At 69.2% G+C, this 50,956-nt stretch carries 50 protein-coding genes and 1 rRNA gene (1 of these 51 running past the window's edge); 19 read left to right on the forward strand and 32 right to left on the reverse strand.

All coding sequences use genetic code 11. The annotated features are described in order from the left end of the window. Together G3I56_RS28920 and G3I56_RS28925 are read left to right on the forward strand one after the other, a co-directional pair. On the forward strand, window positions 1-409 hold the 3' portion of the coding sequence (locus G3I56_RS28920; protein ID WP_164413972.1) for a DUF6153 family protein. It extends 23 nt beyond the left edge of the window; 409 of the gene's 432 nt are visible here — the last part of the coding sequence; its start codon lies beyond the left edge, outside the window; it ends in the stop codon at window positions 407-409. A 66-nt stretch (window positions 410-475) separates the two neighbouring features. Then, a complete protein-coding gene (locus G3I56_RS28925; RefSeq protein ID WP_164413975.1) occupies window positions 476-1,069 on the forward strand; it encodes a DUF305 domain-containing protein in 594 nt (197 codons plus the stop codon). Window positions 1,070-1,125: 56 nt separating this feature from the next. On the opposite strand, the gene G3I56_RS28930 is transcribed toward G3I56_RS28925, so the two are convergent. The 5 genes from G3I56_RS28930 to G3I56_RS28950 form a co-directional block, all read right to left on the reverse strand. Continuing rightward, window positions 1,126-2,553, reverse strand: coding sequence for a HAMP domain-containing sensor histidine kinase (locus tag G3I56_RS28930; protein ID WP_164413977.1), 1,428 nt, complete (start codon window positions 2,551-2,553; stop codon window positions 1,126-1,128). Then, a complete protein-coding gene (locus tag G3I56_RS28935; protein WP_164414105.1) occupies window positions 2,554-3,291 on the reverse strand; it encodes a response regulator transcription factor in 738 nt (245 codons plus the stop codon). Window positions 3,292-3,357: 66 nt separating this feature from the next. Then, window positions 3,358-3,969, reverse strand: a complete 612-nt coding sequence (locus tag G3I56_RS28940) for an FMN reductase (protein WP_164413979.1) — start codon at window positions 3,967-3,969, stop codon at window positions 3,358-3,360. Next, a complete protein-coding gene (locus G3I56_RS28945) occupies window positions 3,966-5,084 on the reverse strand; it encodes an LLM class flavin-dependent oxidoreductase (protein ID WP_164413982.1) in 1,119 nt (372 codons plus the stop codon). Before G3I56_RS28945 ends, G3I56_RS28940 begins: the two co-directional genes overlap by 4 nt. 269 nt (window positions 5,085-5,353) lie before the next feature. Beyond that, window positions 5,354-5,833 (reverse strand): hypothetical protein, encoded by a 480-nt coding sequence (locus G3I56_RS28950; RefSeq protein WP_164414106.1) that lies wholly within the window; start codon window positions 5,831-5,833, stop codon window positions 5,354-5,356. Window positions 5,834-5,965: 132 nt separating this feature from the next. Between G3I56_RS28950 and G3I56_RS28955 the strand changes: the two genes are divergently transcribed. Next, window positions 5,966-6,301, forward strand: coding sequence for a YnfA family protein (locus tag G3I56_RS28955; RefSeq protein WP_164413985.1), 336 nt, complete (start codon window positions 5,966-5,968; stop codon window positions 6,299-6,301). A 159-nt stretch (window positions 6,302-6,460) separates the two neighbouring features. Further along, complete coding sequence (locus G3I56_RS28960) at window positions 6,461-7,237, forward strand: SDR family NAD(P)-dependent oxidoreductase (RefSeq protein ID WP_164413987.1); 777 nt, start codon at window positions 6,461-6,463, stop codon at window positions 7,235-7,237. Between the two features lie 68 nt (window positions 7,238-7,305). On the opposite strand, the gene G3I56_RS28965 is transcribed toward G3I56_RS28960, so the two are convergent. Beyond that, window positions 7,306-7,746: a MarR family transcriptional regulator gene (locus G3I56_RS28965; RefSeq protein WP_164413989.1), complete on the reverse strand. Its 441-nt coding sequence runs from the start codon at window positions 7,744-7,746 to the stop codon at window positions 7,306-7,308. Window positions 7,747-7,822: 76 nt separating this feature from the next. Here G3I56_RS28965 and G3I56_RS28970 point away from each other — a divergent pair, with 76 nt between their 5' ends. Continuing rightward, a complete protein-coding gene (locus G3I56_RS28970) occupies window positions 7,823-8,197 on the forward strand; it encodes a cupin domain-containing protein (protein WP_164413991.1) in 375 nt (124 codons plus the stop codon). Between the two features lie 81 nt (window positions 8,198-8,278). Here the strand turns inward: G3I56_RS28970 and G3I56_RS28975 are convergent, their stop codons facing one another. Continuing rightward, window positions 8,279-9,472, reverse strand: coding sequence for an RtcB family protein (locus tag G3I56_RS28975; protein ID WP_164413993.1), 1,194 nt, complete (start codon window positions 9,470-9,472; stop codon window positions 8,279-8,281). Window positions 9,473-9,704: 232 nt separating this feature from the next. Between G3I56_RS28975 and G3I56_RS28980 the strand changes: the two genes are divergently transcribed. From G3I56_RS28980 to G3I56_RS28990, 3 genes are all read left to right on the forward strand, one after another. After that, window positions 9,705-10,550: a DUF3558 domain-containing protein gene (locus G3I56_RS28980; RefSeq protein ID WP_164413996.1), complete on the forward strand. Its 846-nt coding sequence runs from the start codon at window positions 9,705-9,707 to the stop codon at window positions 10,548-10,550. Window positions 10,551-10,686: 136 nt separating this feature from the next. After that, window positions 10,687-11,658 (forward strand): DUF3558 domain-containing protein, encoded by a 972-nt coding sequence (locus G3I56_RS28985; RefSeq protein ID WP_164413998.1) that lies wholly within the window; start codon window positions 10,687-10,689, stop codon window positions 11,656-11,658. 106 nt (window positions 11,659-11,764) lie between these two features. Then, on the forward strand, window positions 11,765-13,192 hold the full coding sequence (locus G3I56_RS28990) for a DUF2637 domain-containing protein (protein ID WP_164414108.1): 1,428 nt from the start codon (window positions 11,765-11,767) through the stop codon (window positions 13,190-13,192). 112 nt (window positions 13,193-13,304) lie between these two features. Here G3I56_RS28990 and lysS read toward each other — a convergent pair whose 3' ends face one another. From lysS to G3I56_RS29015, 5 genes are all read right to left on the reverse strand, one after another. Further along, entirely contained in the window at window positions 13,305-15,083 is a 1,779-nt protein-coding gene (gene lysS / locus G3I56_RS28995; RefSeq protein WP_164414000.1) for a lysine--tRNA ligase, read from the reverse strand. 310 nt (window positions 15,084-15,393) lie between these two features. Beyond that, window positions 15,394-15,960: a GNAT family protein gene (locus G3I56_RS29000; protein WP_164414002.1), complete on the reverse strand. Its 567-nt coding sequence runs from the start codon at window positions 15,958-15,960 to the stop codon at window positions 15,394-15,396. Further along, entirely contained in the window at window positions 15,957-16,973 is a 1,017-nt protein-coding gene (locus G3I56_RS29005; RefSeq protein WP_164414004.1) for an aspartyl/asparaginyl beta-hydroxylase domain-containing protein, read from the reverse strand. Before G3I56_RS29005 ends, G3I56_RS29000 begins: the two co-directional genes overlap by 4 nt. Before the next feature lie 9 nt (window positions 16,974-16,982). Continuing rightward, entirely contained in the window at window positions 16,983-18,290 is a 1,308-nt protein-coding gene (locus tag G3I56_RS29010) for an MFS transporter (protein ID WP_164414006.1), read from the reverse strand. Next, window positions 18,263-19,645 carry a cytochrome P450 gene (locus G3I56_RS29015; protein WP_164414008.1) on the reverse strand — a complete coding sequence of 461 codons (1,383 nt, stop codon included), beginning with the start codon at window positions 19,643-19,645 and terminating at the stop codon, window positions 18,263-18,265. Before G3I56_RS29015 ends, G3I56_RS29010 begins: the two co-directional genes overlap by 28 nt. Window positions 19,646-19,993: 348 nt before the next feature. Here G3I56_RS29015 and G3I56_RS29020 point away from each other — a divergent pair, with 348 nt between their 5' ends. After that, on the forward strand, window positions 19,994-21,076 hold the full coding sequence (locus G3I56_RS29020) for a LuxR family transcriptional regulator (protein ID WP_164414010.1): 1,083 nt from the start codon (window positions 19,994-19,996) through the stop codon (window positions 21,074-21,076). A gap of 116 nt (window positions 21,077-21,192) precedes the next feature. Beyond that, a complete protein-coding gene (argS, locus tag G3I56_RS29025) occupies window positions 21,193-22,980 on the forward strand; it encodes an arginine--tRNA ligase (protein WP_164414013.1) in 1,788 nt (595 codons plus the stop codon). Window positions 22,981-23,056: 76 nt separating this feature from the next. On the opposite strand, the gene G3I56_RS29030 is transcribed toward argS, so the two are convergent. Beyond that, window positions 23,057-23,518 carry an ATP-binding protein gene (locus tag G3I56_RS29030; protein ID WP_164414015.1) on the reverse strand — a complete coding sequence of 154 codons (462 nt, stop codon included), beginning with the start codon at window positions 23,516-23,518 and terminating at the stop codon, window positions 23,057-23,059. Window positions 23,519-23,631: 113 nt separating this feature from the next. On the opposite strand from G3I56_RS29030, the gene G3I56_RS29035 reads away from it, so the two are divergent. The 3 genes from G3I56_RS29035 to G3I56_RS29045 are packed head-to-tail and all read left to right on the forward strand — an operon-like array spanning window position 23,632 to window position 26,523. Continuing rightward, the gene (locus G3I56_RS29035; RefSeq protein WP_343240081.1) at window positions 23,632-24,246 is read left to right on the forward strand and encodes a helix-turn-helix transcriptional regulator; all 615 of its coding nucleotides are present in this window, start codon (window positions 23,632-23,634) and stop codon (window positions 24,244-24,246) included. A 22-nt stretch (window positions 24,247-24,268) separates the two neighbouring features. After that, window positions 24,269-25,492 (forward strand): ThiF family adenylyltransferase, encoded by a 1,224-nt coding sequence (locus G3I56_RS29040; RefSeq protein WP_239135157.1) that lies wholly within the window; start codon window positions 24,269-24,271, stop codon window positions 25,490-25,492. Continuing rightward, a complete protein-coding gene (locus G3I56_RS29045) occupies window positions 25,489-26,523 on the forward strand; it encodes a ketoacyl-ACP synthase III (protein ID WP_164414017.1) in 1,035 nt (344 codons plus the stop codon). Before G3I56_RS29040 ends, G3I56_RS29045 begins: the two co-directional genes overlap by 4 nt. Before the next feature lie 129 nt (window positions 26,524-26,652). Here G3I56_RS29045 and G3I56_RS29050 read toward each other — a convergent pair whose 3' ends face one another. Next, window positions 26,653-27,009, reverse strand: coding sequence for a DUF805 domain-containing protein (locus G3I56_RS29050; protein ID WP_164414019.1), 357 nt, complete (start codon window positions 27,007-27,009; stop codon window positions 26,653-26,655). Between the two features lie 387 nt (window positions 27,010-27,396). On the opposite strand from G3I56_RS29050, the gene G3I56_RS29055 reads away from it, so the two are divergent. Beyond that, window positions 27,397-28,191, forward strand: a complete 795-nt coding sequence (locus G3I56_RS29055) for a DUF4253 domain-containing protein (protein ID WP_164414021.1) — start codon at window positions 27,397-27,399, stop codon at window positions 28,189-28,191. Between the two features lie 117 nt (window positions 28,192-28,308). On the opposite strand, the gene G3I56_RS29060 is transcribed toward G3I56_RS29055, so the two are convergent. Together G3I56_RS29060 and G3I56_RS29065 are read right to left on the reverse strand one after the other, a co-directional pair. Beyond that, window positions 28,309-29,568: a PLP-dependent aminotransferase family protein gene (locus G3I56_RS29060; RefSeq protein WP_164414023.1), complete on the reverse strand. Its 1,260-nt coding sequence runs from the start codon at window positions 29,566-29,568 to the stop codon at window positions 28,309-28,311. A gap of 164 nt (window positions 29,569-29,732) precedes the next feature. After that, on the reverse strand, window positions 29,733-30,635 hold the full coding sequence (locus G3I56_RS29065; protein WP_164414025.1) for an SAM-dependent methyltransferase: 903 nt from the start codon (window positions 30,633-30,635) through the stop codon (window positions 29,733-29,735). Window positions 30,636-30,928: 293 nt separating this feature from the next. Here G3I56_RS29065 and G3I56_RS29070 point away from each other — a divergent pair, with 293 nt between their 5' ends. Continuing rightward, window positions 30,929-31,147, forward strand: coding sequence for a hypothetical protein (locus G3I56_RS29070; protein WP_164413812.1), 219 nt, complete (start codon window positions 30,929-30,931; stop codon window positions 31,145-31,147). Here G3I56_RS29070 and hemB read toward each other — a convergent pair. The 6 genes from hemB to G3I56_RS29100 form a co-directional block, all read right to left on the reverse strand. Continuing rightward, window positions 31,114-32,103, reverse strand: coding sequence for a porphobilinogen synthase (gene hemB, locus G3I56_RS29075; RefSeq protein ID WP_164414027.1), 990 nt, complete (start codon window positions 32,101-32,103; stop codon window positions 31,114-31,116). The two genes, G3I56_RS29070 and hemB, sit on opposite strands and share 34 nt — an antisense overlap. Window positions 32,104-32,328: 225 nt before the next feature. Beyond that, window positions 32,329-34,035 (reverse strand): bifunctional uroporphyrinogen-III C-methyltransferase/uroporphyrinogen-III synthase, encoded by a 1,707-nt coding sequence (locus tag G3I56_RS29080; RefSeq protein ID WP_164414029.1) that lies wholly within the window; start codon window positions 34,033-34,035, stop codon window positions 32,329-32,331. Continuing rightward, complete coding sequence (hemC, locus tag G3I56_RS29085) at window positions 34,032-35,012, reverse strand: hydroxymethylbilane synthase (protein WP_164414031.1); 981 nt, start codon at window positions 35,010-35,012, stop codon at window positions 34,032-34,034. The genes G3I56_RS29080 and hemC overlap by 4 nt, the downstream gene beginning before the upstream one ends. Beyond that, window positions 35,009-36,832, reverse strand: a complete 1,824-nt coding sequence (locus tag G3I56_RS29090; protein ID WP_164414033.1) for a glutamyl-tRNA reductase — start codon at window positions 36,830-36,832, stop codon at window positions 35,009-35,011. Before G3I56_RS29090 ends, hemC begins: the two co-directional genes overlap by 4 nt. Next, window positions 36,829-37,629: a redox-sensing transcriptional repressor Rex gene (locus tag G3I56_RS29095; RefSeq protein WP_164414035.1), complete on the reverse strand. Its 801-nt coding sequence runs from the start codon at window positions 37,627-37,629 to the stop codon at window positions 36,829-36,831. Before G3I56_RS29095 ends, G3I56_RS29090 begins: the two co-directional genes overlap by 4 nt. A gap of 346 nt (window positions 37,630-37,975) precedes the next feature. Then, entirely contained in the window at window positions 37,976-38,251 is a 276-nt protein-coding gene (locus G3I56_RS29100; protein WP_164414037.1) for a glutaredoxin family protein, read from the reverse strand. 148 nt (window positions 38,252-38,399) lie between these two features. Here G3I56_RS29100 and G3I56_RS29105 point away from each other — a divergent pair, with 148 nt between their 5' ends. The 3 genes from G3I56_RS29105 (at window position 38,400) to G3I56_RS29115 (ending at window position 42,068) form a co-directional block, all read left to right on the forward strand. Further along, the gene (locus G3I56_RS29105) at window positions 38,400-39,344 is read left to right on the forward strand and encodes an HAD-IB family hydrolase (RefSeq protein WP_164414039.1); all 945 of its coding nucleotides are present in this window, start codon (window positions 38,400-38,402) and stop codon (window positions 39,342-39,344) included. Between the two features lie 331 nt (window positions 39,345-39,675). Then, entirely contained in the window at window positions 39,676-40,446 is a 771-nt protein-coding gene (locus G3I56_RS29110; RefSeq protein ID WP_164414041.1) for an ECF subfamily RNA polymerase sigma factor, BldN family, read from the forward strand. Window positions 40,447-40,760: 314 nt separating this feature from the next. After that, the gene (locus G3I56_RS29115) at window positions 40,761-42,068 is read left to right on the forward strand and encodes a DUF5667 domain-containing protein (protein WP_164414043.1); all 1,308 of its coding nucleotides are present in this window, start codon (window positions 40,761-40,763) and stop codon (window positions 42,066-42,068) included. A 97-nt stretch (window positions 42,069-42,165) separates the two neighbouring features. On the opposite strand, the gene G3I56_RS29120 is transcribed toward G3I56_RS29115, so the two are convergent. From G3I56_RS29120 to G3I56_RS29140, 5 genes are all read right to left on the reverse strand, one after another. Beyond that, window positions 42,166-43,257, reverse strand: a complete 1,092-nt coding sequence (locus G3I56_RS29120; RefSeq protein WP_164414045.1) for a lysophospholipid acyltransferase family protein — start codon at window positions 43,255-43,257, stop codon at window positions 42,166-42,168. Window positions 43,258-43,305: 48 nt separating this feature from the next. Next, the gene (locus G3I56_RS29125; protein ID WP_164414047.1) at window positions 43,306-44,397 is read right to left on the reverse strand and encodes an NAD-dependent epimerase/dehydratase family protein; all 1,092 of its coding nucleotides are present in this window, start codon (window positions 44,395-44,397) and stop codon (window positions 43,306-43,308) included. 224 nt (window positions 44,398-44,621) lie between these two features. Further along, window positions 44,622-44,720, reverse strand: coding sequence for an AURKAIP1/COX24 domain-containing protein (locus tag G3I56_RS29130; RefSeq protein ID WP_003948845.1), 99 nt, complete (start codon window positions 44,718-44,720; stop codon window positions 44,622-44,624). Window positions 44,721-44,903: 183 nt separating this feature from the next. Then, window positions 44,904-45,116, reverse strand: a complete 213-nt coding sequence (locus G3I56_RS29135) for a helix-turn-helix domain-containing protein (protein WP_004984898.1) — start codon at window positions 45,114-45,116, stop codon at window positions 44,904-44,906. 130 nt (window positions 45,117-45,246) lie between these two features. Beyond that, window positions 45,247-46,062 (reverse strand): phosphatase, encoded by an 816-nt coding sequence (locus tag G3I56_RS29140; protein WP_164414049.1) that lies wholly within the window; start codon window positions 46,060-46,062, stop codon window positions 45,247-45,249. 243 nt (window positions 46,063-46,305) lie between these two features. Between G3I56_RS29140 and G3I56_RS29145 the strand changes: the two genes are divergently transcribed. Further along, window positions 46,306-46,731, forward strand: a complete 426-nt coding sequence (locus tag G3I56_RS29145; RefSeq protein WP_164414051.1) for a spore-associated protein A — start codon at window positions 46,306-46,308, stop codon at window positions 46,729-46,731. Window positions 46,732-46,831: 100 nt separating this feature from the next. On the opposite strand, the gene G3I56_RS29150 is transcribed toward G3I56_RS29145, so the two are convergent. The 5 genes from G3I56_RS29150 to rrf all read right to left on the reverse strand — a co-directional run. Then, window positions 46,832-48,007, reverse strand: a complete 1,176-nt coding sequence (locus G3I56_RS29150) for an acetoin utilization protein AcuC (protein ID WP_164414053.1) — start codon at window positions 48,005-48,007, stop codon at window positions 46,832-46,834. Continuing rightward, window positions 47,958-49,208, reverse strand: a complete 1,251-nt coding sequence (locus G3I56_RS29155) for an MFS transporter (RefSeq protein ID WP_164414056.1) — start codon at window positions 49,206-49,208, stop codon at window positions 47,958-47,960. Before G3I56_RS29155 ends, G3I56_RS29150 begins: the two co-directional genes overlap by 50 nt. Before the next feature lie 93 nt (window positions 49,209-49,301). Beyond that, window positions 49,302-50,036 (reverse strand): VC0807 family protein, encoded by a 735-nt coding sequence (locus G3I56_RS29160; RefSeq protein WP_164414114.1) that lies wholly within the window; start codon window positions 50,034-50,036, stop codon window positions 49,302-49,304. 101 nt (window positions 50,037-50,137) lie between these two features. Continuing rightward, the gene (locus G3I56_RS29165; RefSeq protein WP_164414058.1) at window positions 50,138-50,782 is read right to left on the reverse strand and encodes an HAD family hydrolase; all 645 of its coding nucleotides are present in this window, start codon (window positions 50,780-50,782) and stop codon (window positions 50,138-50,140) included. 83 nt (window positions 50,783-50,865) lie between these two features. After that, a 5S ribosomal RNA gene (gene rrf / locus G3I56_RS29170) occupies window positions 50,866-50,956 on the reverse strand; the annotation flags it as partial.

Consider the following 50,956-nt stretch of genomic DNA (forward strand, 5'->3'; position numbering starts at 1 on the left):
GCAGCGCACGTACCCACCGTCCTGGTGGACGCGTGCGTTCGTCGTGCTCGGGCTGCTGGCAGGCGTCCTCGCGATGCACGGCCTCGGGCCGGGTGGCATGTCCGCCGGGATGGCGGACAGCGCCCATCACGGGCACCGGGCCCAGGCATCGCAGCCGATGAGCATGCGGGCGGGGCCTGCCGAGGAATCCGTCTGCCACGGCATGGGCTCGCACGGCGGCCACACCCAGCACGCCGACGCGACCTGCGCGTCCGGCGCCGTCCCGGCGGGGCACACCTTCGCCGCCCTCGCGCCCGACCCGGCCGGTGCCTCGGACCTGGCCGCCCGCGCCGACCGCTCGCTGCCCCGGTCCCCCGAGGGCGCCCGCGCGCCACCGTCCCTCGCCGAACTCCAGCTCCTGCGGATCTAGAGGTCACCGCACGTCCCAGGCGTGCCCGCGTACCTCAATTCCCTTTCGCACAGCAGGAGTTCCAGCATGCGCAAAACCCGTAGGACCCTCGTCGTCATGGCCGCCGCAGCCGCACTCGCCGTCACCCTCACCGCGTGCGGCAGCGACGACGGCAACAGCGACACCAGCACCAGCAACGCCGGCAGTGGCGCCAAGGCCGAGGACCACAACGCCCAGGACGTCACCTTCGCGCAGGGCATGATCCCTCACCACAAGGGCGCCCTGGCGATGGCGGAAGAGGCTGCCGACAAGGCCTCGTCGGCCGAGGTCAAGTCCCTCGCCGCCCGCATCGAAAAGGCTCAGACCCCGGAGATCGAGACCATGTCGGGGTGGCTGAAGACCTGGGGCAAGGACGTCCCGACGTCGACGGAGTCGATGCCAGGCATGGAGTCCATGGAAGGGATGGAATCGATGCCCGGCATGGACCACGCCGCCACCGGCAAGGAGTTCGACAAGAACTTCCTGACCATGATGATCGAGCACCACAAGGGCGCCGTGAAGATGGCCACCACCGAGAAGGCCAAGGGCGAGTACGGCCCCGCCACCTCCATGGCCGACGACGTCATCCGCACCCAGAACGCCGAGATCACCGAGATGAACAAGCTCCTCGGCAAGAGCTGACACCGGCACCGACACCACTGGAAAGCCGGCCGGCCGCCGCTACCGGGCCGGTCGGCTCACCCCTGCCCACCCACCGTGAACCCGATGACCGCCCCGCCCCCGTCCCGCCGGTTCGCGAAGGGTGCCCCGCCGTGGGCGATGGCCACCTCGCGGACGATCGACAGCCCGAGGCCCGAACCGGGGAGGCTACGGGCGTCGGCGGCGCGGTAGAACCGGTCGAACAGGCGCAGCAGATCGCCCTCGGCGACTCCGGGCCCCCGGTCGAGCACCTCGACCCGGATCGCGCCCTGCCGCCCGCCGCCCTGCCGGGCCCGGTCCGGACCGGTGACCGCGATCTCGATCGGCGTCGTACCGCCCCGGTCGAACTTCGAGGCGTTCTCGACGAGGTTGGAGATCGCGCGCTGGAGCGCGGCGGGGCGGGCGTCGGCGGCCGTCTCGCCGCTCACCCGGACGACGACTTCCCGCCCGGTACGCCGCCGGGCCACCACCGCGACCTCGTCCGCGATGTCGGCGACATCGAGCCGCTGCTTGGGCTCGGTGTCCGACTGCCCGGCCGCCAGGTCCACCAACTCGTTGACCAGATCGGTGAGTTCACGCGCCTCAATGGCCAGGTCGTCGACCAGGTCCTCCCGGGTCGCGGGCGGCAGTTCGTCGATCCGGCGCAGCAACGAGATGTTCGTACGGAGGGAGGTGAGCGGGGTACGCAGCTCATGCCCCGCGTCCTGGACCAGTCGGCGCTGGTCCTCCTCCGACTGGGCGAGCCGGCCGAGCATGCGGTCGAAGGACCGGCCCAGGCGTCCCACCTCGTCGGACCCGGTCACCGGCACCTGGATGCCGAGCCGGCGGGTGCGGGCGACGTCCTCGGCGGCCGAGGCGAGGATGCGCAGCCGGTGCGTGATCCGCCGGGCCAGCCACCACCCGAACAACCCGGCCGCGACGACGACCGCGGCCATCATCAGGATCGTCCGCTGCTGAAGCTCCCGGAGCAGGTCCTCCGTGTCGCTGAACTCCTGCGCGACCTGCACCGCGCCCCGGCCCTCGCTCCGCTCGCCGCCCAGCGAGACGGTCGCGATGCGGTAGACGTCCTGGCCGACGGCGACGTCCTTGTGCTGCACGGCCAGCCCGGCGACCGGGGAGCCGGCGATCCGGCGGTCGGCGGCGGTGACGGGCAGCGCCGGACTCCCGCTGTCGACCACCTCACCCGCCGGTCCGAGCACCTGCACATCGGTACGGCTGGGCCGGACGATGTCGTGCCCCGGCTCGGACGACGAGAAGTCCTGCGGCGTCATCTTGTTGTGCCGCACCTCGTCCTGGAGGTCCTGCACGACCTCGGCGAAGGCGGACTGCTGGTCCACCCGGACCAACCGCGCGGCGGCGTCGTACGACAGGAACCCGACCAGCACGGTCACCCCGGCGGCGACCGCGGCGAACGACACGGCGAAGGTGGTCCGCAGCGAGGCCAGTCCCGCCCTCCGCTGGGTCACTCAGTCCTCCCGGAGGACGTAACCCACGCCTCGCACCGTGTGGATCAGCTGCGAGGCGCCCGGCTCGTCGAGCTTGCGGCGCAGATAACCGACGTACACGGCAAGGTTCTTGGACCCCGGGCCGAAGTCGTAGCCCCAGATACGGTCGTAGATCGTGGAGTGGTCGAGGACGATCCCGGCGTTGCGCACGAGCAGTTCCAGCAGCTCGAACTCGGTCCGGGTCAGCTCCAGTTCGCGCGTCCCGCGCCACACGCGCCGCGCCTGGAGGTCCATCCGCAGCCCGGCGGCGGTGAGTTGCCGCTCGGGAACGGCGGGTTCCTTCAGTGCGGGGGACGCGGACAGGCCGACGGGGGCGACGCCCCTGACGGGACGCTGCTCGCCGGGGCCGGTGCGCCGCAGCAGCGCCCGGAGGCGGGCGAAGACCTCCTCGACGTCGAACGGCTTGACGACGTAGTCGTCGGCGCCCGCGTCCAGGCCGGCGATCCGGTCGGCGGTCTCCACCAGCGCGGTGAGCATCAGGATCGGCGTACGGTCCCCCTCGGCGCGCAGCACCCGGCACACCTGGAGCCCGTCGATGCCGGGCATCATCACGTCCAGCAGGAGTACGTCCGGCGGCGTGCGATGCGCCTGGGCGAGCGCCTCGACGCCGTCGGCGACCGCGGTGACCCGGTAGCCCTCCAGGGTCAGGGCCCGCTCCAGGGCATGGCGGATGGCACGGTCGTCCTCGGCGAGCAGCACGGTTTGGGGCACCCGCCCAGTGTGCCAAGGGGGGCTCTTACTCGCCTCTCACCGTCACTCCCGCGCTCACCCCCGCAGCGCGTCCAAGCGCTCGGCGAACGGGACCACCTCGAACCCGCCCGACGCGGGCTTCGGTACCGGCCGCCGCTGAGCCGACAGCCCCGACATCAGAGCCGTCAGCTCCCCCGCCGCCCGCTCCACCCGCTCGGCCAGCCCCTCCGCACCCCAGTCCTCCGAGGCCGCGTACACGGCCGTCGGAACGACCACGGCCCGCAGATACGCGAACAACGGCCGCATGGCGTGCTCCAGGACCAGCGAATGCCGGGCCGAGCCGCCGGTCGCGGCGACCAGCACCGGTTTCCCGGCCAGCGCGTCCTTCTCCAGCACGTCGAAGAACGACTTGAACAGACCGCTGTACGAGGCCGAGAACACGGGCGTGACGACGATCAGCCCGTCCGCCCGAGTCACCGCGTCCAGGGCGTCCGCCAGCTTCCGCCCCGGGAACCCGTTGGTGAAGTTGTGCGCGATCTCCACGGCCAGCTCGCGCAGTTCCACGACCTGGATGTCGACCTGAACGCCGGCGTCCGCCTTCCGGTCCACCGCGGCGGCCAGCCGGTCGGCCAGCAGCCGGGTGGACGACGGAACGCTCAGCCCTGCCGAGACAACGACGAGCTTCATACCGCGGCCTCTTCCTTCTGGTCCTTCTGGTCCATCTCCTGCTGCTGCGCGGCGGCCAGCAGTGAGGCGTGCGTGGGCGCGTTCGGCACATCGGCCGCCCGTCCCTTGGCGAACTCCGCCCGCAGTACCGGCACGACCTCCTCGCCGAGCATGTCGAGCTGCTCCAGCACCGTCTTCAGCGGCAGCCCCGCGTGGTCGACCAGGAACAGCTGACGCTGGTAGTCACCGGCGTACTCCCGGAAGGCCAGCGTCTTCTCGATGACCTCCTGCGGTGACCCGACGGTCAGCGGGGTCTGGTCGGTGAAGTCCTCCAGGGAGGGCCCGTGTCCGTACACCGGCGCCTCGTTGAAGTACGGCCGGAACTCCCGTACCGCGTCCTGCGAGTTCTTCCGCATGAACACATGGCCGCCCAGCCCCACGATGGCCTGCTCGGCGGTGCCGTGCCCGTAGTGGGCGTACCGGGACCGGTAGAGCTCGATCATCTTCTTCGTGTGCTCGGCGGGCCAGAAGATGTTGTTGTGGAAGAAGCCGTCGCCGTAGTAGGCCGCCTGTTCGGCGATCTCGGGCGAGCGGATGGAGCCGTGCCAGACGAACGGCGGTACGTCGTCCAGGGGCCGGGGTGTCGACGTGAACCCCTGCAACGGCGTCCGGAACTTCCCCTCCCAGTTGACGACGTCCTCGCGCCACAGCCGGCGCAGCAGGGCGTAGTTCTCGACGGCGAGGTTGATGCCCTCGCGGATGTCCTGCCCGAACCACGGGTACACCGGGCCGGTGTTCCCGCGCCCCATCATCAGGTCCACGCGCCCGTCGGCCAGGTGCTGGAGCATCGCGAAGTCCTCCGCGATCTTCACCGGGTCGTTGGTGGTGATGAGGGTGGTGGAGGTGGAGAGGATCAGCTTCTCGGTCCGCGCGGCGATGTAGCCGAGCATCGTGGTCGGCGACGACGGCACGAACGGCGGGTTGTGGTGCTCGCCGGTCGCGAAGACGTCAAGACCGACCTCCTCGGCCTTGAGCGCGATGGCGACCATGGCCTTGATGCGCTCGCGTTCGGTCGGCGTCCGTCCCGTGGTCGGATCCGGTGTGACGTCGCCGACGCTGAAGATCCCGAACTGCATGGTCGCTCACCCTCCAGGTTGTTTACTCTTCAACTATAGCGTCCGAGTGCGACAACCGCGCGCCTTCCAGAGGTATTCCGCAGACCTCCCCCTCCCCCTCTCCCACCCGCTCTCCCTCTCCCTCCGCTCCTCCCCTCGGACGCCGCCGTACAGCGCTACGGGGTCACCGTCCTGGAGGTGACGGTGACCCCGCGCGCGAGCCGGAAACAGGGGGCGCCGACAGGGCGCGCCAGAAGCAGTCAGAGGTAGTCAGAGATAGTCAGAGATAGTCAGAAGTAGTACGCGTCCCCGGTGTCGAGCACGAGCACGCGCTGCCGGTCGTTGTCACGGTTGCGGTCGACGACATCGCCGCTCCAGACCGTACCGATCTCCAGCGTCACCTCGGCGGGCCTGCCCTGCAGCCGCATCCGGAGCCCGATCTGCTCGCCCACACCATCGGCAGCCAGCGCCCCCGTACGGCACACGACCACCCGCGCCCCGAGCCGCGCGCACCCGTCCGGCAGCTTCTGCCGGGCGGCCAGCGGGGCCGACCAGGTCAGCCGCACGGTCGCGTCGGCGACAGCGGACGGCCCGTGGTTGCGCGGAGTCACCCGCAGGTCGATCCGCCCACGGTCCAGCGAGACGGCCCCGTGATACGCGAGATCTGCCTCGGGCCCCCCGCTGTCGGCACCGGCGACCCCTCCGACCCCGCTCCCGACCACACCGACAGCCACCGCACCCGCCACCAGCCCACGCACCCAGACCCGCATGCTCACGCCACCCACTCCTCGCCCGGAAGACCGTTGACGCCGTTGACGGCGTCGAAGCGATGTATCCCACCTGACGCGCCCCGCAGGCGCCCTCCAACAGGTGACGGTGAACCAACATGCAAAGCTGCCCGAATGTCGGTCCTGCGCTCCGTAGCCCTGTTCCTGGTCGCCGCCCTGTTCGAGATCGGCGGCGCCTGGCTGATCTGGCAGGGCGTACGGGAGCACCGCGGCTGGGTGTGGATCGGCACGGGCGTGCTGGCGCTGGGCGCGTACGGGTTCGTCGCCACCCTCCAGCCCGACGCGGAGTTCGGCCGCATCCTGGCCGCGTACGGCGGAGTCTTCGTCGCCGGTTCACTGGTCTGGGGCATGGCGGCGGACGGCTACCGCCCGGACCGCTGGGACGTGACGGGCGCGCTGATCTGCCTCGCCGGTATGGCCGTGATCATGTACGCCCCCCGAGGCAACTGACGAAGCCCGGCAAGGCACGGCCACACCCGGCGAAGCTCAGCGAAACCAGCTGGAGGCGACGGCACCGGCCCACCCTCCGGACACCCCGTCCCCGGCTCCCGCCGCCTGCCTATCCTGAGCAGCACAACCCGCACGCCCAGTACCCCGAGGAGCAGTCCCATGGCCAGCGCCGCCCCGTCCGCCGCCTCCCGCATCGCCGTGATCACCGGCGCGAGCAGCGGAATCGGCGCCGCGACGGCCCGCCGACTCGCCGCCGCCGGCTACCGCGTCGTGCTGACGGCCCGCCGCAAGGACCGTATCGAGGCGCTGGCCGAGGAGATCAACGCGACGGGCGGCCAGGCAACGGCGTACCCCCTGGACGTCACCGACCGCACGGCGGTCGACGAGTTCGCGACCGCCTTCAAGACGATCGGCGTCCTCGTGAACAACGCGGGCGGCGCACTCGGCGCCGACCCGGTGGCCACCGGCGACCCGGCCGACTGGCGCCAGATGTACGAGACGAACGTCATCGGCACCCTCAACCTCACCCAGGCCCTCCTCCCCGCCCTGACGGCGAGCCGCGACGGCACCATCGTGATCGTCTCCTCCACCGCCGGGCACGGCACGTACGAGGGCGGCGGAGGCTACGTCGCCGCCAAGCACGGCTCCCACGTCCTCGCCGAGACACTGCGCCTGGAGATCGTCGGCACCCCGGTCCGGGTGATCGAGATCGCGCCGGGCATGGTGAAGACGGACGAGTTCGCCCTGACCCGCTTCTCCGGCGACACGGAGAAGGCGGCCAAGGTCTACCAGGGCGTGGCCGAGCCCCTCACCGCGGACGACGTGGCCGAAACGATCACCTGGACGGTGACCCGCCCCAGCCACGTCAACGTCGACCTCCTGGTCCTGCGCCCCCGCGCCCAGGCATCGAACACGAAGGTGCACCGGGACGCGTGAGCGCCCCCGCCTCCGCAGGAAACGGTCCACAGGTCTCGTTGCACGTTGCCCAGCAGCGGCTTGCCGACTCACCAGGCGGGGCGGATCGGCCCCGTCGGCGTGAACCGGGCCAGATCGGCGACAAGTTCGCTGAAGCGTGCCTCGCCCAGCGCCTCTCGCCATGGCGCGACGGCATCCCGGGCCGCCTGATCGGCGGCGCGCGTGGCGGCCCAGCCGGCCTCGGTCAGCTCCAGGAGCCGGGCACGGGCATCGTGGGGGTGCGGACGCCGCTCCACGTACCCCTTGCCGACCAGCTCCTCGACCAGCTGGGCGGCGGCCTGCTTGGTCACGCCCAGGTGCTCGGCCAGCGCGGCCGTAGTGGCGCCTCCCCGGGAGATGCGGACAAAGACGAAGCCGTGCGCGGGCCGTAGATCCTCGAATCCCTGCTGGGACACGCGAGTGTGGATCTCCTGCACCAACTGTCCGGAGAGCGCCAGCACAAGCGCGGAGAAAGCCAGAGCGTCGTCCATGGCTTGACTATAACTCGACAAGCTGCTTGTCTTCATGGACAAGTAGCTTGTCTATTGGGAGGGGATTGGAGCTGACATGCCTTTCATCCGCAGCACCGAGGCCGTCGCGCACGAAATCCACGGTGGCCGCTTCGTTTCCTACATCCGTCCGGACACGGGCAGCCGGGACCTCGCCGCCTGGCGCACCGAGATCCCAGCCGGAACGGTCGGCCCGGCCCACACGATCAGTCACGAGGAAACGTTCTACGTCCTGTCCGGTCGCCTCCGGCTCACCATCGGCGGCGAGAGCGCCGAACTCGGCGCCGGTGACGCGGCGGTGGCTCCGGCGGGCTCCGAACTGGCGGTTGCCAACACCACCGACCGGCCCGCCCACATGTGGGTCACCACACGCGTCGGACTCAGCGCCGAACTGGCCGACGGCAGCACCATCACACCGCCTTGGGCTCATTAGTCCACGGAGGGATCGGCGCCGGCCTCCCTTCCGGGAGGACCGCGAACGAGGTCCCCGGACCGAAGCCGGGGACCTCATGGGTCAACCCTTCACACAGACGACCTGCTTCAGCTTCGCCACGACCTCCACCAGGTCCCGCTGCTGGTCGATGACCTGCTCGATCGGCTTGTACGCGGCAGGAATCTCGTCCACGACGCCGGAGTCCTTACGGCACTCCACGCCCCGCGTCTGCTCCTCCAGGTCCTTCGTCGAGAAGCGCCGCTTGGCCGCGTTGCGGCTCATGCGCCGACCGGCGCCGTGGGACGCCGAGTTGAAGGCCTTCTCGTTCCCCAGACCCTTCACGATGTACGAACCCGTGCCCATGGAACCCGGGATGATCCCGTACTCACCGGCCCGGGCGCTGATCGCACCCTTGCGGGTGACGAGCAGGTCCATGCCCTCGTAGCGCTCCTCGGATACATAGTTGTGGTGAGCACTGATCTCCGGCTCGAAGGCGGGCTTCGCCTTGCGGAACTCCTTGCGGATCACGTCCTTCAGGAGCGCCATCATGATCGAGCGGTTGTACTTCGCGTACTCCTGCGCCCAGAAGAGGTCGTTGCGGTAGGCCGCCATCTGCGGGGTGTCCGCGATGAAGACGGCGAGGTCGCGGTCGACCAGCCCCTGGTTGTGCGGCAGCTTCTGGGCCACGCCGATGTGGAACTCGGCCAGCTCCTTGCCAATGTTGCGGGAACCGGAGTGCAGCATCAGCCAGACAGACCCAGTCGTATCTGTGCATACTTCGACAAAATGATTGCCCCCGCCGAGCGTTCCGATCTGCTTCGTGGCCCGCTCCTCCCGGAACTTCACCGCCTCAGCAACCCCGTCGAACCGCCCCCAGAAGTCCTCCCACCCCCCGGTGGCAAACCCGTGCAGCCGCCCCGGATCGACGGGACTGTCATGCATCCCCCGCCCCACCGGAATCGCCTCCTCGACCTTCGACCGCAGCCGGGACAGGTCGCCCGGCAGGTCGTTCGCCGTGAGCGACGTCTTGACGGCGGACATCCCGCAGCCGATGTCGACCCCCACCGCCGCCGGGCACACCGCACCCTGCATCGCGATGACCGACCCGACCGTCGCACCCTTGCCGTAGTGCACATCCGGCATGACGGCGAGGCCCTTGATCCACGGCAGCGTCGAGACGTTCCGCAGCTGCTGCATCGCGACGTCCTCGACCGACGCCGGGTCGGCCCACATGCGGATGGGCACCTTCGCGCCCGGCACTTCCACGTACGACATATCGTCCTCATTCCCCCGAAAAACCAACAGAAGTCTTCAAACGCAAAACCGGCGCCAAGGTCAACGAAAGGGATGCCGGACCGGCGTTCACGGTGGTGCGTGCGATACACATTGTCTGCCGGTGACGCCCCCGTGCGGCAAGTGAATAACCAGCGGGGACACTGGAGCGAGCACCGTCCACAAAGATCATCCACAAAGATCGTCGAGTAAGACCGTCGAGAGGAACCTGACCGTGCAGCGGAAGGCCTACGTACCCGGCGTCGCCGCCCTCCTCGCGGCGCTGCTGGCCGGCTGCACAGGCGGCTCGGGCGGCGATGACACCGCCGAGGACGCCAAGCCCGGCGACAGCGGCACCACGACCGCCGCGGCGCAGCCCGGCCGGTACCTCACCCTCCCCGAGCCCTGCGGCGCGGTCGGTCACGGCACTCTCGACTCGCTGCTGCCCGGCATCAGGCAGATCACGGACGAGGACCAGCGCGAGGAGGCGTACGACGGCGAGTCGACCCTCACGTACAACACGGACCGCAAGGTCGGCTGCCGCTGGAAGGTGGAGTCCACGGACGCCACCGACCATCTCCTCGTCGACTTCGAACGGGTGGTGTCGTACGACAACTCCGTGAGCGACGACAGCCAGGCGACGGACCTCTTCGCGACCAAGGTGGTGGCCGCCGACCTCCCGGAGCCGGTCGTCTCGACCACAGCCTCCCCCACCCCCACCGCGTCCGCGTCCGCGTCGGCATCCGGCTCCCCCTCCCCCTCCTCGGGCACTCCCACCGACGCGGCCTCCGCCTCCGCCTCACCGGACACGGACAGCACCGCCGCCGCCGAGTCGGCCGCCGCCCTCCAGCCCCGCCTCCTCGACGGCCTCGGCGACGAGGCGTTCCTCGACGACGAGCTGACCCCCGCCGGTTCAACGGACCAGCGGCGCACGGTAACTGTGGCGTTCCGCACGTCCAACGTGATCGTGACCATCGAGTACGTCGAGCAGCCGACGGCACTCGGCACCGTGCCCGACAGCAAGGAAATGCAGGACAGGGTGCAGAAACTGGCCTCGCAGCTCGCCGGCGCGTTCGACTAGGACACGGCCGGTGTGCCCTCGTACCGGCCGTCCGCAAAGGGCGTGAAGCAGAACCCCATGCCCCCCTCACCGCGTACCGTGGCCCCTCGGACCCGATCCGACCGCAGGAACCGAGAGCCGCAGGAACCACCGCGCGATGAGTGAAGGAACCATGCACCGACCCGCACAGCGAGACCAGCGCAGCCGGAACAGCAGCCTGAACACCGGAGTGACGACGAGGCGGCTGCACCGCGCCCTCGCCACCCTGGCCGCCGTCCCCGTCATCCTCCTCGTGGCCGTCGGCTGCTCCTCCGACTCGGGATCCGACTCCGACTCGGGATCCGGTTCCACCGACAAGGCGGCGCAGGAGACGGGGGCCGGCGCGGGCGAGACGGTGAGCGCGTCGCCGACCGTGCAGGCGGCGGCGTACCAGAAACTTCCGGAGCCGTGCGCCGTGCTGTCGACGAAGACGCTGGAGGACCTGGTCCCCAAGGGCGTGAAGTCGGGCAAGGAGGGGTCGTCCAACGACACCTCGACGCGCGGCAGTTGCTCCTGGACGAGCCTCGCCAACAACGGCGTGAAGGGCTCCCAGTTCCGGTGGCTGAACGTGTCGCTGCTGCGCTTCGAGTCGACCGCGTCACGCGGCTCCGGCGACGAGCTGGCGCAGGCGTACTACAAGAGCCAGGTGCAGGACGCCGAGTCGACGGCGGGTGCGAAGAACACCAAGTCGGAGCCGGTGGCCGGGGCGGGCGACGCCGCGACGTCGGTGCACTACGACCTGAAGAAGAAGGAAGGGTCCTTCCGGCAGCAGACGGTGGTGGTCCAGGTCGAGAACGTCGTCGTGACCCTCGACTACAACGGTGCCGGGCTCGCGGGCGAGAAGACGCCGAGCGCGGAGAGTCTGACGAAGGCGGCGGTGAAGGCCGTCAAGGAAGCCGTCGCGAAGGTCTCGTCGGAGAACGGCGAGGGCGGTGCGGGCACTCCGGCCACCCCGGCCCCCACCAACTCCCCTACGGCGTCGGCGAGTTCGTCGGCGAAGCCGAGCGCGTCCCCGTCGAAGTCGGCAGCCAAGGCGGCGTCCAAGGCACCTGCCTCGTCCGCGTCCCCCTCAGCGTCGAAGAAGAGCTGACCTTGTTCCGGCAACACGTACGCCGCACACATGTGCCACCCTGTTGCGCGCAACAACACGCACTGGGAGGGGAGTACGGGTGGCCGCGCCACTGCAACTGACACGGATGCACCGGGTTCTCATCGGCGTGGTCGTCGCCGGTGCGGTGGTCATCGCCGGGATCGGCTTCGCGGGTTCGTACGCCGCCGTCCGTGAACTGGCCCTCAAGAAGGGCTTCGGGAACTTCAGCTACGTCTTCCCGATCGGCATCGACGCGGGTATCTGCGTCCTGCTCGCCCTGGACCTCCTCCTCACCTGGATCCGGATCCCGTTCCCGCTGCTGCGCCAGACGGCGTGGCTGCTGACCATGGCGACGATCGCGTTCAACGGCGCGGCTGCCTGGCCGGACCCGCTGGGCGTGGGCATGCACGCCGTCATCCCGATCCTGTTCGTGGTCTCGGTGGAGGCGGCCCGGCACGCGATCGGCCGGATGGCGGACATCACCGCCGACAAGCACATGGAAGGCGTCCGCCTCACCCGCTGGCTGCTGTCCCCCCTGCCGACGTTCCTTCTCTGGCGCCGGATGAAACTGTGGGAGCTGCGCTCCTACGAGCAGGTCATCAAGCTGGAGCAGGAACGTCTCGTCTACCAGGCCCGGCTGCACGCCCGCTTCGGCCGGGCGTGGCGGCGCAAGGCCCCGGTGGAGTCCCTGATGCCGCTGCGCCTGGCCCGCTACGGCGTCCCCCTCGCGGAGACGGCTCCCTCGGGCCTCGCGGCGGCGGGCATCGAACCGGCGCTGCTGCCGCCGGCCCCGCAGCCCGCCCTGGAGGCGGCCGACGCGGGCGCGATCAGCCGTACCTCGGGGCCCACGGCGACCCCTCAGCCCCAGTCCCAGCCCGTAGAGCAGCGCCCCGCTCCCGAGGGCGGCCGACCCGCCGGGCAGCCGGACAACGCCGAGCCCCAGAATCCATGGCTGCAGGCGCGTGACCCCCGGGCCATCGCGTACCAGGGCGGCTACGACCCGACCTACGACCCCGGACCCGCGGACGCCCAGTGGTACGAGGAGCAGCAGCAGGCCGAGCAGTACGACGCCCGGCAGCAGCTGGAGAACCGGCAGCAGTTCGAGAGCCGGCAGCGGTACGAGGCTGAGCAGCAGTTCGAGGAGCAACAGCGCTTCGAGCAGCAGCGGTTCGAGCAGCGGATGTTCCCGCAGCAGCAGTACGAGGAGTACGCGGAGCCGTCGGCCCCCGCCCCGGAGCTCTTGCCGGAGCCCTTGCCTGAGCCCTCTCCGGAGGACACCGGTACCTTCCCGATCCCGGCCGGCCCGGGCCGCACCCGTGAGATGGGTGCGGGCGGCGGTACGGAGCCGACGGAGGAGGACTACTACCTGGTCTTCAAGAAGTCGATAGACGGCAGCTACCCCACCTCGGGCCAGTTCCGAGGCGACGTGGAAGCGACGTACGGCACGAAGCTCCCGCAGCGCGAAGCCGACCGGATGGTCAACCGCTTCACCAACCGCCACACGGCGGAACTCCAGGACGACCACATCGCGTAGTCCGATATTTGATATTTCCTGGCTGTACGAAGGACGGGGCGCCCGGAGTTCACCGGGCGCCCCGTCCTTCGTCTCAGGGGATGTCAGGGAATGTCAGGGGAACGCGCCCCCCCTACTCCCCCAGCAGGGCCCGCACCCGTTCCTGCCCCACCGCGAGCAGCAGTGTGGGCAGACGCGGACCGGTGTCCCGCCCGACGAGCAGGTGGTAGAGCAGCGCGAAGAACGTGCGCTGGGCGACCTTGATCTCGGCCGGGAGTTCCTTCGGTGTGGCGTCGGCGGGGAAGCCGGCCTGGACCTTGGGGACGCCGTAGACGAGGTCGGAAAGCCCGTCCAGGGACCAGTTGTCGGCAAGCCCGTCCACGAGCAGCCGCAGCGACTGCCGTCCCTGCTCGTCGAGGGACTTGATCAGCTCGGTGTCGGGTTCCTGGCGCACGATGGTCCGCTGATCGGCAGGAACCTGCGTGTTGATCCAGGCCTCGGCCTTGTCGAGCCGGGGCCGCGCCTCGTCGAGGGAGAGCAGCGGGTCGGCGGGGTCCAGCTCACCCAGGATCCGCAGTGTCTGGTCCTCGGCACCGGCGGTGATGTCGGCGACGGAGGCCAGCGTCCGGTACGGCAACGCCCGCGCTGTACGCGGCAGTTCACCCCCGGCGGTACGCACGGCACGGGAGTGCGCGGCGACGTCCGCCGGCAGCGCGGAGCCGTCGGCGACCTTGGCGTCGAGCTTGTCCCACTCGTCGTAGAGCCGCTGGATCTCCTGGTCGAAGGCGATCTTGAAGGACTGGTTGGGCCGGCGGCGGGCGTACAGCCAGCGCAGGATCTGCGGCTCCATGATCTTCAGCGCGTCGCCGGGCGTGGGTACGCCGCCCTTGCTGCTGGACATCTTGGCCATGCCGCTGATGCCCACGAAGGCGTACATGGGCCCGATCGGCTGCTTGCCGCCGAAGATGCTGCCGACGATCTGCCCGCCGACCTGGAACGAGGACCCGGGAGACGAGTGATCGACACCGGAGGGTTCGAAGACGACCCCCTCATAGGCCCAGCGCATCGGCCAGTCGACCTTCCAGACCAGCTTGCCCCGGTTGAACTCGCTCAGCAGGACAGTCTCGGAGAACCCGCAGGCCGTGCAGGTGTAGGTCAGCTCGGTGGTGTCGTCGTCGTAGGCGGTGACGGTGGTGAGGTCCTTGCCGCACCCACCGCAGAAGGGCTTGTACGGGAAGTACCCGGCGGACCCGGAACTCCCGTCGTCCTCGGCGGCGGCCCCGGACCCCTCGGCGGCCTCGACCTCGGCCTCGTCGACAGGCTTCTGCGACTGCTGGGGCTTCTTGCCGGGGTTACCAGGGCTGCCGGGATTGCCGGGGGCCTTCTTGGTCCGGTACTGATCAAGAATCGCGTCAATCTCCCCCCGGTGCTTCATGGCGTGCAGGATCTGCTCGCGGTAGACACCCAAGGTGTACTGCTCGGTCTGGCTGATCCCGTCGAACTCGACACCGAGCTCGGCGAGCGCGTCGACCATCGCGGCCCTGAAGTGCTCGGCCCAGCTGGGGTGGGGTGACCCCTTGGGCGCCGGTACGGCGGTCAGTGGCCGTCCGATGTGCTCGGCCCAGGAGGCGTCCACACCCTCGACCCCGTTGGGGACCTTCCGGTACCGGTCGTAGTCGTCCCAGGAGATGAGATGCCGGACCTCGTATCCCCGCCGCCGGACCTCGTCGGCGACAAGGTGCGGAGTCATCACTTCCCGGAGATTCCCCAGGTGAATGGGCCCGGAGGGAGACAGCCCGGACGCGACGACGACAGGTTTCCCGGGGGCTCGGCGCTCCGACTCCTCGATGACCTCATCCGCGAAACGGGAGACCCAGTCGGTGGTCTCGGTGCTCTGAGCCACGATCGGCACGTCCTCTTTTTCTGAGAGTTCCTCAAGGCCAGCCGGTACGGTCGGACGGCTGACAGATCCATTCTCCCAGGTGCCCCCAGAACCACGAAACGACTATCCGGCGAGCCCCTCGATGACCCCGGACGGCACCAGCCAGCCCCGGCCCGCACGCCCAGCCCGTCCGGCGTTTGAGGACGAGGCCCGTCAGGGCCGTGGCGGGAGGTCTGGGGGCGCAGCCCCGGGGGCCTCTGTGTCGGCAGAGACCGTGTACCTCGCGCACGTCCTGGACGACGACCACGGTGCCGGTTCTCGGCAGTCCGGCCAGCGCCGGTCAGAGGGGAGGATCGGAGTGGAGGATCCGCTGGAAGAACCGGTGGTCTCGCCATGCACCGTTGATGTACAGGTACTTCGGCGCGGTTCCGTATCGGCGGAAGCCGGCCTTCTCCAGGACCCGCTGCGATGCCAGGTTGTGCAGCTGCGTGCCCGCCTCCAAGCGGTGCAGGGCGAAGTCCCTGCGAGCGCAAAGGCAGGCGGCTTCGACAGCCGCTGTAGCAAGACCGCGGCCGGCCCACTCGTTGTCGGTCCAGTAGCCGACGCCCGCACTGCACAGGGGCCCCAGAATGATCTTGGAGAGAGAGATCCCGCCGACGATCCTGCCGGTGCTCACCTCGACGAGCACCCAGTGCATGGAGGTGCCTGCCCGGCGCTGTGCCAGCTGCTTCTTGATGCAGGACCGCTGCCCGGCTTCGGTGTAGTACTCCTCCGGCCGCTCCGGCTCCCACGGCTGCAGGTAGCTGCGGTTTCGCAGTAGCGCCTGAGACAGGGAGCCGGCGTCTTCGAGAGTGGTCGGTCTCATTTCCACGCCGAGTTGCAGCAGCGTGGGAGCCGGTGCCGTCATGGGGTGGAGCTGGCATGTGCCACCGGCTTTGCCGGCCGCAGGTATTCGTCGAGGGACCGGCCGCAGCGCACGCGGAACCGTGCGACGGGCTTTGCGCGGTCGAGGTCGAGGACGATGGTCCGCTCCTCGGTCCAGCCCTGGAGCCGGAACTCGGCGTTCCCGATGTGCACGAGTCCGAAGCGAGGTTCACCCGCGATGCAGAGCGTGAGCCGTCCGTCCCGTACCTCGACGGAGCCCGGCAGGCTGTCGTCGGGGTCGGCTCCGGAGTCGTCCGACCAGTCGGGGAAGTTCGCGGGGATGTCGACATGACAGCGCAGGGCCAGTTGTTCGAAGGGCTGCAGGGGAAGGGGCTCCCTGGCCATGAGGACATCGCTCCAGGGCAGCTCATCGAGGAAGCCGGCCGGGAAGAGCGCCATGAGCTCCGGAGTCGGGACGGTGTCCACCACGAGGTGGATCCGTCGTTCTGCGCCTCGGTTCCTGGCTATGTGGAGCCGGTCGAAGTCCGCATACCAGAGGCGGCCCGCTTCCCAGTGGTACGTCTGGCCGTCCACGGTGAGCTCGGCCCCGGGCTGCGTCACGATGGGGATGTGAAGGCGCAGGAACCCCCAGGGGAAGTTGGTGTGCCCGTCGCTGTGCTCGTGGGTCTCCGCGCCGGGCCCGAGCGCCATGAGACGCGCGCTGTGCAGCGGGGCTGGAATACCGGCCAGAACCTCGGCGTGGTACGGGCACCGGCCGAGCACAGGGGTGTCGAGGTGGTCCTCGAGTCCGGCGCCGCCGGGGTCGGTGCGCTGGACGTTTCCTGTGGGGCCTCGAAGAGGAATGATCTTCCAGTCGAAGGTGTCCTCCTCGCCCAGGCCGTTCTGGTGGACCGGGCGGTTCGGGCGCCACTTGAGGTCGGCGAGGCCCTTCACCTCGGCGGCGAGCCGTGCGGCGTCAAAACTGAGGCCGAGGGGGGCGGCGGCGGGGAGGTGGTGCCATGTGGCGCCGGACGGACGTTCCAACGGAGAGGACATGGGGGAGCCCTACCCTTCGGTAGATCGAGCTGACTGGTGGCAGGCCGAAGTGTCGGCGGCTTCAGCTGCGTCTGGGCCTGCCTTGGACGGGGTGACGCGCCAGGGGCGGTGCCGGCCGATGAGGGCGGCCGTCGCCAACGCGGCGATTCCGGCGCTCGTGAACACCCAGGGCATGGGCATCCAGTCGGCCATGAGCCCTCCGACTGCCAGACCGACTCCCTGGGTGGCGATCGAGCCGGCTCCCGTGAGCGTCATCGCACGGCCTCTCAGCTCTGCGGGCACGCGTTGCACGTACAGCTGGTCGAGGGGAAGCGCGAAGGCTGTTCCGGCGCCGCTGACGAGCAGCAGGGCCAGTGCCAGGGGCAGCGAGGGGGAGGAGACGAAGAGGAGCAGGGGGGCACCTGCGAGGAGGAGAAGCGCGGGTACCCACCGGCTTCGCTCCTGGGGTCCCAGGAATCGGGCGACGGCCGCTTCGCCGATGACGGTGCCGACCGCGGGGAAGGCCAGGAGGAACCCGATGCTCTCGGGTCCGCCGCCGAGCTCGGCGGCATACGGCGCTGCGAGCCCCTCCGGCAGGACGATGAGGGCGGTCGGTATCCACTGGAGAAGCAGGAGCCGTCGCAGGACCGGATCGTTGAGGATGGACCGGTTGCCGCGGAATGTCTCGCGGATGATGCCCGCTTCACGGTTGGTGCTGCTGGCGGTTGCCGGCCTCGGCCGGACGAACACCAGCACCATCGTGAGGGAGAAGGCAAACGTCGCCGCGTCGACGAACAGTGTCGCCCTGGGCGTCAGGACGACGAGTAGGGCTCCGCCCAGACCGAAGCCGATTATCTGCCCGACTTGGATGGTTCCCGAGAACATGGACCTGGCGAGCGGATACCCGTTCATGCCGATGATGTCGGGGAGCATCACCTGCCTGGCAGCCCGGAACAGGGGGGACAGCGCCCCCGAGGCCGTCACCAGGACAAGAAGAACAGTGATGGGTATTCCGGGTACGGTCATGGCCAGAACACAGGCCATTCGGCTCGCGTCGCCGATCAGCATGAGCCGCCGGCCTGGAACCAGATCCACCACCGCAGAAGCCAGAGCCGCCGTGAGGATCTGGGGCATGAAACCCAGCGCGAACGTAATGGCGGCCATCAAAGCGGAATTGGTGCGGTCGAAAACAAGGACGGACAGGGCTACCTTCGTCAGCACGTCGCCGAGAATCGACACGGCATGCGCTGAGAAAAGGCCACCGAATTCGCGATTGCGCAGAAGCTGGCCGTACGTGACGGTTCCGTCCATCATTCCACCCTGCTGGTCATGGGACATCCCGCCACGGTTCGGCCGATCATGGGGAGATCAGCCGCGATACCACTGTCCGACCTGTTTTCGAGCCACACCCGCAATCCGCCGGGTGAAAGACCACGGGAGGGGTCGGGGACAACCTTGGTGGCCGAGGAAGGCGAGATATGGAAAGCGCGCGCGAGGAGAGCGGTCGCGAGCGTCATCTCGATCAGGCTCCACGCCATTCCCATACAGATCAGAGGGCCCGCACCGAACGGCATGTATGCGAACTGGGGGGCGGCGCTGCCGGAGCCGTCAGGCAACCAGCGGTCCGGGTCGAATGCCAGCGGGTCAGGGAACCAACGCGCGTCCCGCTGTATCACGTACGCGGGAACCATCACCTTGGTACCGGGCTCCAACGTGTATCCGCCCAGCACCGTCTCGTGCATGGCATGGCGGGCGAACATCCAATTGGGCGGCCAGAGGCGGAGCGCTTCTCGAACCACCCTGGCGGTAAGGCCCAGTTGCTCGTAGTGAGCATGCGTGATGGGCCCGGAGGTGGGAAGTACCGCTGCCGCCTCGGCCGCGACCATTGCCTGGATCTCCGGATGCCGTGTCAGCTCGTGGACGATCCATCCGAACCCGGCTGCCGAGGTGTTCTCCGACGCGAGCAGGGTGGCCGCCAGAGTCTCGCGGATGACCGCATCGGGCAGTACGCCGTGCCGGGCAGTGGGCTGCATCAGCACATCCACGAGGTCACCGGTCGCGCGCCGGCCCACGGCCCGGCGAAGGCCCATCGCCTCGCTGATGGCCTGCTCAAGCGCGCGGTTGGCTCTTACGACCCGGCGATGACGCGGGAGCGGGAACCCGAGCGGCAGGGAAACGGAACTGCTGACGACCGGGGTCAGCGCATCGAAGAGGTCTCGCCCCAGTTCGGCCACCAGATGCGCGTTCTCCCCGAGGCAGAGCACGGCTCCGACCCTGGCCGTGAGCGCGCGCATACGATCGACCACATCGATTTCGCCGCTTCCCCAAGAGGAAATCGCGCCGTCCAGCTCTGCGGCGATCCCGGGGACCTTTGCCTGCATGGAGGAAGGGCGCATGTGCCGCATGCGGGCAGCTCGCGACGAGGCCCACTGCTGCCTGGTCTCCGCGTCGTCCTTCTGTTTGCGGTGGAGGAAGTCGACCTCGGCACCGAAATCGGTGTTCGTGCGTGTGAGTACCTCCCCGGCCAGTGCCGGGTCGGCCACGACGACTATGTGGCGGTCAAACGACCAGATCGCGCCAAACTTCTCTGACATCTGCACCATGAAGCCGAGGCGGTCCTGGTCGTAAACGGGACCGTTGCCGGCAAGACGCCCGCCAAGCGGACCTGGCGGTCGGTTCATCGACTCCTCCATGATTGTGCGTTGTAAGGCCCTCGGGCTGGGACGAGATAGCGCCTCGTCCCAGCCCGAGGTATTACACGGATCGACCTCGGTGAGATCAGTACTTGTAGAAGCCGGCCACGGCCGTCATCTTCGTGCGGCGGGCGATCGCATACGAGACGGTCTTGAGCAGGGCCATCGTCAGTACCTCTTTCATGAAGGTGGGTTACGCATGGTGGACTTGTCGGCATTTGCCGCGCCCCGGAGAGAATTCCTCCGCTAACTCCTTGCGTGCCCTCAGACTGCCCCGGCGAGTTCTCCACCGTCCAGAGCGATCACGCTGCACTAAGCTGCGTGCAGGATCTTCCCGGGGGGTAAACAGTGGAAAATCGTGCACTTGAGGACTTTGCCCGGTTGGGTAAAACGGAAATCGAAGTCTTTCGCTGGGCGGCACAAAATGGACATCTCGATGCCGAGGAAGCTGCCCAGGACCTCGCCCTGAACGTCGAGGAAGTGCAGCAGGCCGCGGCCTCACTCGGGGCCCGGCACCTGCTCCGGCCCCTGCCCGGAGACGCAGCGCACGAGCGGCTGGTGCCTGTCGCACCGGAGAGTGCGGCAGCGATCATGTTCACCACCCCCGAGGCCGAGCTGCGCGGACGGCTGGCCCGCATCGACGAACTGAAGGGGGACTTCGACCTCCTGGGTTCGCTCTACGCCGAGACCCAGCGCAGTCGGCGCAGGCATTCGCCGATCCAAGAGGTGCACGGACTCGAATCCGCCACCGAGCTGCTCGAAAACGCGATTTCAGCCTGCCAGGTGGAAGTGTTGACCTGTGAATCCGGCAGGGACCTGCCGCCAGGGCGCGTGGAGCAGGCCAACGAGCGCGATCTGGCCCTCGCCCGGCGTGGCATTCAGGTGCGCTCCCTCTACCCGCACTCCGCGCGCCATGAGACAGCGACCCAGGACTACATCAGCCATCTCGCCTCGTCGGGTGGCGAGGTCCGCACCTTGCCCGAGCTGTTCGGCAGACTGATCGTTGTCGACCGGAAGGTCGCGTTCATCCCCCGCGCCGACGAGCACGAGGGCGTGGTCGTCGTCCAGGACCCCTCCACCGTCAGCTACCTGTGCGCGGTCTTCGACCACTCGTGGGGGCAGGCCACCCCCGTCAACCCCGGCCACTTCGGAACGCCCGTCATCAAGACGGAGGCCGCGCAGGCGATCGTGCGACTGCTCACGGAGGGCATGAAGGACGAGATGATCGCCAGGCGACTCGGCATGTCCCTGCGAACCTGCCGCAAGTACATCGCGGACGTCATGGAGAGCTTCCGGGCTGAGAGCCGATTCCAGCTCGGGTACCTGATCCGGGCACGGCTGGGCGACCCAAGACGCGCCAAGACCGGAACGATCGACGTCGTTGTTGCTGCGGCTCTGTCCTCGGACAACCCAGAACACCCAGAACAGTGAGTCCGCGTCGCACTGACATCCACTTCTGCTTGCAGAAGCCCAGGAAAACCCCTTTACCCCCCATGGGATACTGAGGGCATCCACACGTACCCCCCAGGAGAACGGCACCCACTCCAATGGCCTCGGTCAAGTCCCTCACCGCCACCGTCCACCAGCGCCTCGCGGACGCCCTCTCGGCAACCCTGCCGGAGGCACCCCCCGCGGACCCGCTGCTGCGACGCAGCGACCGTGCGGACTACCAGGCGAACGGCATCCTCGCCCTCGCCAAGAAGGCCAAGGCCAACCCCCGCGACCTGGCGACCCAGGTCGTGGGGAACGTCGTGTCCGGCGACCTGATCAAGGACATCGAGGTCTCCGGCCCCGGCTTCCTGAACATCACGCTCACCGACAAGGCGATCGTCGAGAACCTCGCGGCCAGGGCCGCCGACCCGGACGCCCGTCTCGGCGTACCGCTCTCCGCGCACCCCGGGACGACGGTCATCGACTACGCCCAGCCGAACGTGGCGAAGGAGATGCACGTAGGCCACCTCCGCTCCGCGGTGATCGGCGACGCGGTGGTCCAACTCCTGGAGTTCACGGGCGAGAACGTGGTCCGCAGGCACCACATCGGCGACTGGGGAACCCAGTTCGGCATGCTCATCCAGTACCTGGACGAGCACCCGCACGAGCTGGACCACAAGGCGAGCCCGGCGGACACCGAAGCCAGCGGCGAGGAGGCGATGTCGAACCTCGACCGCCTCTACAAGACGGCGCGCAAACTCTTCGACTCCGACGAGGAGTTCAAGACGCGGGCGCGTCTGAGGGTGGTCGACCTCCAGGCCGGCGACCCCGCCACGCTCGCCGCATGGCAGAAGTTCGTGGACGAGTCGAAGATCTACTTCTTCTCGGTCTTCGAGAAGCTGGACATGGAGATCCGGGACGCGGACATCGTCGGCGAGTCTGGCTACAACGACATGCTGGACGAGACGTGCCGCATCCTGGAGGAGAAAGGGGTCGCGGTCCGTTCGGAAGGCGCCCTGTGCGTCTTCTTCGACGACATCAAGGGCCCGGAGGGCAACCCGGTCCCGCTGATCGTCCGCAAGTCCGACGGGGGCTACGGCTACGCGGCCACCGACCTCTCGGCGATCCGCGACCGCGTCTTCAGCCTCAAGGCGAACAACCTGGTCTACGTGGTCGACGCCCGCCAGTCCCTGCACTTCAAGATGGTCTTCGAGACGGCGCGCAGGGCGGGCTGGCTCAACGACGAGGACGTCAAGGCGTACCAGCTGGCGTTCGGCACGGTCCTCGGCAAGGACGGCAAGCCGTTCAAGACGCGTGAGGGCGAGACCGTACGGCTGGTGGACCTGCTGGACGAGGCGGTCGACCGCGCGACGACCGTCGTGCGGGAGAAGGACACCCTGGGCCAGCTCTCCGACGCCGAAGTCGCCGAGCGGGGCGCCCAGGTGGGCATCGGCGCGGTGAAGTACGCGGACCTGTCGACTTCGGCGAACCGGGACTACAAGTTCGACCTGGACCAGATGGTGTCGCTGAACGGCGACACGAGCGTGTACCTCCAGTACGCGTACGCCCGTATCCAGTCGATCCTCCGCAAGGCCGGCGAGGTACGCCCGTCAGCGCATCCGGAGCTCGAACTGCACGAGGCGGAGCGGGCGTTGGCCCTGCACGTGGACGCGTTCGCGGAGACGGTGGCGGACGCGGCGACGGAGTACGCCCCGCACAAGATGACGGCGTATCTCTACCAACTGGCGTCCCTGTTCACGACGTTCTACGACAAGTGCCCGGTGATCAAGCCGGCCCCGCCGAAGGACATCGCGGAGAACCGCCTGTTCCTGTCCGACGTGACGGCGAAGACCCTGCACCAGGGCATGGCGCTGCTGGGCATCAGGACGCCCGAGCGCCTCTGACAGAACGGCGGCAACAGCCGTACGACCACACGGAAGCCGGGTACCCGAAGTCGAACGGGTACCCGGCTTCCGCCGTTCACCGCGACCGCGACAGTGACGGCGACGACGACCGTGTCTCATCGATCGGCAGCTCCCACTCGCACCACACCACCTTGCCGAGGTCCCGCTCCCCGACCCCCCACTTGTCACTGAGCGCGGCAACGAGCAGCAGCCCACGCCCGCCCTCGCCCTCGTGGGACTCGTCGGCCCGCTCGGCGATGAACGGCTCCCCCGGCCCACTGTCGTGCACGGCGACCCGCAACATCCGCCCGTCGTACCGCAGGAACAACAGGAACTGCCGTCCGGGCGGTACGCCGTGCAGCAGCGCGTTGGTCGCCAGCTCACTCACGCACAGCAACACGTCATCGCCACGCTCGGTGTCCGCGAGCCCCCAGTCGGCGAGGAAGTCGTACGCCAACTTCCTGGCGGCGGGCACGGAACGACGCTCACGCCGGAAGAACCTCTCGCGCAGCGGGCAGGGCTGGATCGTCTCATTCACGGGACGAGAGTCGCGGAGAGTGACTAGCGTGGATCACCCCGTGAACCCGTACAGATTTTTTGTACGGGTTCCTCCAGGGTCGGGGCCGGGCAGAGGTGGGGAGTTGGAGGGGCATGAGTCACGGAAATCGCTCGCGGAAGAAGAACTACTCGGCGATGAGGATGCTGGGCAAGCAGTTGCAGGCGGCCCGCAAAGCGGCGGGCTACACGCAGCGTTCGCTGGCCGAGGAGCTCCTTATCGACGAGGAGACGATCGCCTCGATCGAACAGGGCCGCCGCGCCCTGATGTACGACCTGGCGGAGCAGATCGACCAACTCCTCGGCCTGAAGGGGATGTTGGTGGCCGGGGTCGCCGAACTCCCGGAGATCGACCAGTTCCCCCTGTTCGCGGAGGAGTACATGGAACACGAGCGCGAGGCCATCTCCCTGTCCTGGTACGACAACGCGGTCCTGCCGGGCCTGCTCCAGACCGAGGCGTACGCGTACGCGGTGATGAGCGAGCGTGTACCGGCGTACGACGAGGACGAACTCCAGGCCAAGACGGCGGGCCGCATCGAGCGCCAGGAGATCCTCCAGCGCAAGTGTCCACCGACGCTGAGCTTCATCGTCTGGGAGCCGGTGCTACACCTCGGCGTGGGCGGCCCGGAGACCCGCCGCGACCAGCTCCGCCACCTGCGCGCATGCGCCGAACTCCCGGGCCTGACACCGGGCTGCGGCCCCGGGCGGTGAGTACAGCGGCCTCGTCGAGCAGTTGGAGGACGTCTTCCCGTCCGCCACCGTCTCCGCGCGGCAGGCCGGACTCGGCCCGGACCATGTGATGGGTCGGCCCCGGGAGTTGAAAGCACCGGTCACGGAAGCCGCCGTACACCGCGTCGCCGACGCGACGGACGACGCCTGCTGGCAGCCGGTGCTGTACGACCTGGGGCGGGACGCCGACCGGCAGGCCTTCGAGGCGCTGCTCGACTCCGGCGCCGTCCGCCAGGTCATGGACACCATCGATGACCAGCTGAGGGAACTGGTCACCAGCCGCGAGCCCGTCCTGCGCACCTCGCCCGAAGCCGTCGAGCGGGCCGTGGCGGAACAGCTGGGCGGGATCGCGCCGCGCGAGTACGGGACCTGGGCCTGGTACCCGTGGTCGGGGCGGCTGGTCCACCTGCTGCCCCGCGAGGAGTTCCGGCTGGTGCGCACCGACCGCAACCGGGGCCGGATCGAACGCCCCGAACAGCGACGGCTGCTGGGGAAGCGCGTGGGAATCATCGGGCTGTCGGTCGGCGGCAGCGCGGCCCTGACCTTCGCCATGGAGGGCATCGGAGGCGCGTTCAAGCTCGCCGACTTCGACACCCTCAGCGTCTCCAACCTGAACCGGCTGCGCGCGGGCGTGCACCACCTGGGTCTGAACAAGTGCGTGATCGCGGCCCGCCAGATGCTGGAGATCGACCCCTGGCTGGACATCGAGATCTACTCCGGCGGTCTGACCGACGCCACGATGGAGGAGTTCTTCACCGGCGGCACGGGCCCCATCGACCTCCTCGTCGAGGAGTGCGACACCCCCTACGTGAAGGTCGCCGCCCGCGAGCGTGCCCGCGCCCTGCGTATCCCGGTCGTCATGGACGCGAACGACCGAGGACTGCTGGACGTCGAACGATTCGACCTCGAACCCGACCGGCCCCTGCTCCACGGCCTGCTCGGCGACACCACCTCCGGCGACCTGACCGACCTCACCTTCGAGGAGACGGTCGACGTCATCCTCACCATGGTCGACCGGGAGCGCATCAGTCCCGAACTGGCCGCCGCCGTCCCGCAGATCGGCACCACCCTCAGCAGCTGGCCCCAGCTCGCCTCGGGCGTCGCGCTCGGCGGTGCGCTGACCGCGGAAGCCGCCCGTCGCATCCTGCTGGGCCTGCCCCGCCCCTCGGGCCGGTTCTACACCGACCTGGAACTCCTCACCTCTGCCGACCGGAGCACCCTGGCATGACCCTGGCCTGCGAGCTGACCACAGACACCCACACCGGCGCCGGACTGCCGGTCCCCTTCGCGGTCGCCGGCACCGGCCTGCACCTGCCCCCGAAGATCGTGACCAACAAGGACCTCACCCGGAACCTCCGGACGAGCGACGAATGGATCACGGCCCGCACCGGGATCCGTGAACGCCGGCGGCTGGCACCCGAACTGGCCACCTCCGACATGTGCGTGGCCGCCGCCCGCCCCGCCCTCGAAGCCGCCCGGCTCACGCCTGCGGACCTGGACGCGGTCATCGTGGCCAGCTACACCGCCGACCAGCCCCTGCCCTCCACCTCGGCCATCGTCAAAAGCGCCCTCGGCGCCACCAGGGCCCTCGCCCTGGACGTCGCCCAGGCCGCCTGCGCCTCCGGCGTGCACGCCGTGCTGCTGGCGGCCCACCTCCTGCAGAATCCTTCCATCAGCACCGTGCTCGTCATCGGCGCCGACTGCGCCTCCCGCGTCATCCGCCCCACGGACCGCACCGGAGGAGTCTTCTTCGGCGACGCCGCTGCCGCGGTGGTGCTCACCCGCGCCGAGACCGCCGGAGCCGGACTGCTCTCGTACGACATCGGCTCGAAACTGTCCTACGCCGTCCAGATCCCCGGGGGCGGCTCCCGCCTCCCCACCACCGCGGACACGGTCGCCGCCGGAGCCCACTACGTCTCCATGGACGGACCGGCCGTGTGGGAGACCGCGACCACCCGCCTCCCCGAGAGCGTCACCAGCGCCACCCGCCAGGCAGGCCTGGCCCCCACCGAGGTCGACCACTACTTCTTCCACCAGGCCAACATCAACATCCTCCAGGAGACCCTCCGCCGCCTGGACATCCCTGCCGACCGGGCTCCCATCACCCTCGACCGGCTCGGCAACACAGGCGCCGCCGGCCTGTTCACCGCCCTGCACCACACCACCACCGCCGGCCGGCTCCGCCCCGGAGACACCTACGTCATGTGCGCCATCGGCGCCGGCTTCCACTGGGGCACCCTCTGCCTGCGCCAAGCCTGATCAGGACCTGATCAGAACCTGATCAGGACCTGCGCCAGGCCTGATCGCCATGGGCCCGGAGAACGCGAAGGCCGCCCGGAGAGGAAACCGGGCGGCCAGGGCACGGGGACGATGCCCTCGGTGCGAACGTCAGGCGTACGAGGGTGCGAGCTTGGGGTTGTAGCCGTACTTGTTCTCGCCCTGCTCACCGTCGAGGCACATGAAGACGATCAGCGTGATGCTGCCGACGAGCGGGACGAGCGCGAACAGGACCCACCAGCCCGAGCGGCCGGTGTCGTGCAGTCGGCGCACGGTGACACCCAGACCGGGCAGGAAGAACGCCACGGTGAGCAGGATGCTGAGGATCTGCCCGCCGATGGCGGCTTCGATGATCACCACCACGATGGCGATGATCATGTAGAACAGCGCGAACATCCAGTATTCCTTGCGGCGCGCACGCCCGCTGAACACCGCGTACTTCTTGAGCGCCTCGATGAAGTAGTTCATGGGATCCCCCAGGGAACGATGTGAGCCCGCCGAGCGGATCAGGCCAAGGGGAGAAGTTACGGATACTGACGGGAACTCGTCAATAGGGTTAATCGCTGCAGGTCACGGGCATAAATCTGCTTACTGCACCGAGCAAAAGCGACTCCCGGCCGCAAATTTCAGGACAGATCCACGCAAGATTATCGACGACGACGGCTCAACATCCCGCCGTTCACGGCATCGTGCTCGTCCGGTCGCCGATCCATTGCCAGTTCTACGCCAGTCCGACGCACGTTCGAGGCCGCGCCGACACCGGACCGATCTCGAACCGTTGCCCGCCAGCCCTCCCAGCCCCTGCTGAACCCAGCGCCTGAGGCAGTGTCAGTGGCAGGCCCTACAGTCACCGGCATGGCGACGCTTCCCAACCCGCTGCCCCACCTCGCGGCCGACCCGACCGGCAGCGCACTCGGCCTCGCCCTCCCCGCCGGGAGGCTGATCGACGCGACGGACGAGGGCCCGTGGCACGAGCCCCTCCTCTGGCACGCCGACGCGCCCTCCGCCCCCGGCGACTGGACCACGCACCACAGCGCGGGCCGGCCCGTCGGGCTCCTCCCGGTGGTCATAGAGGTGGGCGGCGGCCAAGGCGGGCCGCAGGACTGGGAGTTGATCCCCGCCGACACCTCCTACCCCGGGGACCACGACCCCGAGGAGGTCCTCACCGGGTTCTGGGAGGAGTACGCGGCACAGGACGAGACCTGGCCAGGCCTGGCCCCCGCTGCCATGGGCACCGACGCCAGGCGGGCAGACGACCTGGCCGCCCAACTGGCCGACTCGCTCCTCTCCCCCGGCTCCTCCTTCAAGGAACCGCGCCTCGCCCTCGTCCCCGCCCGCCGTTCCGCCGACATCCCCGCCGCCATCGGCTGGTCGGGCCCCGTGAACTACGAGAGCGACACGGCCCGCCTCTGCGCGGTACTCCGCTCCTGGGAGGACCGCTTCGGCATACGGGTCCTGGCGCTCACCTTCAACCAGCTGGTGCTGTCCGTGGCGGCCCCGCCGGCCACCCTCGCCGAGGCCGAAGCGACAGCCGCCGAACACTTCGCGTTCTGCCCGGACAACATCACGCAGGGCGCCCACCCCACCCTGCGCGCCTACGCCGAACACGAACTGCTGGCCAAACAGACCTGGTCCTTCTGGTGGGACTGACCGAACTTGGCAACACGCGCCGAAGGTGACGCGCCCAAAGGGGCGCGGGGCCGTGTCGACATGCGGCTCCGCCGCACGGGCGCGACCAGCCACGACGCACCCGCACCGAACGAACTGCTACCGCAACCCCGCTCCCAACCGCCGCAGCCCTTCCCCGATCTCGTCCGGAGTCTGGGTGACGAAGCACAACCGCATCGTCGCCCGGCCCGCCCTGTCCACCTGGTCCGCCCGGTCAGGCCCGCCCACGAAGAAGGGCGCCCCCGGGACGTACGCGACACCCCGCTCCACCACCCCCCGGAACAGGGCAGCGGTGTCGTACGACTCCGGCAGCCGGGCCCAGAGGAACATGCCGCCCTCGGGACGGGTCCAGGTCGAGCCCTCCGGGAGCGCGTCCCCGATGCCGTCGAGCATGGCGTCGCGCCGCTCCCCGTAGACGCGGGCCACCCGCCGCACATGGGCGTCCAGGTCCCGGTCGGCCAGGTACCGAGCCGCGGCGAGCTGGTTGACGGTCGGGGTGTGCAGGTCGGCGGCCTGCTTGGCGACGGTGCACGCGCGCAGCAAGTCCGCCGGTGCCCGCAGCCAGCCCAGCCGCAGTCCTGGCGCCATGACCTTGGAGAAGGAGCCGAGCAGGACCGTACGATCCTCCGCGCCCGGACAGGACGCGATCCACGGCACGCGCTCACCCTCGAAGCGCAGCTCGCCGTACGGATCGTCCTCGACGATCCACAGCCCGAGCCGCGCGGCGACCTCCGCCACGGCGGCCCGGCGCTCGCCCGGCATGGTCTGCCCGGTCGGATTCCGGAAGTTGGGCACGGTGTAGAGCAGCTTGGGCCGGTGCCGGACGACCAGTTCCTCCAGCGCCCCCGGAGTGATCCCGTCCTCGTCCCCGGGGACGGCGATCACCCGCGCGCCCGCCAGCCCGAACACCTGAAGTGCCGCGAGATAGCAGGGGTTTTCGACGAGGACGACGTCCCCGGGGTCGATCAGTGCGGTGGCGAGCAGCGACAGCGCCTGCTGGGAACCGGTGGTGACGAGGAGCTCGTCGGCGTCGGTGGGCAGACCGCGTGCGGTGTGCCGCCGGGCGAGCGCCTCACGCAGGGCCGGCTCGCCCTCGGTCGTGGCGTACTGCAGGGCCCGCGCGGGCGTGTCCGCGAACACGTCCCGGAACGCGGCGGCCACGCCCTCCGCGTCGAACAACTCGGGTGCGGGCAGCCCGCCCGCGAAGTTGATCACCTCGGGCCGCGCGGTGACGGCCAGGATGTCCCTTACGGCCGACCCGCCGACCGCCCGTACCCGCGCGGCGAACGCGGGCACGGAGGCGGAAGCGGAAGCGGAAGCGGAAGTTGCTGTCGCCGGGGCTGTCGCAGGGGCTGTCATGTGCGGCTCCTTCAGGCGGGCGGGCGATACGGCTCCTGCCCACACCCTAGGGAAATGCATGCCGCCTACAACCGCTTTTCACCATCCGGACGCCCGAGCCGAATGCAACCCCTACGCCTTCAACCTCTACGCCTTCAGCCCGTGCACCTTCAGGCCATACGCCTTCAGGCCTTTCGGCCACTCGCCGCGTACACGTTGATGTCCGCGTCCGTGACGTCGTTGATGTCGCGGTAGCGGACCTTTTCGATGTCGTCCAGGGAGTCGAAGTACGCGGCGTCGACCTGCTCCGGGACCGGCGCACCATCGTCGGGACGCCAGTGGTGGGCGGGCACGACATCCGGCTCGTCGAGGGTGAGCCCGTTCTCCTCGAAGAAGCGTTCCACCTCGGCCCTGGAGCGCAGCACGAAGGTGAACCCGCGCTCGGTGTACGTCCGTTGGACCGCGCGGATGTTCTCGGGATTCAGGTCCTCGGTGAGGTGACTGAGGACGAGCCGGCTCCCGGAGGGCAGCGCGTCGACCAGGTCGCGCACGATGTCGTACGCCTCCGGCTCGGCCACGAAGTGCAGGACCGCCGCGAGGACGAGCGCGATCGGCTGGTCGAAGTCGAGGGTCTTGCGGGCGTGTTCGAGGATCTGGGCCGGGTCGGCCAGGTCGGCGTCGATGTAGTCGGTGCGGCCCTCCGGCCCGCTGGTGAGCAGGGCGCGCGCATGGGCGAGGACGATCGGGTCGTTGTCGACGTACACGACCCGGGTGTCGGGGGCGATGCGCTGGGCGATCTGGTGGACGTTGTCCTGCGTGGGCAGGCCGGTGCCGATGTCGAGGAACTGGCGGACGCCCTCGTCCGTCGCCATGGCGGTCACGGCGCGGCGCATGAAGTCGCGGTTGTGCCGGACGTCCAGGTATCCGCGCGGATTGGCGGCGAGCGCTGCGGCGGCCGCGTTGCGGTCGGCCTCGTAGTTGTCCTTGCCGCCGAGGAAGACGTCGTAGACCCGGGCCGGGTGGGCCTTGGTGGTGTCGATCCTCCTTCTCAGTTCGGCGGGGTCCTGACTGAGAGCATCGCCGCTCATGTGGCCTCTCCATGGGGAGCCTGGTGTCCAAACCTCTTCAACGGACAACAACCTAGCTGGCGACCGCAGTTGATATTCGAAAATCGACCGTCGGACCGTCCCGGAACAGGCTCCCGCCGTCCCGGACCATCCCGGAACGGAACACCATCACCGCAGGTCAGCGCGGTGGTCCACCGACAGGCGTCCCAGATTCGCCGCGAAACATGGTGCTGGGACGGGTCACGGCACAAGCTGTTGCCAGCCGAGAGGCACCGTCACCCTCCCCTCCCCTTCCCCTCCGAAAGGGCACACCCATGTCCGTACGCACCTCCCGTACGCGCCTGTTCGCCGCCACGGCAATCGCGCTCGTCGCGCTCACCACACTCACGGCGTGCGAGGACGGCGAGGGCGTACGGGACGAGGGCCCGTCATCGTCGTCCGCGAATTCCGAACCCGGACACGCGTCCGGCACGGGACCCGCCCTCGGAGTCGGAGGGGCTCACACCATACGGGCGGCCTCGGTGGCCCAGTAGGTGAGGATGTTCTGCGCGCCGGCGCGCTTGATCCCGGTCAGGGTCTCCAGGATGGCCCGCTCCCGGTCGACCCAGCCCTTCTCCGCCGCGGCCTCGACCATCGAGTACTCGCCGGAGATCTGATAGGCGACGACAGGTACGTCCACGGCGTCGGCGACGCGGGCGAGGATGTCGAGATAGGGCCCGGCGGGCTTCACCATGACCATGTCGGCGCCCTCCTCCAGGTCGAGCGCCAGCTCCCTCAGCGACTCCCGGACGTTGGCGGGGTCCTGCTGATACGTCTTCCGGTCCCCCTTCAGCGAGGAGCCGACGGCTTCCCGGAAGGGCCCGTAGAAGGCGGACGAGTACTTGGCGGTGTAGGCGAGGATGGCGACGTCCTCGCGCCCGATCTGATCAAGGGCATCGCGAACGACCCCGATCTGCCCGTCCATCATCCCGCTGGGACCCACGACATGGGCCCCCGCGTCAGCCTGCACCTGGGCCATCTCGGCGTACCGCTCCAGGGTGGCGTCGTTGTCGACGCGCCCTTCCGCGTCCAGGACCCCGCAGTGCCCGTGATCGGTGGTCTCGTCGAGACAGAGGTCGGACATGACGAGCAGCTCGTCCCCCACCTCGGCCCGCACATCACGGATGGCGACCTGGAGAATCCCGTCCGGATCGGTACCGGGGGTCCCGAGGGCGTCCTTCTTCCCCTCCTCGGGCACCCCGAAGAGCATGATCCCGGAGACCCCGGCCGCCACGGCGTCCACGGCAGCCTTCTTCAGACTGTCCCGCGTGTGCTGGAAGACCCCGGGCATCGCGGAGATCGGAACGGGCTCAGTCACCCCTTCCCGCACGAAGGCGGGAAGGATGAAGTCGGCGGGATGCAGCCGGGTCTCGGCGACCATGCGCCGCATGACAGGCAAGGTACGCAGCCGCCGAGGACGCGCACCGGGAAAGGATCCGTACTTCGACATACCAACACGCTACGCCCGCCCCACGTCCCCCTTTACCGACGCGGCGTCGGGGGCATTTCAGCCCGTCCGGCGTTTGAGGACGAGGCCTTCAGGGCCGAAGGGGGGTCTGGGGGCGCAGCCCCCAGGAACAGGACGGGACGGGAAGGGGCGGCGGGGGCGAAACCAACCCACCGCCGCCCCCACCGCACCCCGGACTAAGTCGTCCGCCTCCGCCGAGCCCCCGGACTAAGTCGTCCGCCTCCGCCGAGCCCCCGGCCGCCGCTCACTGGGCCGGGTGACCGGATCCCCCGACTCCACGGCGGAAGCCCTCCGCCGCAACCCGAAGTCCGCCAACGCCTCGGCCAACTTGTGCACGGACGGCTCCGGAGCCATCACATCGACCCGCAGCCCATGCTCCTCGGCGGTCTTCGCCGTGGCAGGCCCGATACACGCGATCACCGTCACGTTGTGAGGCTTGCCCGCGATCCCCACCAGGTTCCGCACGGTGGACGACGACGTGAAGAGAACGGCGTCGAAGCCACCCCCCTTGATCGCCTCCCGGGTCTCCTGCGGCGGCGGCGACGCCCGCACGGTCCGATAGGCCGTGACGTCGTCGACCTCCCAGCCCAACTCGATGAGCCCGGCCACCAGCGTCTCGGTGGCGATGTCGGCCCGGGGCAGGAAAACGCGGTCGATCGGATCGAAGACCGGGTCGTAGGGAGGCCAGTCGTCGAGCAACCCGGCAGCCGACTGCTCGCCACTGGGCACCAGATCGGGCTTCACGCCGAACGCGACCAGCGCCTTGGCGGTCTGGTCACCCACAGCGGCGACCTTGATCCCGGCGAAGGCACGGGCGTCGAGCCCGTACTCCTCGAACTTCTCACGAACCGCCTTCACCGCGTTCACCGAGGTGAAAGCGATCCACTCATAACGGCCCGTGACCAGCCCCTTGACCGCCCGCTCCATCTGCTGCGGAGTTCTCGGCGGCTCGACGGCGATCGTCGGCACCTCGTGCGGCACGGCCCCGTAGGACCGCAGTTGGTCGGAGAGCGACGCCGACTGCTCCTTGGTACGCGGCACCAGCACCCGCCACCCGAACAGCGGCTTGTTCTCGAACCACGACAGCTGCTCGCGCTGAGCGGCGGCGAACCGCTCACCGACCACGGCTATCACGGGCCGGCCACCGTCGGGGGACGGGAGCACCTTGCCTTGCTTGAACGTCTGGGCGATGGTCCCCAGCGTGGCCGACCAGGTCCGCTGACGCGTCGTGGTCCCGGCGATCGTCACGGTCAGCGGAGTGTCGGGCTTGCGCCCGGCCGCGACCAGCTCACCCGCGGCGGCGGCAACCGAGTCGAGCGTCGTGGAGACGACGACCGTCCCGTCGGACGCCCCGACCTCGGTCCAGCAGCGGTCCGACGCCGTACGGGCGTCCACGAACCGGACGTCCGCGCCCTGCGCGTCCCGCAGCGGCACACCCGCGTACGCGGGCACGCCCACGGCCGCCGCGACACCCGGGACCACCTCGAACGGGACACCGGCGCGAACGCACGCCAGCATCTCCCCGGCGGCGTACGCGTCGAGCCCGGGATCCCCGGACACCGCACGCACGACCCGCCTGCCGCCCCGTGCGGCCTCCATGACAAGATGTGCGGCATCCCGCACAGCGGGTACACCAGCGGTCGTTGACGCGCCGTCAACAACCGTTAGTTGAGGCGTGCCTGTGCCTGGATACGTGCTGCCAATAGGCGTGTCCAATTCGGTGTTGAGCTCGGCGACGCCTTGTCTGGCGTGTGGGCGTACGACGTCGAGCACCTCGTGCTCGGCGACCAGTACGTCCGCGACCGCCAGCGCCTCGACGGCGCGCAGAGTCAGTAGTCCCGGATCCCCGGGTCCGGCACCGAGAAAGGTGACGTGCCCATGGTCCGGACCGGCGGGAAGGTTGGTGGGGCTCACTGTGCTCGCTCCCCCATCAGACCGGCCGCGCCCTTGGCAAGCATCTCGGCTGCGAGTACACGGCCGAGCGCCATTGCTTGGTCGTACGTCTCGGGCACGGGACCGGTGGTGGACAGCTGCACCAGCGTCGAGCCGTCGGTCGTGCCGACGACGCCGCGCAGGCGCATCTCCTTGACAATCTGCCCGTCGGCCAGCAGGTCGGCCAGCGCGCCCACAGGGGCGCTGCAACCGGCCTCCAGGGCGGCGAGCAGTGACCGTTCGGCGGTCACGGCGGCCCGGGTGTCCGGGTCGTCGAGCTCGCCGAGTGCCGCGATCAGGTCAGAGTCGCGGGAGGTGTTCCCCGCTCTGCACTCGATCGCCAGGGCCCCTTGGCCAGGGGCAGGCAGAACCATGTCGACCGACAGGAAGTCGGTCACCTCGTCGGCGCGCCCGATGCGGTTGAGGCCGGCCGCGGCCAGCACCACCGCATCCAGCTCACCACTGCGCACGAACCCGATCCGGGTGTCGACGTTCCCCCGGACCGGTACGACCTCGATGTCCAGGTCGTGGGCACGCGCGTACGAGTTCAGCTGGGCGGTGCGCCGCGTCGAGCCCGTCCCGACCCGCGCGCCGCGCGGCAGGTCGGTGAACTTCAGCTCGTCGCGCGCCACCAGTACGTCACGCGGATCCTCGCGCTCCGGTACGGCGGCCAGCACCAGGTCGTCGGGCTGCGCGGTCGGCAGGTCCTTCAGCGAGTGCACCGCGAAGTCGACCTCCCCGCGCAGCAACGCGTCCCGCAGCGCGGTCACGAAGACGCCCGTGCCGCCGATCTGGGCGAGGTCCTCGCGGGACACGTCGCCGTACGTCGTGATCTCCACGAGCTCGACGGGCCGCCCGGTCAGCCGATGCACGGCGTCGGCGACCTGTCTGGACTGGGCCAGGGCGAGTTGACTTCGCCTGGTCCCAAGTCTCAGCGCCCCTTGTACTGGCTCACTCATGCTCGCCCTCGGCTTCCGGCGTTCGTCCATGCGTTCTGGTCTGCGTTCTCGTCGGCCTGGTCCGCCCGGGACACGGAGGCGACCGTCTCCTGGTCGAGGTCGAACAGGGTGCGCAGCGCGTCCGCGTACCCGGCGCCGCCGGGCTCGGCCGCGAGCTGCTTGACCCGTACGGTCGGCGCGTGCAGCAGTTTGTCGACCACGCGCCGTACGGTCTGCGTGATCTCGGCCCGATGCTTCTCGTCGAGCCCGGGCAGCCGCCCGTCGAGGCGGGCGATCTCACCGGCGACGACATCGGCGGCCATGGCGCGCAGAGCGACGACGGTGGGGGTGATGTGCGCGGCCCGCAGGGCTGCCCCGAAGGCCGCGACCTCGTCGGCGACGATCCGCCGGACCTGGTCCACGTCGGCCGCCATCGGGACGTCCGCCGAGGCCTCGGCCAGCGACTCGATGTCCACCAGCCGCACTCCGGCCAGCCGGTGCGCGGCGGCGTCGACGTCCCGGGGCATGGCGAGGTCGAGAAGCCAGAGCACGGCCGGGGGCCGCGGCACACCGGCCGGCATCTCGGGGCGCCGCTGCTCGGGAATGCGCCCGAGGGTGGCGGCGGTCAGGGCGAGCGCGGCGATCAGCTCACGGTCGTCGTCCGGCGTACGCCGGGCAGCTTCCCGCCGGTCGACAGTCCCGTTGTCCACCCAGGCGGCGTGCTGTTCCAGCGTCGCCGCGTCCATCCCGGCGACGGCGGCCTCGCCCATCACCGAGAACCCGGCCGACTCCTGCACGGCCTGCCCGGCGGAGAGATCCAGCGGACAGCCGTCGTCGGTACCGATGCTGGTGGGCGGCAGAACCCCTCGCACGTCTCGTACGTCACCCTGCGAGGCCGTACGAGAGGACAGCCCGGCCTCGTCCGTCGGCACCCGGCCCTCGACGGCCGCCGCGATGATCTCGGCGGTGAGGACCAGCCCGGTCGCGCCCGTACAGGAAACGGCTATATCGGCACGTGTCAGCTCGAAGGGCACCGATTCGATCGGCACCGCACGGGCGGACACGGACACCGCGCCACCCTCGTGACCGCCGGCTCCGGAACCCTCGTACTGACTGTTCTCGCTGTTCTCGTTGATGATCTGCGCGAGCCGCTCGGCCCGGTCCGCCGTGCGGTTGGCGACGACGATCTCGGCGACCCCGAGCCGCGCGAGCGTGGCGGCGGCCAGTGAGGACATCGACCCGGCACCGATGACCAGGGCTTTCTTGCCCGCGGCCCAGGATTCGACCGACCCGCCGGCAACCCCGGATCCCCTCCCCCCGGCCAGCTGCTGGAGCCCGAAGGTGACCAGGGACTGTCCGGCCCGGTCGATGCCGGTCTCGGAGTGGGCGCGCTTGCCGACCCGCAGGGCCTGCTGGAACAGGTCGTTCAGCAGCCGGCCGGCGGAGTGCAGATCCTGGGAGAGCGCGAGCGAGTCCTTGATCTGCCCGAGGACCTGCCCCTCGCCGACGACCATGGAGTCGAGCCCGCAGGCCACGGAGAACAGGTGGTGGACGGCCCGGTCCTCGTAGTGCACGTACAGGTACGGGGTGAGTTCGTCGAGCCCCACCCCGCTGTGCTGGGCGAGCAGCGTCGACAGCTCGGCGACACCCGCGTGGAACTTGTCCACGTCCGCGTACAGCTCGATGCGGTTGCAGGTGGCGAGCAGCGCGGCCTCGGTGGCCGGCTCGGTGGCGACGGTGTCCTGAAGCAACTTGATCTGCGCGTCCTGGGACAGCGCGACGCGCTCGAGAAGGCTCACGGGAGCGCTGCGGTGGCTCAGCCCGACGACGAGGAGACTCATGCCGGCATCACGGCGGGAACGTCCCCGTCAGGTCCTTTGCCACGACCACCACTGCCGCCCCGCACCGTGGCCGCGACCACCGGGGCGGTGCCGTCCGCCAAGGCTTCGGCGGCAGCGGCGGCGGCGTCGGCCACCTCGCCCGCCTTACGCTGCTCGTGGAAGGCGAGGATCTGCAGCTCGATGCTGAGATCGACCTTGCGTACGTCGACACCGTCCGGGACGGTCAGCACGGTGGGCGCGAAGTTGAGAATGGAGGTCACCCCGGCGGCGACGAGTCGTTCGCACACGGGCTGAGCGGCACCGGCGGGGGTGGCGATAACGCCAATGGACACACCGTTGTCCGCGATGATCCTTTCCAGATCATCCGAGTGCTGCACCGGAATACCGGCGACGGGCTTTCCCGCCATGTCGGGATCGGCGTCGATGAGGGCGGCCACGCGGAATCCACGGGAGGCGAAGCCGCCGTAGTTCGCGAGGGCGGCGCCGAGATTACCGATGCCGACGATCACTACCGGCCAGTCCTGGGTCAGGCCCAGCTCACGCGAGATCTGATAGACGAGATACTCGACGTCGTACCCCACACCACGCGTCCCATAGGAGCCCAGGTAGGAGAAGTCCTTGCGCAGCTTCGCGGAGTTGACGCCCGCGGCGGCTGCCAGTTCCTCGGAGGAGACAGTGGGTACCGAGCGCTCCGACAGTCCGGTCAGCGCACGGAGGTACAGCGGAAGCCTGGCGACGGTGGCCTCGGGAATCCCTCGGCTGCGGGTCGCCGTTCGGTGAGTTCGGCCAGTTGCCACGGTGCTCCTGCGGGTAGCGCGGGGCTGCAGGCGGTCACACGTTCCTGGACCGCCCCGTCGAATGCAGGCTATGTCTTTGTGAACGCGTGCACAAAGATGGTGTCCGATTTGCCCACCCAACGTGACCGGGGTCACGCACCCCTGTCGCACGCGTATGGAACCGGCGCACAAGCACCGTTGTCCCTCGCCGTCACAGGCACCGTTCGGGGGCAAAACCTCACACACTCCTCATGAATCCCGCCCCCGAGATCTGAACCGCACTCGATCCTAAGCGACTTTCCGGACCACTTGGACTGCTCGGTCAGCACTTGGTCGGAACTCGACCACTCGGTAATCCATCGGGAATCTATGTGAGGGCTTTGCGAAGACGTTCTTCGCTGACGCGCCAGAACGTGTGCTGGGCGCCGTCGATGAGCACGACGGGGATCTGTTCCCAGTACTCACGGTTGAGTTCTTCGTCCTGAGTGATGTCCTTCTGTTCCCACGGCACCCCAAGATCGGCACACACCTTCTCGACAACCCCCTGTGCGTCATCACACAAATGACAACCGGGCTTCCGGATGAGAGTGACGAGCCGGGACTGTGGCGTACGACGCTCGACGCGCCGAAAGAGGGGACCCATGAACCCATTGTCCCGCGCCTGCCGAGGAGCTGTCCGACGTCCCGGCACAGCCCCCGGACCGCTTCTTTAACTGTGCGGTCGCGGAGAGTTCACAACCTCCAAACCTCTCGACTCCGGAAGCACCGAACAAACTGGCTATGCTCACGCCATGGCCGCTCTCGGATGGCTCACTCCCCGTAGGCGCTCCGCCACGGCGCGGAGCGTGTTGGCAGGCGAGGCCTCGGCGGAGGCAGCGCGCAAGTCCTCCCAGGAGCTGGAGGAACTGACGCCCGCGCCGGAACTGCCGGGCGCCGCCGAGGAACCCGCGTTCCCCGTCCTCGGTGATGTCAGGGCCGCCGCCTTCTTCGACCTCGACAACACCGTGATGCAGGGCGCCGCGATCTTCCACTTCGGCCGGGGCCTGTACAAGCGGAAGTTCTTCGAGTCCCGCGACCTCTACCGGTTCGCCTGGCAGCAGGCGTGGTTCAGGCTGGCCGGCATCGAGGACCCCGAGCACATGCAGGACGCCCGGGACTCCGCGCTCTCCATCGTCAAGGGCCACCGCGTCGCCGAACTGATGTCGATCGGCGAGGAGATCTACGACGAGTACATGGCCGAGCGCATCTGGCCGGGCACGCGCGCTCTGGCCCAGGCGCACCTGGACGCGGGCCAGAAGGTGTGGCTGGTGACGGCGGCCCCGGTCGAGATCGCCACGGTCATCGCCCGCCGCCTCGGCCTGACGGGCGCGCTGGGCACCGTCGCGGAGTCGGTGGACGGCGTGTACACGGGCAAGCTGGTGGGCGAACCCCTGCACGGCCCGGCCAAGGCGGAGGCGGTACGCGCCCTGGCGACGGCGGAGGACCTGGACCTGACCCGTTGCGCGGCGTACAGCGACTCGCACAACGACATCCCCATGCTCTCCCTGGTCGGCCACCCCTACGCGATCAACCCGGACGCCAAGCTCCGCAAGCACGCCCGCCACCTGGACTGGCGCCTACGGGACTACCGCACCGCCCGCAAGGCGGCGAAGGTCGGCATCCCGGCGGCAGCCGGCGTAGGAGCGGTGGCCGGCGGCACGGCGGCGGCCATCGCCCTCCACCGCCGCCGCCGCTGACCCGGCAGGGGCGGCGAGGGCGAAGAAACAATCATTCGCCCCGCCGTGCCCCCGTAACCCCTCCACCAGTCCCGTTGGCAGTGCACAGCCACAACACGCCCTGAGCGGAGCTCAACTCGGCCTTAATCGATCAACGATCTGTCACATTGCGGCACTTAAACGAGCGCCAATAGGTAACAGAAGCGACGTAATCGATGATTTGAGCAACCGGGTGTAGCAGCGCCTGTACGAAGCGTTATTCTCCTCAGACGCAAACCGGTACCCCTCCGTCGCTACGACGGGTGAACGGTCCCGCACTGCACGTGATGGAAGCTCTGCCTCTGGGAGTCCCGTGTACCCACACGTCGGGGTTGACGCCTCGGGCCTGGCTACGCTGCGCGCAACGGTCCTAGACCTGTTGCGCGGCTTCGTCCCCACCGCGTACGCCGTACCCGCATTCGCCACCGCCGCACCACTCGGCCCGTGCTACGCACTGGCCGACGGCACCGCCGCGGTCGGCCGACGAGGGCGCGCGGCCGGCGCCGCCGCACCTCGCCGCCCCGCCGCGGACAGCGACAGCGCCCGCATGATGGACCTTGTCGAGCGTGCCCAGGCCGGTGAGGCCGACGCCTTCGGCCGCCTTTACGACCAGTACAGCGACACTGTGTACCGGTACATCTACTACCGGGTGGGCGGAAAGGCCACCGCAGAGGACCTGACGAGCGAGACGTTCCTGCGCGCCCTGCGCCGCATCGGAACCTTCACCTGGCAGGGCCGCGACTTCGGCGCCTGGCTGGTCACCATCGCCCGCAACCTCGTCGCCGACCACTTCAAGTCCAGCCGTTTCCGGCTCGAAGTGACCACGGGCGAGATGCTGGACGCCAACGAGGTCGCGCGTTCACCGGAGGACTCCGTCCTGGAGTCCCTCTCGAACGCGGCTCTCCTCGACGCCGTACGACGCCTCAACCCCCAGCAGCAGGAGTGCGTGACCCTGCGCTTCCTCCAGGGGCTGTCCGTCGCCGAGACCGCGCGCGTGATGGGCAAGAACGAGGGCGCCATCAAGACCCTCCAGTACCGCGCCGTCCGTACACTCGCCCGGCTCCTCCCGGAAGACGCGCGCTGAGCACCGTAAGAGGTACTCCGCGCACGTCACACCGTGCCCCGCACCGCACCGCGGACTCGTCCTGCCTTCGCCCGCCCGGGGACAGCACACTCAGCGACGACCAACTCACCTTCCGTGAAAGTCCGTTGAGTTCGCGGTCCGATCATCCGCCGTCCGTAACCCAAGTGCCGCGCCACTCGTTGTGCGGGATACAGGCTCCCTGTGGTCACTCCCTGGCCGTCTCCGATCACCCGATCGAGTGGACATGGTCAGGAAAGTGCAACCCTCAGGACCCCCTGGGGAGCCGACCGTCATGACGAGAGGAGGTGCCGCCAGTGATCGCGAACGTTTCGGCGCACCGGCGGGCGAACGCCTTCGCCCAGGCCCTGGAGGAGCTGTCCGACCGGGACTCGGCGGCCGAACAGCCCGAAGGACCGGCACCGGACACCGCACCGGAACCGGCCCCGGCTGCCGCGGAACGGGCGGACCACCAGGCGGACCACCGGGCGGAACGGACCGAACCGAACCCACTGGTGGCCCTCGCGACCGGTCTCGGCGAACTGCCCAAGCCGGTGCTCGACCCCGCTGTCAAGGTCGTCCACCGGGCCCAGTTGGTGGCCGCGATGGAGGCCATGCTGCGGGACGGCACGGTGCCGGGAGGCGAGGCGGCGAACCCTTTGGTGCCCGAGCAGCGCTCCCGGGCCAAGGGCGCTCACCGGGCGAGCGGGCTGGGGAAGTTGCGACCGCGTACACGGCTCACGAAGGGTCTCGCCGCCGGCGGACTCAGCGTGGGTGTGGCCGCGGGAGCCTTCGGCGGCGTCGCCGCTGCCAGTTCCGACGCCCTGCCCGGTGACTCGCTCTACGGCCTCAAGCGCGGCATCGAGGACGTCAAGCTCAACTACCTGGCCGACAGCGACAGCGAACGCGGCCAGGTCTACCTCGACCAGGCCTCGACCCGGCTCAACGAGGCACGCCGGCTGATGGAGCGCGACCGCGCCGGTCAGCTCGACCACGAGTCGCTCGGCGAGATCCGCCGCGCCCTCTCGGGTATGAGGCACGACGTCTCGGAGGGCCACCGCCTGCTGCACGAGGCGTATCAGCGCGACCCGGACTCCCTGGGCCCCATCCAGGCCCTGGACGCGTTCTCCCGCTCCCACCGCGAGGCCTGGGGCGCCCTGCGCGACCGTCTTCCCGTGCAGCTCGGGGACGTGAGCCAGGAGGTGTCGTCGGTCTTCGACGCCATAGACCAAGAGGTCGCCCCGCTCCAGTCCCTGCTGCCGAAGCCTCCCTCCCGGAGCGGCGGCGGCGCGGGTGGCGGCGGGGGCCAGCGGCAGGGCTCCGGGCCGGAGTCGAGCACGAGTTCGTCCGGTTCCGACCGGTCGGCCGCGCCCAGCGATACCGGCGGCGACCCCGCCGACGGGCGCGACCCCAGCAGCGGCAACCCCAAGCCGTCCGCCTCCGGCGCCAGTAGCGACGGCCTGCTCGGCGGCAACACCGGGGGCCTCCTCGACCCGCCCCAGAACAGCGGCACGGCGTCCCCGTCGACGAGCACCCCGTCCACCACCGAACCGGACGTCACGCTCCCACCGCTCCTCCCGGGCCTGCTGCCCGGCCTGGGCATCGACAGCGAGGACGCGAGCTAGCAGCAGTCGGCCGTACGGCGGTTGGGGCGCCCTTCTTGACGAAGGGCGCCCCAACCGCCGTACAGGCATCGGCCAAAGCGAAAGAGAAAGAACCGCGTCAGAAGAAGACCGACCGCCGCTGCACCAGCAGCTTGTAGAGGGTGTGCTGGATCTGTTCCCTGACCTGGTCCGTCAGGTTGAACATCAGCATCGGGTCCTCGGCCGCCTCCGGCGGATAGCCGTCCGTACGGATCGGCTCGCCGAACTGGATCGTCCACTTCGTGGGCAGCGGGATCGCGCCCAGCGGACCCAGCAACGGAAACGTCGGGGTGATCGGGAAGTACGGGAAGCCGAGCACCCGGGCCAGCGTCTTCGCGTTGCCGATCATCGGGTAGATCTCCTCGGCCCCGACGATCGAGCACGGGATGATCGGCGCGCGCTGCCGCAGTGCCGTCGACACGAAGCCGCCACGCCCGAAGCGCTGGAGCTTGTACCGCTCACTGAACGGCTTGCCGATGCCCTTGAAGCCCTCCGGCATCACGCCGACCAGTTCGCCGCGCCCCAGGAGCCGTTCCGCGTCCTCGGCGCAGGCCAGGGTGTGACCGGCCTTGCGGGCCAGTTCGTTGATCACCGGCAGCATGAAGACCAGGTCCGCCGCGAGGAGCCGCAGATGGCGGCCCGCCGGATGGTTGTCGTGCACGGCGACCTGCATCATCACGCCGTCCAGCGGCAGCGTCCCGGAGTGGTTGGCGACGATCAGCGCGCCGCCCTCGGTCGGGATGTTCTCGATGCCCTTGACCTCGACCCGGAAGTACTTCTCGTACAGCGGGCGCACCATCGACATCAGAACCTGGTCGGTGAGTTCGGCGTCGTAGCCGAAGTCGTCGACCTCGTAGTCCCCGGTGAGCCGGCGACGCAGGAAGGACAGGCCGCCCGCGATACGCCGCTCCAGGCCGCCGACGCCACCCGCATCCGGGGCGGGCGACGGAGACTGGTGCTCAGGGTGGTCCTGGGACTGCTGGGGCGGCTGTTGCTCTTGTGTCACCTGAACATCATCCTGTGGACGGGCCCGTCCTGGCAGGGGCTGGACCTCGCGAACCACCGCCGATTCGCCCTTGCGCCGCCCCGCGCTCCGGCGGCGCGACGGCCGCGGGGCGGCGCCCGTGCGGGACCTGTCGTCGTCGAACGGAATGACCTTGGCATCCGCCATCGTTGATGCGCTCCTCGGTTGGCGCTCTGCGTCGGTGGGCTGTCGCCGTCAGGTCGCTTCGGCAGCTGTCGTGACTGTGGTGGTGGTCGTGGCGCGGGCACCGCCCGCGAAGGGTGCGAAGGGCAACCCGGCGATCCGGTCGACGACCCGCGCGAGGGCCGCCGGCGGCAGCAGACCGGGACCGCGGACGCGCGCGAAGTCCTCGAACGTCTCGGCGGTCGTGAACTTCGGCCGGTACCCCAGAGTCTCGCGCATCTGATTCGTCGCCACGACCCGGCCATGCGTGAGGAGCCGGATCTGCTCGGGCGAGAAGTCCGACACGCCCAGCGTACGCACGAGCGAACCGGCCCAGGTGACCGCGGGCAGCAGCAGCGGCATGGTGGGGCGGCCGAGCCGCCGGGAGCACTGCGAGAGCAGCAGGACCCCGTCGCCGGCGATGTTGAACGTGCCGCTGTTGAGCGTTCCGCGCTCCGGTTCGTGCGAGGCGATGCGCAGGACCTCGATCACGTCGTCCTCGTGCACGAACTGGAGCCGGGGGTCGTAGCCGAACACGGTCGGCAGGACCGGCATCGCGAAGTACTGGGCGAGCGGCGAATCCGCGGTCGGCCCCAGGATGTTGGCGAAGCGCAGCACGGCCACGGCGACGTCGGGCCGGCGCCGCGCGAACCCGCGTACGTACCCCTCGACCTCGACCGCGTCCTTGGCGAAGCCGCCGCTGGGCAGCGACTTGGGCGACGTGGTCTCGGTGAACACCGCCGGATCCCGGGGCGCGGAGCCGTACACGTTCGTACTGGACTTCACGACGAGCCGCTTCACGGTGGGCGACTTCTGACAGGCACCCAGCAACTGCATGGTGCCGATGACGTTGGTCTCCTTGAGCGCGACCCGGCTGCCGCTGCCCAGCGCGATGCCCGTCACGTCCAGGTGCACGACCGTGTCGGCGTTCGTCTCGGCGAGCACCCGCGCGATGGTGGGCTGCCGGATGTCGGCCTGGATGAAGTCGGCGCCGCCCAGATGGTGCTCGGGGGCGACCGCGTCCACGCCGATAACCCGGTCCACCTGGGGGTCACGCTGGATCCGCCGTACGAACCGGCCCCCCAGCTGACGGGCCACTCCGGTCACGAGCACGACCTTGCCCAAGATCAGCGCCTTCCTTCCAGCCGTGTTTCCCGTGCGCAGCCCAACCTAGCGGGTTGTTGTTGCGCTGTGATGCCCGCCCGATGCATGAAGTCACGGGGACCCTGAATGTACGACTGTGGCCCCCCACCGGAAACCGGTGGGGGGCCACAGTCCTCAAACTCACGCTCACGCTTTCATTGCGTCGCGGAGAAGCAGCGGTTCCGATCTCGCGACCGGACCGACTACTACTTCTTGTTGCGACGCTGAACGCGCGTGCGCTTCAGCAGCTTGCGGTGCTTCTTCTTGGCCATCCGCTTGCGCCGCTTCTTGATAACAGAGCCCACGACTACCCTCGCTCACTTCTCATAACTCGGCGTTGGGCGCCATGGGCCCATACGACCTACAAGGGGCCAGCCTACCCGTCCGAGCGCTGAGGTCGTAATCGAGGGCGATCGAGGAGATCGGACGAGATCAAGTGGGACCCGGTAAAGCCCTGAGGGTCCCCATCCGCCCCCCCTCGACCGCCGTCAGGCTGTCTCCACCCCCACATAGCTCTCGCGGAGGTACTCATGAACCGCCTGCTCGGGGACGCGGAAGGACCGCCCCACCCGAATCGCGGGCAGATGACCGCTGTGCACCAACCGGTACACGGTCATCTTGGACACTCGCATCACCGAGGCGACTTCCGCCACGGTCAGGAACTGAACCTCGTTCAGAGGCCTCTCGCCAGCTGCAGCCATGACACACCCGAACCTTCCGCACTCGACTGGCCACCGGCTTCCCCTTCCGGTGACTCTTCGTCGCTGCGTGCTCACTCCCCAATGTAGGGGCGGGTGATGCGAGTGGGGAAGAGGTGCACCCATCGGCGGCCTACTGTGACAGACACGCTCGATTGAGTACGTAGCGGGTAATCGGCCGGTAGTAATCAGACCGCACAGCGTCATCAAGTGGAACGACGACGGACACGCGCCCCTCTGCCTCTCCGACGAAGAGCGCGGGATCGTCCGTATCGGCCAGCCCGATGGCCTCGAACCCCAGTTGACCTGCACCGCAGACCCACCCGTGGTCCCCGATCACCAGCTCCGGGAACGTCCCGCCGGCCTCGGCGGCGGCCGTCAGAGCGGTCCGAACGGGGAGGGGAGAGTGCGTGTGTGCGCCCGGCTCACGCCCGGCGGCCCCAGCACCCTGTTCCCGTACCAGCCCGACTCCTCGTACGTAGTCGAGGTTGTACGTGCGTAGACCGAACCGGGTCGTTATGTCGACAGAGCTACCCTGCGCTGGGGTGAGAACAGCACATCCCGCCGCCGACAGAGCGTCTGCCAGTGCGGCGTAGAAATCGAGCAGTCGATGCGGGTGACCGGTGCCCAGGAGTACGGGAGCCCGGCGCCGCGCGACTGCGGAGAGTCGTTCGGCGAAGGCGTCGAGGGCCACGAGCGTCCGTTCCGGGTCGATCACATCACATCCGGAGGTGCACTGCGGATCGGCAGAAACCCCGCACCTGTCGGCCATCAACCGGAGCAGATCCCTTTGCCGCCAAGTCCGTTCGGGATCGAGTCCGATCGTCACCCGGGGATCACGGGCGGCGAAAAGCCGATAACTCCGCAGACTCTCCTCCCGCGAGGTGGCCACGGGCCCGGCGAGACGGGCGGCCAGGAGATGGGCACGCAACGCCCCGGCACTCAGCACGAAAGCGATGGTGACGGACGGCGGCACCGGGCACGGCAGGAATGCCGAAAACACCGCACAGTTGGCGTAACAGCACGAACCTCCGCCCCTGGGCGGGCTGTTACACCGGTGACGGAACAGTGACGGAGTGTCTGCAACTGTCGTACGGGTTTCCGAGTCTCAGTTCATGTGTGCGGCGGCAGCCGGTCGACCACCGGCATCCGCGGACCCGCACCCACCGACCATCACCACGGGGGAAACACCATGAAGCTGTCCCGTCGTACGGCCACCGCCACCGCGGCGCTCGCCGCTCTCGCCGCACTCGGCGGCACGGTCGCCACCGCGGCGCCGGCGTCCGCCGCGTCAAACTCGACGGCCGAGGGCCTCTGCGGCCCCGGCTACAAGACCGTCGCCACCACGGCGGTCGGCAGCGTCGGCCGGATCTACGTCACATGGAGCGAGGCCGAGGGCAAGACCTGCGCGGTGACCCTCCGCAACTCGACCGGCCCTCGCACCCAGATCCGCATCGAGCTCAATGTCATCGCTGACCACGAGACCACCTCGGTCCAGGACGCCGACAGGTACCTCAGTTACGCGGGCCCGGTGTACTACCCCTCCCGTGGCTACTGCGTCCAGTGGTTCGGCGCGATCAACGGCGTCGAGGGGTCCGGCACGGGCGTCTGCAACTGACGTCGGCGCGCGTCCCGCACAGGAATCGACCCCGGCACCGAGCCCGCGACCAGGGCTGCCGGGGTCGGCTCCCCGCACCGCAACCCACAGCCGGCGTCACCTACGCCAGCAACCCCCGCAACGGGAAAACCGCCTTGCGCGCCGCGATGATCGCCTGGTCCAACCGGTCGGCCGGGTCGTACCCCGCCTCCCAGCCCGCGTACGACACCGGCCACCGCCCGTCCGTCATCCGCGCCGGCGCCAACTGCCGTGTACGCGCGAACACTTCCTGCCGCCACCCCTCCGGGATCACAGCCGTGGGCTCGACGGCCCGCCCCGCCGCGATCGCCACCAGGTGTGTCCAGGACCTCGGTACGACCTCCACCACCGCGTATCCGCCCCCGCCCAGGGCGATCCACTTCCCGTCGGCGTACTCGTGCGCCAGGTCGTGACAGGCGACCTGCACCGCCCGCTGCGCGTCCAACGACACGGCGAGATGCGCGAGCGGATCCTCGAAGTGGGTGTCGGCCCCGTGCTGGGTGACCAGCACCTGCGGCCGGAAGTCGGCGATCAGCTCGGGCACGACCGCGTGGAAGGCCCGCAGCCACCCGGCGTCCCCGGTCCCGGCGGGCAGCGCCACGTTGACGGCACTCCCCTCCGCGGGGCCCTCCGCCCCTGTTTCCTCGGGCCACCCGGTCTGCGGGAACAGGGTGCGCGGATGTTCGTGCAACGAGATGGTCAGAACCCGCGGATCCTCCCAGAACGCGGCCTGGACCCCGTCCCCGTGATGCACGTCCACATCCACGTAGGCAACCCGCTCCGCCCCCAGCTCCAGGAGCCGGGCGATGGCCAGCGAGGCGTCGTTGTAGATGCAGAAGCCAGACGCGCCCCCGGGCATCGCATGATGCAGGCCGCCCGCGAAGTTGACGGCGTGCAGCGCTTCCCCGCGCCACACGGCCTCGGCGGCCCCCACCGACTGCCCGGCGATCAGCGCGGACACCTCGTGCATCCCGGCGAAGGCGGGATCATCGACGGTCCCCAGCCCGTACGACTGGTCGGCCGCCCCCGGATCGGCGGAGGCCGCCTTGACCGCCTCGATGTAGTCCGCACGGTGCACAAGCCGCAGGGTCGACTCCCCGGCGGGCTTCGCCGAGACCACGTCCACTTCCCGGTCGAGCCCGAAGGCGTCGACGAGTCGCCGGGTCAGGGCGAGCCGGACCGGATCCATCGGGTGGTCCGGACCGAAGTCATACCCCGTTACTGCCTCGTCCCACATCAGCTGTGCGCGGCCGCTCATGCTTGTCACCGTATCGGGCAGGTCCAGGATCGAACGACCCCGCGTACCTCAACGTCACCAGGACAAGCACCATCGGAACGAGCATCGCCCCCCGGTAGCTCCACAGATCACCCAGAGCCCCCACCAGGGGCGAACCGACCAGGAAACCCACATAGTTGAAGATGTTGAGCCGCGCGACGGCGGCATCCGAAGCACCGGGGAACAGCCGTCCGGCGGCGGCGAAGGTCTGCGGCACGATCACACACAACCCGAGCCCCAGCAACGTGAATCCGAGCATCCCGACCCACGCCCCGGGCGCCACGGCCACCACACCGAATCCGAGCGCGGCCACCAGCGCCCCGGCTCGTACGACGGTCACGGCCCCGAATTTCCGTACGCCGACATCCCCGATGGTCCGCCCGATGAGCGTGGTGACCATGTACACGTTGTACGGAACGGTCGCGAGCTGCTCCGAACTCCCGAGCACGTCCTGCAGATACTTCGCACTCCAGTTGGAGACGGTCGAGTCCCCGATGTAGGCGAAGGTCATCACCAGGCACAGCGGCAGCAGCATCTTGAAGACGAGAGCACCGGAGTCGGCGCCCTCAGGGGCCGCGTCGGTCGGCGCCGAGCCGGACTTCGCCTCCGCACCTCCCTCGTCCCTCGTCGCGTCGACGTACCAACGACTTCCGAGCAGCGCGGCCGGCAACATCACGGCCACCACCGGCAGATAGGACACGAAGAGGGCGAGATGCCAGTGCGCGCCCACCCAGGCCAGCGAGGCCCCGATGATCCCGCCCAGACTGAACGCCGCATGGAACCCGAGCATGATGCTGCGCCCGTACGCCCGCTGCAGACTCACCCCGAGCATGTTCATCGAGGCGTCGAGCCCACCGACGGCCAGCCCGAACGCCCCCAGCGCCACAGCCACCTCGGCCACATGGTCCCCGGCACCGACACCGAGAAGCGCCAGGAGTACGACGGGCTGCGACCACCTCAGTACGAGGCTGGGGGGCACCCGCTTCACCAACTGCTCGGCGCACACACTGCCGACCCCGGCCAGCACCGGCACGGCGGCGAGGAAGAGGGGCAGCATCGCGTCGGAAATGCCGTACCGGTCCTGGATGGCCGGGATCCGCGTCACGAGCAGCGCGAAGGCAGCGCCCTGGGCAAAAAAGCTGAACGCCAGCGAGGCTCTACCGCGCCGCAGCACATCTGTCATGGCGGCGAGCGTAGGGCCCCGGCTTACTCGTGGGTAGATGATTCGGAACATGAATTCTGCTCACCTTTGATCTCACCCAGCAACAACGCCCTACTAAGCACGCTGAGCAACCGCACCAGCACAACCTGTATCGATTCCGGCGCCAATTCCAGCCACGATGACTTCGCTGCCGCGATCGCGATACCGGGCGACCTCATCGCGAAGCATCCCCTTCATGGGATCAACGGCAAGCGCACCGCCGACGAGAACGGCCACCATCATCGCCCCGACCATCACGAGGGTGCCGAGCCAGACCATGGTGCCGACGGGAAGGACCCAGACCCCCACGATCCGCGCGACGCACTCCCCCAGCAGAGCCACACCCCACACCACCGAGAAGGTCCGCTCGGCCCGCCGAAACCGCAAGGACCCAGCGCCCAACCGCTCCCAGGCGGCGGCGCGCTCGGCATCCCCTCTCACGAGGAACGGTTTCATCCCCTCTGTCATCATCGGCCGCCCCAGCCGGACCGACACCAGCACCCCGATCCCGACGACGCTGCTGACCCCGCTGTCCTTCAGGAGCATCAGCCGCGCATCCCCGGCGACGAAACTGAGCAGCACCCCCACGACATTGACCGCGAGGATGAGCGCGGCCATCGCGTTGACCGTCCGCCCCCGCACGACACTCCACCCGGTCCGCACCGCGGGAACGGCACTGCTCCACCCGAGCGCGGCGACGGCACTCATCCCGAGCCCGTTCTTGAACACGTAGTACGACCCGACGGGAACCGCCACATCGAGGACCAGGGGCAGCAGGCTCCGGCGAAGGGAGGCCGAGTTCGTCGTCACTGTTGTCATGCCTCAAGCCTCGCGGTCACCCCCACCCCACCAACAGAAACGATCGTCCAGACCCAGGGATGACAATTGTCAGCCGCGGCCTGTGCCCAATCTCAAACGACCAGCTCAGTCAACTCGCCCATACTGCCGAAGAGTTGAGTGGCCCCGACCAGCCGCTCGGCCGGAGTCATGGCAGTGAACCCGAGCACGTCCATCCCGGCGGCAACAGCGGCCCGCACCCCCAACGGACTGTCCTCCACCACCACACACCTCTCAGCCGCCACTCCCATACGCTCCGCCGCGTACAGGAAAAGATCGGGCGCCGGCTTCCCCCGCCCCACATCCTGCGCACTGAAAACCCGTTCACGGTCAAACCACCCCTCAAGCCCGGTAGTCCGATGCCCCACCCGAATCCGCTCATGACTCCCGGAGGAAGCCACGCAGTACGGCACTCCGCCAGCCCGCAGCTTCTCCAGTACGCCGACCACGCCGGCCACCGGCTCCAGCTCCCGCTCGAAGGCAGCGAACACCCGCCCGTGAAAGACGTCATCGAAGTCGTCCGGCAACCGCCGCCCACTCCGCTCCTCCACCAGATCGTGTACGCGGTGCATGGCGGACCCCATGTAGTCGCGGAGGGAGTCCTCGTACGAGGTCGGATGCCCGAGCTCGGTGAGATAGGCCGCCAGGAGCGTGTTGGAGATCGACTCACTGTCGACGAGAACACCGTCGTTGTCGAAGATGACGAGGTCATAGCGCATAACCGGACCCTAAATGACAAATGACCGGAAACGCAGAAAAGCCCTGCACCGGTGAACCCGGTACAGGGCTTTTCGCAATATTTGTTCGGCGGTGTCCTACTCTCCCACAGGGTCCCCCCTGCAGTACCATCGGCGCTGTGAGGCTTAGCTTCCGGGTTCGGAATGTAACCGGGC

Source organism: Streptomyces sp. SID12488, assembly GCF_010548275.1.
Classification (GTDB): domain Bacteria; phylum Actinomycetota; class Actinomycetes; order Streptomycetales; family Streptomycetaceae; genus Streptomyces.

What these genes read in the sequence shown, in the direction of transcription:
- G3I56_RS28925 (WP_164413975.1), top strand. Translation starts at nt 476, where the DNA reads ATGCGCAAAACCCGTAGGACCCTCGTCGTCATGGCCGCCGCAGCCGCA.
- G3I56_RS28940 (WP_164413979.1), bottom strand. Translation starts at nt 3,969, where the DNA reads ATGAAGCTCGTCGTTGTCTCGGCAGGGCTGAGCGTTCCGTCGTCCACC.
- G3I56_RS28945 (WP_164413982.1), bottom strand. Translation starts at nt 5,084, where the DNA reads ATGCAGTTCGGGATCTTCAGCGTCGGCGACGTCACACCGGATCCGACC.
- G3I56_RS28950 (WP_164414106.1), bottom strand. Translation starts at nt 5,833, where the DNA reads ATGCGGGTCTGGGTGCGTGGGCTGGTGGCGGGTGCGGTGGCTGTCGGT.
- G3I56_RS28955 (WP_164413985.1), top strand. Translation starts at nt 5,966, where the DNA reads ATGTCGGTCCTGCGCTCCGTAGCCCTGTTCCTGGTCGCCGCCCTGTTC.
- G3I56_RS28960 (WP_164413987.1), top strand. Translation starts at nt 6,461, where the DNA reads ATGGCCAGCGCCGCCCCGTCCGCCGCCTCCCGCATCGCCGTGATCACC.
- G3I56_RS28965 (WP_164413989.1), bottom strand. Translation starts at nt 7,746, where the DNA reads ATGGACGACGCTCTGGCTTTCTCCGCGCTTGTGCTGGCGCTCTCCGGA.
- G3I56_RS28970 (WP_164413991.1), top strand. Translation starts at nt 7,823, where the DNA reads ATGCCTTTCATCCGCAGCACCGAGGCCGTCGCGCACGAAATCCACGGT.
- G3I56_RS28975 (WP_164413993.1), bottom strand. Translation starts at nt 9,472, where the DNA reads ATGTCGTACGTGGAAGTGCCGGGCGCGAAGGTGCCCATCCGCATGTGG.
- G3I56_RS28985 (WP_164413998.1), top strand. Translation starts at nt 10,687, where the DNA reads ATGAGTGAAGGAACCATGCACCGACCCGCACAGCGAGACCAGCGCAGC.
- G3I56_RS28990 (WP_164414108.1), top strand. Translation starts at nt 11,765, where the DNA reads ATGCACCGGGTTCTCATCGGCGTGGTCGTCGCCGGTGCGGTGGTCATC.
- G3I56_RS29000 (WP_164414002.1), bottom strand. Translation starts at nt 15,960, where the DNA reads ATGACGGCACCGGCTCCCACGCTGCTGCAACTCGGCGTGGAAATGAGA.
- G3I56_RS29005 (WP_164414004.1), bottom strand. Translation starts at nt 16,973, where the DNA reads ATGTCCTCTCCGTTGGAACGTCCGTCCGGCGCCACATGGCACCACCTC.
- G3I56_RS29010 (WP_164414006.1), bottom strand. Translation starts at nt 18,290, where the DNA reads ATGTCCCATGACCAGCAGGGTGGAATGATGGACGGAACCGTCACGTAC.
- G3I56_RS29015 (WP_164414008.1), bottom strand. Translation starts at nt 19,645, where the DNA reads ATGGAGGAGTCGATGAACCGACCGCCAGGTCCGCTTGGCGGGCGTCTT.
- argS (WP_164414013.1), top strand. Translation starts at nt 21,193, where the DNA reads ATGGCCTCGGTCAAGTCCCTCACCGCCACCGTCCACCAGCGCCTCGCG.
- G3I56_RS29035 (WP_343240081.1), top strand. Translation starts at nt 23,632, where the DNA reads ATGAGTCACGGAAATCGCTCGCGGAAGAAGAACTACTCGGCGATGAGG.
- G3I56_RS29045 (WP_164414017.1), top strand. Translation starts at nt 25,489, where the DNA reads ATGACCCTGGCCTGCGAGCTGACCACAGACACCCACACCGGCGCCGGA.
- G3I56_RS29050 (WP_164414019.1), bottom strand. Translation starts at nt 27,009, where the DNA reads ATGAACTACTTCATCGAGGCGCTCAAGAAGTACGCGGTGTTCAGCGGG.
- G3I56_RS29055 (WP_164414021.1), top strand. Translation starts at nt 27,397, where the DNA reads ATGGCGACGCTTCCCAACCCGCTGCCCCACCTCGCGGCCGACCCGACC.
- G3I56_RS29060 (WP_164414023.1), bottom strand. Translation starts at nt 29,568, where the DNA reads ATGACAGCCCCTGCGACAGCCCCGGCGACAGCAACTTCCGCTTCCGCT.
- G3I56_RS29065 (WP_164414025.1), bottom strand. Translation starts at nt 30,635, where the DNA reads ATGAGCGGCGATGCTCTCAGTCAGGACCCCGCCGAACTGAGAAGGAGG.
- G3I56_RS29070 (WP_164413812.1), top strand. Translation starts at nt 30,929, where the DNA reads ATGTCCGTACGCACCTCCCGTACGCGCCTGTTCGCCGCCACGGCAATC.
- hemB (WP_164414027.1), bottom strand. Translation starts at nt 32,103, where the DNA reads ATGTCGAAGTACGGATCCTTTCCCGGTGCGCGTCCTCGGCGGCTGCGT.
- hemC (WP_164414031.1), bottom strand. Translation starts at nt 35,012, where the DNA reads ATGAGTGAGCCAGTACAAGGGGCGCTGAGACTTGGGACCAGGCGAAGT.
- G3I56_RS29090 (WP_164414033.1), bottom strand. Translation starts at nt 36,832, where the DNA reads ATGAGTCTCCTCGTCGTCGGGCTGAGCCACCGCAGCGCTCCCGTGAGC.
- G3I56_RS29100 (WP_164414037.1), bottom strand. Translation starts at nt 38,251, where the DNA reads ATGGGTCCCCTCTTTCGGCGCGTCGAGCGTCGTACGCCACAGTCCCGG.
- G3I56_RS29105 (WP_164414039.1), top strand. Translation starts at nt 38,400, where the DNA reads ATGGCCGCTCTCGGATGGCTCACTCCCCGTAGGCGCTCCGCCACGGCG.
- G3I56_RS29120 (WP_164414045.1), bottom strand. Translation starts at nt 43,257, where the DNA reads ATGGCGGATGCCAAGGTCATTCCGTTCGACGACGACAGGTCCCGCACG.
- G3I56_RS29135 (WP_004984898.1), bottom strand. Translation starts at nt 45,116, where the DNA reads ATGGCTGCAGCTGGCGAGAGGCCTCTGAACGAGGTTCAGTTCCTGACC.
- G3I56_RS29145 (WP_164414051.1), top strand. Translation starts at nt 46,306, where the DNA reads ATGAAGCTGTCCCGTCGTACGGCCACCGCCACCGCGGCGCTCGCCGCT.
- G3I56_RS29150 (WP_164414053.1), bottom strand. Translation starts at nt 48,007, where the DNA reads ATGAGCGGCCGCGCACAGCTGATGTGGGACGAGGCAGTAACGGGGTAT.
- G3I56_RS29155 (WP_164414056.1), bottom strand. Translation starts at nt 49,208, where the DNA reads ATGACAGATGTGCTGCGGCGCGGTAGAGCCTCGCTGGCGTTCAGCTTT.
- G3I56_RS29165 (WP_164414058.1), bottom strand. Translation starts at nt 50,782, where the DNA reads ATGCGCTATGACCTCGTCATCTTCGACAACGACGGTGTTCTCGTCGAC.